General features: G+C 64.7%; 50 protein-coding genes and 1 riboswitch (2 of these 51 cut by a window edge). Of the genes, 24 read left to right on the forward strand and 26 right to left on the reverse strand.

Annotation, left to right across the window (positions count from 1 at the left end; all coding sequences use genetic code 11):
* Window positions 1–1523: the 3' portion of a hypothetical protein gene (locus AC5RV1_RS03410; protein WP_493993530.1), read on the forward strand. 754 nt of this gene lie to the left of the window's left edge; only the last 1523 of its 2277 coding nucleotides appear in the window; its start codon lies beyond the left edge, outside the window; its stop codon occupies window positions 1521–1523.
* A 42-nt stretch (window positions 1524–1565) separates the two neighbouring features.
* Here the strand turns inward: AC5RV1_RS03410 and AC5RV1_RS03415 are convergent, their stop codons facing one another.
* The 10 genes from AC5RV1_RS03415 to glyA all read right to left on the reverse strand — a co-directional run bounded on the left by AC5RV1_RS03415 (window position 1566) and on the right by glyA (window position 11041).
* Window positions 1566–2636 carry a YihY/virulence factor BrkB family protein gene (locus tag AC5RV1_RS03415; RefSeq protein ID WP_493993531.1) on the reverse strand — a complete coding sequence of 357 codons (1071 nt, stop codon included), beginning with the start codon at window positions 2634–2636 and terminating at the stop codon, window positions 1566–1568.
* A gap of 37 nt (window positions 2637–2673) precedes the next feature.
* The gene (locus AC5RV1_RS03420) at window positions 2674–3378 is read right to left on the reverse strand and encodes a 2'-5' RNA ligase family protein (protein ID WP_493993532.1); all 705 of its coding nucleotides are present in this window, start codon (window positions 3376–3378) and stop codon (window positions 2674–2676) included.
* Window positions 3379–3382: 4 nt separating this feature from the next.
* A complete protein-coding gene (gene trpS, locus AC5RV1_RS03425; protein ID WP_430226581.1) occupies window positions 3383–4426 on the reverse strand; it encodes a tryptophan--tRNA ligase in 1044 nt (347 codons plus the stop codon).
* A 20-nt stretch (window positions 4427–4446) separates the two neighbouring features.
* Window positions 4447–5280, reverse strand: coding sequence for an exodeoxyribonuclease III (locus tag AC5RV1_RS03430; protein WP_493993533.1), 834 nt, complete (start codon window positions 5278–5280; stop codon window positions 4447–4449).
* Window positions 5281–5290: 10 nt separating this feature from the next.
* Window positions 5291–5851, reverse strand: coding sequence for a hypothetical protein (locus tag AC5RV1_RS03435; RefSeq protein ID WP_493993534.1), 561 nt, complete (start codon window positions 5849–5851; stop codon window positions 5291–5293).
* Window positions 5852–5993: 142 nt separating this feature from the next.
* Window positions 5994–6827, reverse strand: coding sequence for an ABC transporter permease (locus tag AC5RV1_RS03440; protein WP_493993535.1), 834 nt, complete (start codon window positions 6825–6827; stop codon window positions 5994–5996).
* Window positions 6824–7693: an ABC transporter permease gene (locus AC5RV1_RS03445; RefSeq protein WP_493993613.1), complete on the reverse strand. Its 870-nt coding sequence runs from the start codon at window positions 7691–7693 to the stop codon at window positions 6824–6826. Before AC5RV1_RS03445 ends, AC5RV1_RS03440 begins: the two co-directional genes overlap by 4 nt.
* 10 nt (window positions 7694–7703) lie before the next feature.
* Window positions 7704–8705, reverse strand: coding sequence for an ABC transporter ATP-binding protein (locus AC5RV1_RS03450; protein WP_493993536.1), 1002 nt, complete (start codon window positions 8703–8705; stop codon window positions 7704–7706).
* 128 nt (window positions 8706–8833) lie between these two features.
* Complete coding sequence (locus tag AC5RV1_RS03455) at window positions 8834–9739, reverse strand: bifunctional methylenetetrahydrofolate dehydrogenase/methenyltetrahydrofolate cyclohydrolase (RefSeq protein ID WP_493993537.1); 906 nt, start codon at window positions 9737–9739, stop codon at window positions 8834–8836.
* Between the two features lie 3 nt (window positions 9740–9742).
* The gene (glyA, locus tag AC5RV1_RS03460) at window positions 9743–11041 is read right to left on the reverse strand and encodes a serine hydroxymethyltransferase (RefSeq protein ID WP_493947491.1); all 1299 of its coding nucleotides are present in this window, start codon (window positions 11039–11041) and stop codon (window positions 9743–9745) included.
* Between the two features lie 147 nt (window positions 11042–11188).
* Window positions 11189–11274, reverse strand: a riboswitch (ZMP/ZTP riboswitch).
* Window positions 11275–11317: 43 nt separating this feature from the next.
* Here glyA and purU point away from each other — a divergent pair.
* From purU to AC5RV1_RS03480, 4 genes are read left to right on the forward strand one after another with little or no spacing between them, the layout of a single operon-like run.
* Window positions 11318–12178, forward strand: coding sequence for a formyltetrahydrofolate deformylase (purU, locus tag AC5RV1_RS03465; protein ID WP_493947492.1), 861 nt, complete (start codon window positions 11318–11320; stop codon window positions 12176–12178).
* Window positions 12179–12217: 39 nt separating this feature from the next.
* Window positions 12218–12556, forward strand: a complete 339-nt coding sequence (locus AC5RV1_RS03470; RefSeq protein ID WP_493993538.1) for a class I SAM-dependent methyltransferase — start codon at window positions 12218–12220, stop codon at window positions 12554–12556.
* Window positions 12553–12867 carry a hypothetical protein gene (locus AC5RV1_RS03475; RefSeq protein WP_493993539.1) on the forward strand — a complete coding sequence of 105 codons (315 nt, stop codon included), beginning with the start codon at window positions 12553–12555 and terminating at the stop codon, window positions 12865–12867. Before AC5RV1_RS03470 ends, AC5RV1_RS03475 begins: the two co-directional genes overlap by 4 nt.
* A gap of 17 nt (window positions 12868–12884) precedes the next feature.
* Complete coding sequence (locus tag AC5RV1_RS03480) at window positions 12885–13403, forward strand: gamma carbonic anhydrase family protein (protein WP_493993540.1); 519 nt, start codon at window positions 12885–12887, stop codon at window positions 13401–13403.
* Here AC5RV1_RS03480 and AC5RV1_RS03485 read toward each other — a convergent pair.
* Window positions 13400–15127, reverse strand: coding sequence for a flavin monoamine oxidase family protein (locus AC5RV1_RS03485; protein ID WP_493993541.1), 1728 nt, complete (start codon window positions 15125–15127; stop codon window positions 13400–13402). The genes AC5RV1_RS03480 and AC5RV1_RS03485 overlap by 4 nt on opposite strands.
* 20 nt (window positions 15128–15147) lie before the next feature.
* Window positions 15148–16671, reverse strand: coding sequence for an amino acid permease (locus AC5RV1_RS03490; protein ID WP_493993542.1), 1524 nt, complete (start codon window positions 16669–16671; stop codon window positions 15148–15150).
* A gap of 110 nt (window positions 16672–16781) precedes the next feature.
* On the opposite strand from AC5RV1_RS03490, the gene AC5RV1_RS03495 reads away from it, so the two are divergent.
* Window positions 16782–18428, forward strand: coding sequence for a PucR family transcriptional regulator (locus tag AC5RV1_RS03495; RefSeq protein ID WP_493993543.1), 1647 nt, complete (start codon window positions 16782–16784; stop codon window positions 18426–18428).
* On the opposite strand, the gene AC5RV1_RS03500 is transcribed toward AC5RV1_RS03495, so the two are convergent.
* Window positions 18407–19201 (reverse strand): nitrilase-related carbon-nitrogen hydrolase, encoded by a 795-nt coding sequence (locus AC5RV1_RS03500; RefSeq protein WP_493993544.1) that lies wholly within the window; start codon window positions 19199–19201, stop codon window positions 18407–18409. The two genes, AC5RV1_RS03495 and AC5RV1_RS03500, sit on opposite strands and share 22 nt — an antisense overlap.
* 205 nt (window positions 19202–19406) lie before the next feature.
* On the opposite strand from AC5RV1_RS03500, the gene AC5RV1_RS03505 reads away from it, so the two are divergent.
* The 4 genes from AC5RV1_RS03505 (at window position 19407) to AC5RV1_RS03520 (ending at window position 24771) form a co-directional block, all read left to right on the forward strand.
* Window positions 19407–20597 carry an ROK family transcriptional regulator gene (locus AC5RV1_RS03505; protein ID WP_163164213.1) on the forward strand — a complete coding sequence of 397 codons (1191 nt, stop codon included), beginning with the start codon at window positions 19407–19409 and terminating at the stop codon, window positions 20595–20597.
* Between the two features lie 132 nt (window positions 20598–20729).
* Entirely contained in the window at window positions 20730–22292 is a 1563-nt protein-coding gene (mmsA, locus tag AC5RV1_RS03510; RefSeq protein ID WP_493947499.1) for a multiple monosaccharide ABC transporter ATP-binding protein, read from the forward strand.
* A gap of 44 nt (window positions 22293–22336) precedes the next feature.
* Window positions 22337–23623, forward strand: coding sequence for a multiple monosaccharide ABC transporter permease (gene mmsB, locus AC5RV1_RS03515; RefSeq protein ID WP_493947500.1), 1287 nt, complete (start codon window positions 22337–22339; stop codon window positions 23621–23623).
* A 50-nt stretch (window positions 23624–23673) separates the two neighbouring features.
* Window positions 23674–24771, forward strand: a complete 1098-nt coding sequence (locus AC5RV1_RS03520) for a substrate-binding domain-containing protein (RefSeq protein ID WP_493947501.1) — start codon at window positions 23674–23676, stop codon at window positions 24769–24771.
* Window positions 24772–24847: 76 nt separating this feature from the next.
* On the opposite strand, the gene AC5RV1_RS03525 is transcribed toward AC5RV1_RS03520, so the two are convergent.
* A complete protein-coding gene (locus AC5RV1_RS03525; RefSeq protein ID WP_493993545.1) occupies window positions 24848–26344 on the reverse strand; it encodes a pectate lyase family protein in 1497 nt (498 codons plus the stop codon).
* A gap of 230 nt (window positions 26345–26574) precedes the next feature.
* Here AC5RV1_RS03525 and AC5RV1_RS03530 point away from each other — a divergent pair, with 230 nt between their 5' ends.
* From AC5RV1_RS03530 to AC5RV1_RS03550, 5 genes are all read left to right on the forward strand, one after another.
* Window positions 26575–27669, forward strand: a complete 1095-nt coding sequence (locus tag AC5RV1_RS03530; RefSeq protein WP_493993546.1) for a Gfo/Idh/MocA family protein — start codon at window positions 26575–26577, stop codon at window positions 27667–27669.
* Between the two features lie 469 nt (window positions 27670–28138).
* Window positions 28139–28795 carry a hypothetical protein gene (locus AC5RV1_RS03535; protein ID WP_493993547.1) on the forward strand — a complete coding sequence of 219 codons (657 nt, stop codon included), beginning with the start codon at window positions 28139–28141 and terminating at the stop codon, window positions 28793–28795.
* Window positions 28796–28883: 88 nt separating this feature from the next.
* Entirely contained in the window at window positions 28884–30467 is a 1584-nt protein-coding gene (locus AC5RV1_RS03540; protein WP_493993548.1) for a hypothetical protein, read from the forward strand.
* A gap of 295 nt (window positions 30468–30762) precedes the next feature.
* Window positions 30763–31986, forward strand: a complete 1224-nt coding sequence (locus tag AC5RV1_RS03545) for a serine/threonine-protein kinase (RefSeq protein WP_493947704.1) — start codon at window positions 30763–30765, stop codon at window positions 31984–31986.
* Window positions 31983–32510 (forward strand): FIMAH domain-containing protein, encoded by a 528-nt coding sequence (locus AC5RV1_RS03550; RefSeq protein WP_493993549.1) that lies wholly within the window; start codon window positions 31983–31985, stop codon window positions 32508–32510. Before AC5RV1_RS03545 ends, AC5RV1_RS03550 begins: the two co-directional genes overlap by 4 nt.
* A 149-nt stretch (window positions 32511–32659) precedes the next feature.
* On the opposite strand, the gene AC5RV1_RS03555 is transcribed toward AC5RV1_RS03550, so the two are convergent.
* Window positions 32660–34879 carry an NADP-dependent isocitrate dehydrogenase gene (locus AC5RV1_RS03555; protein WP_493993550.1) on the reverse strand — a complete coding sequence of 740 codons (2220 nt, stop codon included), beginning with the start codon at window positions 34877–34879 and terminating at the stop codon, window positions 32660–32662.
* Window positions 34880–35207: 328 nt separating this feature from the next.
* Here AC5RV1_RS03555 and AC5RV1_RS03560 point away from each other — a divergent pair, with 328 nt between their 5' ends.
* The gene (locus AC5RV1_RS03560; RefSeq protein ID WP_493993551.1) at window positions 35208–36191 is read left to right on the forward strand and encodes a trypsin-like serine peptidase; all 984 of its coding nucleotides are present in this window, start codon (window positions 35208–35210) and stop codon (window positions 36189–36191) included.
* Window positions 36175–36354: a hypothetical protein gene (locus AC5RV1_RS03565; protein WP_493993552.1), complete on the forward strand. Its 180-nt coding sequence runs from the start codon at window positions 36175–36177 to the stop codon at window positions 36352–36354. Before AC5RV1_RS03560 ends, AC5RV1_RS03565 begins: the two co-directional genes overlap by 17 nt.
* A gap of 236 nt (window positions 36355–36590) precedes the next feature.
* Here AC5RV1_RS03565 and purH read toward each other — a convergent pair whose 3' ends face one another.
* Window positions 36591–38288: a bifunctional phosphoribosylaminoimidazolecarboxamide formyltransferase/IMP cyclohydrolase gene (gene purH / locus AC5RV1_RS03570; protein WP_493947510.1), complete on the reverse strand. Its 1698-nt coding sequence runs from the start codon at window positions 38286–38288 to the stop codon at window positions 36591–36593.
* A 141-nt stretch (window positions 38289–38429) separates the two neighbouring features.
* On the opposite strand from purH, the gene AC5RV1_RS03575 reads away from it, so the two are divergent.
* On the forward strand, window positions 38430–39782 hold the full coding sequence (locus AC5RV1_RS03575) for an MFS transporter (RefSeq protein WP_493993553.1): 1353 nt from the start codon (window positions 38430–38432) through the stop codon (window positions 39780–39782).
* Between the two features lie 76 nt (window positions 39783–39858).
* On the opposite strand, the gene AC5RV1_RS03580 is transcribed toward AC5RV1_RS03575, so the two are convergent.
* Both AC5RV1_RS03580 and purN read right to left on the reverse strand, forming a co-directional pair.
* Complete coding sequence (locus AC5RV1_RS03580; protein ID WP_493993554.1) at window positions 39859–40377, reverse strand: endonuclease domain-containing protein; 519 nt, start codon at window positions 40375–40377, stop codon at window positions 39859–39861.
* Between the two features lie 582 nt (window positions 40378–40959).
* Window positions 40960–41538: a phosphoribosylglycinamide formyltransferase gene (purN, locus tag AC5RV1_RS03585; RefSeq protein ID WP_493993555.1), complete on the reverse strand. Its 579-nt coding sequence runs from the start codon at window positions 41536–41538 to the stop codon at window positions 40960–40962.
* Window positions 41539–41577: 39 nt separating this feature from the next.
* Here purN and AC5RV1_RS03590 point away from each other — a divergent pair, with 39 nt between their 5' ends.
* Complete coding sequence (locus AC5RV1_RS03590) at window positions 41578–42009, forward strand: hypothetical protein (protein WP_493993556.1); 432 nt, start codon at window positions 41578–41580, stop codon at window positions 42007–42009.
* Between the two features lie 37 nt (window positions 42010–42046).
* On the opposite strand, the gene AC5RV1_RS03595 is transcribed toward AC5RV1_RS03590, so the two are convergent.
* The gene (locus AC5RV1_RS03595) at window positions 42047–43357 is read right to left on the reverse strand and encodes a cell division protein PerM (protein WP_493993557.1); all 1311 of its coding nucleotides are present in this window, start codon (window positions 43355–43357) and stop codon (window positions 42047–42049) included.
* A gap of 149 nt (window positions 43358–43506) precedes the next feature.
* Between AC5RV1_RS03595 and AC5RV1_RS03600 the strand changes: the two genes are divergently transcribed.
* Window positions 43507–43968: a DUF4383 domain-containing protein gene (locus AC5RV1_RS03600; protein ID WP_493993558.1), complete on the forward strand. Its 462-nt coding sequence runs from the start codon at window positions 43507–43509 to the stop codon at window positions 43966–43968.
* A 286-nt stretch (window positions 43969–44254) separates the two neighbouring features.
* Here AC5RV1_RS03600 and AC5RV1_RS03605 read toward each other — a convergent pair whose 3' ends face one another.
* The 6 genes from AC5RV1_RS03605 to AC5RV1_RS03630 all read right to left on the reverse strand — a co-directional run bounded on the left by AC5RV1_RS03605 (window position 44255) and on the right by AC5RV1_RS03630 (window position 51662).
* Window positions 44255–45148 (reverse strand): DUF2382 domain-containing protein, encoded by an 894-nt coding sequence (locus AC5RV1_RS03605; protein WP_493993559.1) that lies wholly within the window; start codon window positions 45146–45148, stop codon window positions 44255–44257.
* A 231-nt stretch (window positions 45149–45379) separates the two neighbouring features.
* Window positions 45380–46831 (reverse strand): arabinose isomerase, encoded by a 1452-nt coding sequence (locus tag AC5RV1_RS03610; RefSeq protein ID WP_493993560.1) that lies wholly within the window; start codon window positions 46829–46831, stop codon window positions 45380–45382.
* An 89-nt stretch (window positions 46832–46920) separates the two neighbouring features.
* Window positions 46921–47979 carry a rhamnose ABC transporter substrate-binding protein gene (gene rhaS, locus AC5RV1_RS03615; RefSeq protein ID WP_493993561.1) on the reverse strand — a complete coding sequence of 353 codons (1059 nt, stop codon included), beginning with the start codon at window positions 47977–47979 and terminating at the stop codon, window positions 46921–46923.
* A gap of 29 nt (window positions 47980–48008) precedes the next feature.
* A complete protein-coding gene (locus AC5RV1_RS03620) occupies window positions 48009–49094 on the reverse strand; it encodes an ABC transporter permease (RefSeq protein ID WP_493947519.1) in 1086 nt (361 codons plus the stop codon).
* Window positions 49087–50136 carry an ABC transporter permease gene (locus tag AC5RV1_RS03625; RefSeq protein WP_493993562.1) on the reverse strand — a complete coding sequence of 350 codons (1050 nt, stop codon included), beginning with the start codon at window positions 50134–50136 and terminating at the stop codon, window positions 49087–49089. The genes AC5RV1_RS03620 and AC5RV1_RS03625 overlap by 8 nt, the downstream gene beginning before the upstream one ends.
* A complete protein-coding gene (locus AC5RV1_RS03630) occupies window positions 50133–51662 on the reverse strand; it encodes a sugar ABC transporter ATP-binding protein (protein WP_493993563.1) in 1530 nt (509 codons plus the stop codon). Before AC5RV1_RS03630 ends, AC5RV1_RS03625 begins: the two co-directional genes overlap by 4 nt.
* A gap of 258 nt (window positions 51663–51920) precedes the next feature.
* Here AC5RV1_RS03630 and AC5RV1_RS03635 point away from each other — a divergent pair, with 258 nt between their 5' ends.
* Together AC5RV1_RS03635 and AC5RV1_RS03640 are read left to right on the forward strand one after the other, a co-directional pair.
* Window positions 51921–53111 carry a glycosyltransferase family 4 protein gene (locus AC5RV1_RS03635; protein WP_493947522.1) on the forward strand — a complete coding sequence of 397 codons (1191 nt, stop codon included), beginning with the start codon at window positions 51921–51923 and terminating at the stop codon, window positions 53109–53111.
* Window positions 53108–54487, forward strand: a complete 1380-nt coding sequence (locus AC5RV1_RS03640) for a UDP-glucose dehydrogenase family protein (RefSeq protein ID WP_493993564.1) — start codon at window positions 53108–53110, stop codon at window positions 54485–54487. Before AC5RV1_RS03635 ends, AC5RV1_RS03640 begins: the two co-directional genes overlap by 4 nt.
* 32 nt (window positions 54488–54519) lie before the next feature.
* Here AC5RV1_RS03640 and AC5RV1_RS03645 read toward each other — a convergent pair whose 3' ends face one another.
* A complete protein-coding gene (locus AC5RV1_RS03645) occupies window positions 54520–55386 on the reverse strand; it encodes an HAD hydrolase family protein (protein ID WP_493993565.1) in 867 nt (288 codons plus the stop codon).
* A gap of 235 nt (window positions 55387–55621) precedes the next feature.
* On the opposite strand from AC5RV1_RS03645, the gene AC5RV1_RS03650 reads away from it, so the two are divergent.
* On the forward strand, window positions 55622–55891 hold the full coding sequence (locus tag AC5RV1_RS03650; protein ID WP_163164187.1) for a GlsB/YeaQ/YmgE family stress response membrane protein: 270 nt from the start codon (window positions 55622–55624) through the stop codon (window positions 55889–55891).
* 171 nt (window positions 55892–56062) lie between these two features.
* Window positions 56063–56879, forward strand: partial view of a putative bifunctional diguanylate cyclase/phosphodiesterase gene (locus AC5RV1_RS03655; RefSeq protein WP_493993566.1) — the start only. It continues 1337 nt past the right edge of the window; only the first 817 of its 2154 coding nucleotides appear in the window; its start codon is at window positions 56063–56065; the stop codon falls past the right edge of the window.

Below are 56879 nucleotides of genomic sequence, written 5' to 3' on the forward strand. Positions count from 1 at the left end.
CCACGGGCTCCCAACAGCACGCCGGTTCCACCTGCTGGACCGTCCGCCGCGAGTTGGACAACTCCCGCTACCAGGTGCTGATCACCGGACGCCGGATCAAGGTGGAACAGACCGGGCAGCACCACCTCCGGATAACGCCCGACAACGGCGTACGGGACCGTCCGGATGTCCTTGACTGCAGTCTTGCCTTCATCTCGGCCGGGGACGGCGATTGCGTCCCGCGAGGCGACAAGGACGTGACCATGCCGGCAACAAAGCCGGGCAATGCTGCATCAGGCCGGGGCGCCGTCGGCCTTTCACAGCACAACAGCCTTGAGGCCGGCAGCAGCGTGGCCGCCGCCTCGGAGGCGTACTGGCCTCGGTTCTGGACCTCGGGCGGGGCAATCGAGCTCGATGCGACGGATGATCCGCGAGCCAAGGAACTCGAGCGCCGGATCGTTCTTTCGCAGTACCTGACCGCGGTCAACTGTTCGGGCTCCATGCCCCCACAGGAAACAGGGCTCGTATGCAATTCGTGGCGAGGCCGCTTCCACCTGGAAATGCACTGGTGGCATGCCGCGCACTTTGCGCTCTGGAACCGTGTGGGCCTCCTGCTTCCGTCGTTGCGGTGGTACTCCACAGTGTTGGAGACCTCCCGGCAGACTGCCAGGACGCAGGGTTTCGACGGCGCGCGCTGGCCAAAGCAGGTAGGCCCGGACGGGCGGGAAAGCCCCAGTCCCATCGGGACCTTCCTGATCTGGCAGCAGCCGCATCCCATCTATTTGGCCGAACTCGTATACCGCTCCAATCCCGGCCGGGAGGTGCTCGAGGAGTTCGCGGAGATCGTCTTCGAGTCAGCTGCTTTTATGGCCAGCTTCGCGCATTCCACAGCGCGCGGATTTGAACTGGGTCCGCCCCTGATTCCCGCACAGGAGAGCTATGGCTCCATCCGGGCGTCCGTCACCAATCCCACCTTCGAGTTGGCGTATTGGCAGTGGGCCCTTCGGACTGCATCCGTGTGGCGGGAACGGTTGGGGCTCGAACCTGTCGGAGCCTGGCGGAGGGTGGCCGATGGTCTGGTAAAGCCACGCGTGGCCGGTGGTGTTTACGCCGCCATCGACGTGGAACCGTTCACCATCAGGACGGACCACCCCTCAATGCTCTGTGCCCTCGGCGTCGTGCCCAAGACAGACCTGATCGACGAGGCCATTATGCGGGCAACGCTCGCCGATGTCCTTGCTGACTGGGACTGGGGCAGTACCTGGGGCTGGGACTACCCTGTCATGGCAATGACTGCCGCCCGACTTGAGGACCCGGAGGCTGCTGTCAACGCGCTTCTGCTCGACGCCGGGAAGAACCGGGTACTGCCCAACGGACATAACCGCCAAACAGACTCCCTGCCGCTGTACCTGCCCGGCAACGGCGGGCTGCTCGCCGCCGCAGCACTGATGGCGGCGGGGTGGGACAACGGACCGGACCGGAATGCCCCGGGCTTCCCGCCTGACTGGACCGTGAAGTGGGAAGGACTGGTGGCAGCACCCTAAGATCCCCAAATGTTGTGGCAGCCCCTGCTTTGGCCGCGCCGACTACTGCTTCTGCCGGCCGGCGCCTCGGCGCCGGGCAATAGCGGCGCGGGCAATGGTCTGGGTGCCCCCCTCTGTGTGCTTTGGCTGGACTGGCACTTTACCCGGCTGGACTTGCCGCGCGCCCCACGTGCCTTTCTCATGACCGCTGGACTGGGTGCCCAAATCTGCCTCACGGATCGCCGCCCAGCCTGCTGCCACGAGGTACACCTGGCTCACCAGGTTGAACCAGATCAGCAGGCCGATGATGATGGCAAAGGGTGCCAGGATCGGGTTGCGGCCAGCGCCGGCGAGTAGCTCAGTGCTGAAGATTTGGAGTACCGTGGTGCCCACTGCGGCCAGGATAGTGCCTTCCAGGAGCGCCCTGCGGGACAGTTTCAACCCGCCCGCCAGCCGGAACATGATGAGGGCCGTGGCCCAGCTCAGCACAAGGGGTACGGCAATCTTGATGGACGTGGTCAACGGGCCCGCCACAGCCTCGTCCAGCCGCAGGAAGTCGGTAACCCAGCCGGCTGCCGTCCCAAAGACAAGGGAAGCTCCCGCGCTGATCACCAAGGCTACCCCCAGAAGAAGCAGGATACCGGCGTCGCGCAACTTCAGCAGGAGGGGATTAACCAATGACGGGGGCAGCTCCAACACGCCTCGAAGCCCGTCCCGCAGGCTGGCAATCCACCGCAGCGACGTGAACACCGTTACAGCCGCAGCGATGGCCGCCGTCCACCCCAGCCCGTCGGGGTCCAGCAAATCCTGCGGGTCAACCAGGCCCTCACCCCCATTGACTTTCAGAAGGCCGGGCGCGCTTTGGGAAACGCTGCTGATGATGGTCTCCAGCAGCGCGGGCTGCCCCCTCAGGACAAGGCCGGCGATGGAAAAGCCTGTAGCGAGGAGGCCGGTAATTGAGAAGAACATGTTGAAACCGATGCCGGCACTCATGAGCGGGCCGTGCTGGAGGGTGTAATGCCGAAAGGCACGCATGGGCCGAAGCGAGTTGATGCGGGCCAGCAGCCACTGGACCATGGCCGTCAGGCCGCCCAGCAGCCCGTTTCCGGATCTGCGCGCCCTGTTCCACTCCATCCGCTTCTGGATGACGGCTAACTTCAGGTGCGCATGGTCAGTGGGAAGCGGCTGTTGTCCCGCCCGATCCGGCTGTGTCCGCGGATCGGGTGCCGTCGTTGTCAGTTTCGGTCCCAAAGTCCAGCTCTTCCCGTAGCTGCCAGATGCCGTCAGCATCGTGCTCGTAAAGTCCCATGCTAACCACGGGGAAGGTGGCCCTGTAGTTTTTCAGCACCGTTTCGGCTTCATCGAGGCTTTCCGGGGTCACATCGTGGGCGATGGTGACATGCGGGTGGTAAGCGAAAGGCAGCTCCCGCTGGAGCGGACCCTGCTGGAGCTTTTCGTGCAGGTTAACGCAGTCCGTGAAGCCGTCCTCCACATTGATGAACACCACTGGCGAAACCGGACGGAACGTCCCGGTCCCGGCAATGGTGACCATAAACGGTCTCTGGCGGCGGGCCACTTCCCGCACATGCTCCCGGGTGGCTTCCCAGTCCTGGGTAGGGGTGGTGGTCACCAACGTGATATGGGCCGGAACCACATCCGCGAGCGGGTCGCCGAACGAAGCCCGCCAGCGCTGCAGCTCGCCAGCGACTTCCGGCGGAAATCCCAGGATGACGCCCACGCTGACGTTTTCCGTACGGGGCGCAGCGGCATCCTGCCTGCCGGTGGCCACCGCTGGGTCGCCTTGGGGGTTACCGGACATTCCCGCCACCTGAGTGGAGCGGGAGCCTTCCCTCGCGGTGACTTTGCTGGATGGCATGGCGCTAGCGGACTCCTGCGAGGGAGAAGGACGGGAGGAAGCCCATACGCTCGTAAACCTGGCCGAGGGTTACCGACGCGATTTCGCGGGCACGCTCCGCGCCCTGCGCCAGCAGCCGGTCCAGTTCCGCGGGGTCATCCATCAGCTCGTTGGTGCGGTCACGCAGCGGCGTGACGAACTCCACCACCACCTCTGCAAGGTCCACCTTCAAGTGGCCATACATCTTGCCCTGGTACTCGGCTTCGAGTTCTGCCACCGATTTTCCGGTCAGGGACGAGTAGATGGTCAGCAGGTTCGAAACGCCGGGCTTTTCCTCGGAGTCGAACCGGATTTCGGTGCCGGCATCGGTCACTGCGGACTTGATGCGCTTGGCTGCGATCTTGGGATCCTCCAGCAGTTGGATGGCCCCGTTGGGTGATTCGCCGGTCTTGGACATCTTGGCGCTGGGGTTCTGGAGATCGTAGATCTTTGCGCGTTCCTTGACGATGGTGGCTTCCGGAACGGTGAACGTGGGGCCGAACCTGGTGTTGAAGCGCTGGGCCAGGTTCCGCGTCAGCTCCAGGTGCTGGCGCTGGTCCTCCCCCACCGGCACAAGGTCGGTCTGGTACAGCAGGATGTCCGCAGCCATGAGCGTGGGGTAGGCGAAGAGCCCGAGGGTGGCGGCGTCGGCGCCGGACTTCTGGGTCTTGTCCTTGAACTGGGTCATGCGGGAGGCCTCACCGAATCCAGTGATGCAGTTCAAGGCCCAGGCCAGCTGCGCGTGCTCCGGGACGTGGGACTGGACGAAGAAGATGCTCTTGTCCGGGTCGATGCCGGCGGCAATGTACTGGGCGGCCACGATGCGGGTGCGCCTGGCCAGCTCAGTGGGATCAAAGTCCACGGTGATGGCGTGCAGGTCCGGGATGAAGAAGACGGCGTCGTACTCCGCCTGCATGTCCACCCAGTTGCGGACGGCACCGATGTAGTTGCCCAGATGCAGGGAATCGGCGGTGGGCTTGGCGCCGGAGAGGATGCGCTTCTTGGTTGCCGGGGAAGTCTGGCTAGTCATGGGGAGGAAACCTTCGGGGCTCAGAGCTGGTAGTCCACTACCAGCGGGGCATGGTCGGAAAAGCGGGTGTCCCACGAGGCCGCCCGGTCCACAACCGCCGAGATGGCGGCCGAAGCCAGTGCCGGGGTGGCCAGGTGGTAGTCGATGCGCCAGCCGGTGTCGTTGTCGAACGCCTTCCCGCGCTGGGACCACCACGTATACGGACCGTCAACCTCGCCCGAGAGGTTGCGGTGGACATCCTGCCAGCCAATGTCCTCCCCGAAAAACCGGTCGAAGTAGGCACGTTCCTCCGGCAGGTGGCCCGCTTTCTTGAGGTTGCCCTTCGAGTTCCGGATGTCCAGGGGCGTGTGGGCCACGTTGAGGTCGCCCACCACCAGGGCATGGTCGCTGTGCTTGGTCAGTTCCGGGAGGCGGGTGCTCATGGCATCCAGGAACCGGAACTTGTCGTCCTGCTTGGGTGTGCCTACCTCACCGGAGTGGACGTAGGCGCTCGCCACGGTGAGCTGGACAGGGTGTCCGGCTGCATCGGCAAACCGGAAATCGGCCTCCACCCACCGGCCGGCGGTGGCGAAGTAATCGTCGCCGATGCCGTTCCGGGTTGCCAGGGGTTCTTCGCGCGAAGCAATCGCGACGCCGGCGCGGCCCTTGGCTTCCGCCTCGGCGTGCAGGATGTGCCAGCCTTCGCCCAGCAACTGCCGGACGATGGCGTCGGGGGCGCGGACTTCCTGCAGGCAGAGGATGTCCACTTCGCGCGGTTCAAGCCACGCCGCCATGCCGTTTTTGTAGGCGGCCCGAAGGCCGTTGACATTAACGGATGCGATGCGAAGGTGGTCCTTCTTCAATGCCGAGATCACCCGCTCCACTCTAGTCGATGATGGTTCCGGTGACCGGCTCTCCGCTGCCGCCGGAGGACTTGATCATGTCCCTGGCATTCGTGGCTGTGATCTCGATGGTTTCCAGCGCCCGGTTGATGGTGTCCTGGCTTGCTGCAGCGCCCTTGGCGCGCTCCTCCTCCACCACGCGGATCTGCACCTGGACGATTTTGAAGGAGTGGTCCAGTTTGAGGTCCCGGACTTCGTCCGCCTGGCTGCGCTCTGCAACCACACGGGTGCCGCCTTGGTCGGCGGTAGCGTAGGGGCCACGTCCCGCAGCTGTGGTGAAGGCATTCTGGGCTTCAGTCAGCTTGGCTCCCGCCTTTTTGGCTGCCTTCTGGATGCTGAAGACAACAAAGCAGGCGAGGGCGAGCCAGAAGGCGGCGATGACGGCAACAACCCAGCCGACGACGTCGTTCTGGTTGGCCGCGAAGATGACGGCCACAACGAACGCGGTAACGAGGACCATCAGTCCCGGCCCGCTGATGCGGAACATGGAGAATCCGCCCCTGGCGGGTTTGGAGGATGACCTGGAGCTGCCCAAAGATTGCATGCACCCATTCTCTCAAACGCCGGAGTATGCTCCCGCCGCCTTCCACCCCGGGCGAACACCCCCCTCGCCACCCAACCAGGTAGCGCTAAGGGTCGCTTTGCCCCCTCAAAACGACACTTACTGCTACCTGGTTGGGATGGTGCTACTTCAGGAAGAGCTGCCGCAGCCGCGCGGTGGTGAGCAGCATTCCCAACGCCGTCATCACCAGGTAGTAGCCGATGTGGATCGGAGTGGCAGCCGTGAACGTGCCCACGCTGATCTGGCGCAGCAGTTCCACCCCGTGCCACAGCGGCATGGCCTGGATGAGCCACTGAATGGCCTGCGGGTACACGCTGAGCGGGTAGAACGTGGCGCTGAACAGGAACATGGGCAGCATAATGAAGTTGATCCAGTCCATCTGCTGGAAGGTCTTTAGGAAGCTGGTAATCCCCATCCCTATGCTGGCGAACCCGAAGGCGATCAGCACCGACGCCGGGATCATCAGAAGCGCCCAGGGCGTGGTGATCAAACCCATAACACCCATCACTGCCGTGAACCCCATGGCGTAGAGCAGTCCGCGCAGGAGGGCGAGGAAGATCTCCCCCAGGGCAACGTCCAGCGGCCCCAGTGACGTGTACAGCATGCCCTGGTACAGCTTCGCGAAGTTCATTTTGAAAAACACGTTCCAGGTGGAGTCGTAAACGGCCCCGTTCATCGCGGAGACAGCCAGCAATGCCGGGGCGATGTAGGCGGCGTAACTGATCTCCCCGCCACCTGGACCCTGCACTGAACCCACAATCGCGCCCAGCCCCACTCCCATGGAGATCAGGAACAGCACCGGTTCAAAGAATCCGGAGAGCATAACCAGCCAGTTGGTGCTCTTCGTGGCGAGCAGCCCACGGGAAATCACAGCCCTGGCGTTGCGCGAATACAGCGGCCCGAAGCTCCTGTTGCGGGCAGCGTCCGTTGCGCTTGTCACGGGCAGCCCGGCACTCATCGGCCCATCCTTGCGGCAAACTGTTTCCGGGTCAGGACCCAGCCCAGCACGGCCAAGCCCACTAACACCACAACGTGCAGGACGGTCAGCAGCGGATGTTCCTGGTATCCGTAGCTGAAGACCCGGCCCAGCTCCGTACCGTGCCAGATGGGTGAGATCCACCCGATCCAGCGCACCGCCAGCGGGAGGCTGTCCAGGGGGAAAAACGTGCCGGAGAACAGGAACAGCGGCATCACGATGAAGCGCATCACCAGGGCAAACTGGCCCTTGTCCTCAGTGATCGACGCGGAGTACGCCATCAACGGCAGCCCAAAGGCGAGCCCCGCCAGCGTGGCCACCAGGATGGTCACCCAGCCCCAGCCGCCCGGCGCCGCACCAAAAAGTGCAACAGCCGCAAAATAGACGGCGGACTGCAGCAGGAAGCGCAGGGTCACCGCCATGATGTGGCCAGCCGCGATCTGCTGGGGCGTCAGCGGCGAGGCGTGCGGCCCGTAGTAGGTCCGGCGCCACTTGAAGCCGTCCATAACGGGGAAGGTGAATTCGTTCGCGGCGGTCATAACTGCCGCGGAGACCAGCAGCGCCGGCGCCACGAACGTCACGTAGCCCACTCCCCCGAAGGCTCCAGCGCCCTGCGAGTCAACCAGCGTTGCCAGGCCCACGCCCATGGCAAACAGGTAGGCCACCGGGTGGCCCACGCTGTACATGATGATGGACCAGCTGTACCCCTTCATCACCCGGAGCACCTGCTCGGCATAGTAGAAGGCACCCCAACGCCTGGCCTTGGCGGCAGCTACTTCGGGGCTGTGCGCCCGTGCAGGCGCCTCCGCCAGGTCCGCCTTCCCAGCGAGGCCCGCGTCCGGGCTCAACCCCGCCTGCTCACTCAACGAGGCTCCTGCCGGTCAGCCGGAGGAACACATCTTCCAGCGAGGACCTCCGTACCAGCGAGGTCAGCGGCCGCAGGCCGCGGGACGCTACCTGCTCAAGGGCCGCCTCGCCGTCGTGGGCGTAAATCAGCACCCGGTCCGGCAGGACCTCCAGGCGCTCCCCGATGCCCTCCAGTTCCGCGGCGATGGTGGTGTTTCGTTCGGAGCCGAAGCGCAGCTCAACCACCTCCCGCGTGGAATGCTCGCGGATCAGTTGCGCCGGGGACCCCTCGGCCATGATCCGGCCCTTGTCCACCACGATTAGCCTGTCGCACAACTGCTCGGCCTCGTCCATGTAGTGCGTGGTCAGGATCAGTGTGACGCCTTGCTCCTTGAGCCGGAAAAGGCGGTCCCAGAGGATGTGCCGCGCCTGGGGATCAAGCCCGGTGGTGGGTTCGTCCAGCAGCAGGATCCGGGGTTCGTTGATCAGCGAACGGGCGATGGTCAACCGCCGCTTCATGCCGCCGGACAGCGCATCCACCTTGGACTTTGCCTTGTCCGTCAACTGGGCGAACTCCAGCAGTTCGTCAGCCTTTGGCTTCAGGTAGCTCATGGGCAGGCCGAAGTACCGGCCGTACACGAGGAGGTTGTCGCGGACCCGCAGTTCCTCGTCCAGGTTGTCCTGCTGCGGCACCACCCCCAGGTGTGCCCGCACCTCCGGCCCGTGCAGGTCCGGGTCCAGGCCCATGATGTGCAGCTCGCCGGAAGTACGCCTGGTAACTCCGCCGATCATCTTCATGGTGGTGGACTTGCCGGCACCATTGGGCCCCAGCAGGCCGAAGGATTCTCCGGCAGGGACGCTGAAGGAAATGCCGTCCACGGCGGCAACGTCGCCGTAGGTCTTGGTCAGGTTTTCTGCCGTGATGACGATCCGGCGGGGTTCGGTGTGGGGCTCTTCGGCGGGCTGGACGGCGCCCGCAGCGGCGCCGGAGGACGCGGTGGCTTTGTTATGCACCCTCCGCAGACTAGTAGAGCTGGCCGGCAGGTGGAAGGGAACTTTCAGTTAAGTGCTTAAAGTCCGACGGCGGCCCGCTCCTCGTGCGCAAGGGGCGGGCCGCCGTCGGACTCCAAGAAAGAAAGAAACTACCGGGCGATTCCCGCCTGGCGTTCAGCGGCTTCGACAACGTTGGTCATCAGCAGCGCCACGGTCATGGGACCCACGCCCCCGGGGTTCGGCGAGATCCAGCCGGCTACCTCGGCAGCGGCGGGTTCAATGTCACCGTGGACCTTGCTCTTGCCCGTCTCGGGGTCGGTCTCGCGGGTGACGCCGACGTCGAGCACGGCCGCGCCCGGCTTCACGTCCGCAGCCTTGACGATGTGCTTGGCACCCGCCGCGCCCACGATGACGTCCGCCTGCCGCAACAGGTCCGAAAGATTCTCGGTACCGGTGTGCGTCAGGGTCACTGTGGCGTTCACGGCCCGCCGGGTGAGCAGCAGCCCGATGGAGCGGCCGATCGTCACGCCGCGGCCAACCACCACGACATGCTTGCCGGCGAGGCTGTAACCGTTGCGCTCCAAGAGCTCGATGACGCCGCGGGGCGTGCACGGCAGCGGTGAGGTGATCTCCCCGCTGACGTTGAGCACCAGCCGACCAAGGTTGGTGGGGTGCAGGCCGTCGGCATCCTTGGCGGGGTCGATGCGCTCAAGGATGGCATCGGTGTCCAGATGCTTGGGCAGCGGCAGCTGAACAATGTAGCCGTGGCAGGCGGGGTCCGCATTAAGTTCATCAATGAGGGCCTCCACCTGGGCCTGGGTGGCATCCGCCGGGAGCTCGTGCTGGATCGAGTTCATCCCGATCTCCACAGACTGCTTGTGCTTCATGGACACATACAGCTGCGAGGCAGGATCCGCGCCAACGAGCACGGTGGCAATGCCGGGGGTAACACCCTGGGATTTCAGTTCCGCGACCCGCTCGGTGAGCTCGGACTTGATGGCCGCAGCGGCCGCCCTGCCATCAAGGATCTTCGCGGTCTGTCTGGTCTCAGTCATGGGTCACCACTGCTCGTGCTGCGGGTACAGCGGGAAGTCGGCGGCGAGCTTGTCCACGCGGGCCTGCAGGGCCTCGACGTCTGCGGCGTTGCCGGCCTTCAGCGCGGTGGCGATGATCTCTGCCACCTCGGTGAACTCGCCGGCGCCGAAGCCGCGGGTGGCCAGGGCCGGGGTGCCGATGCGCAGGCCGGAGGTGACCATCGGCGGGCGGGGGTCGAACGGAACAGCGTTCCGGTTGACCGTGATGCCCACGGAGTGCAGGAGGTCTTCGGCCTGCTGGCCGTCCAGCTGGGAGTTGCGCAGGTCAACGAGGACCAGGTGCACGTCGGTGCCGCCGGTGAGGACGGAGACGCCGGCTTCGGCGACGTCGGCCTGGTTGAGGCGGTCGGCGATGATCTTCGCACCTTCGAGGACGCGCTCCTGGCGCTCCTTGAATTCCTCGGTGCCGGCGATCTTGAAGGCCACGGCCTTGGCTGCGATGACGTGCATCAGCGGGCCGCCCTGCTGGCCCGGGAAGACGTTGGAGTTCAGCTTCTTGGCCCACTCCTGCTTCGCCAGGATTACGCCGGAGCGCGGACCGGCGAGGGTCTTGTGCACGGTGGAGGTGACGACGTCGGAGTACGGCACCGGGCTCGGGTGCAGTCCGGCGGCAACCAGGCCGGCGAAGTGCGCCATGTCGGTCCAGAGCAGCGCACCCACCTCATCGGCGATGGAGCGGAAGGCAGCGAAGTCCAGGTGGCGCGGGTAGGCGGACCAGCCGGCGATGATCACCTGGGGCTTCTCGGCGATGGCCTGCTCGCGGAGCTTGTCCATGTCCACGCGGAAGTTGTCTTCCTCCACCTGGTAGGCAGCCACGTTGTAGAGCTTGCCGGAGAAGTTCAGCTTCATGCCGTGGGTGAGGTGGCCGCCGTGGGCCAGGGACAGGCCGAGGATTTTGTCGCCGGGAGTGATCATCGCGGACAGGGCGGCTGCGTTGGCCTGGGCACCGGAGTGCGGCTGGACGTTGGCGTACTCGGCGCCGAAGAGGGCCTTGACCCGGTCGATGGCCAGCTGCTCTGCGACGTCAACGTATTCGCAGCCGCCGTAGTAGCGGCGGCCCGGGTAGCCCTCGGCGTACTTGTTGGTCAGGACGGAGCCCTGGGCTTCCATCACGGCGCGGGGGGCGAAGTTTTCGGAGGCAATCATCTCCAGGGTGCCGCGCTGGCGGCCGAGTTCCTGGTCCAGGACTGCTGCGATTTCGGGGTCGAGCTCAGCCAGCGGCTGATTGCTGACGGCGGTTGTTGAGGTGGCTGTAGTAGTCACGAAGAACTCCTGGCTAGGGATACGGGCACTGCTTAGGTCAGGCTACCGGCTGGCGCACTTTCACACACTTGATGACAGGGCGTGAAAGCGCAGGATGATGGCGCTGCAGTACTGACGCAGGTGCAGCCCCAATTCCGGCAAGACATGACCCTCGGCCCAGGCGTACGATCCGTGGTCTTCGTGATTGCCGCTCCCTGGTGGTTAGCCACCCAACGCCAGTTGCGACGCTCCCAGCCTACCAAATCCGGGCGCCGCTGCGCGGGTAGGCTTGTAGGCGTGATTGAAGAGCAGCTGAACCAAGCGTACGTAGTAACCCTGTCCTGCCCGGACCGCCCGGGAATCGTTCATGCGGTGACCGGAGCCCTGCTGGTGGCGGGATGCAATATTACGGATTCGCAGCAGTACGGCAGCCCGGCCACAGGCAACTTCTTTATGCGGGTTGAGGTGACGACGCCGGCTGCTGCGTCGGAACTCCGGGCAGCTTTGGAGCCCGTAACGGAGGCCTTCGGCATGCAGTGGAGCCTCAACGGCGTGGGGCAGAAGGTACGGACCCTGGTGATGGCCAGCACCTCGGCCCACTGCCTTAACGACCTGCTGTTCCAGCAGCGGTCCGGAACGCTGCCCATCGAGATCCCCGCCATTGTGTCCAACCACCAGGACCTGGCGGGATTGGCCGAGTTTTACGGAATTCCGTTCCACCACATTCCCGTCACTAAGGACACCAAGGCGCAGGCGGAAGACAAGCTGCGCGCCATCATGGCTGAGCACGATATCGAACTGACGGTTTTGGCCCGCTACATGCAGATCCTTTCCGACGAGCTCTGCACCGAGCTCACCGGCAAGGCCATCAACATCCACCACTCCTTCCTGCCGTCGTTCAAGGGCGCCAAGCCGTACCACCAGGCCCATGCACGCGGTGTGAAGCTGATCGGCGCCACTGCCCATTACGTGACGGCGGCACTGGATGAGGGCCCCATCATCGAGCAGGAAGTCATCCGGGTGGACCATGCCCGGACGCCGGAGCAGTTCGTTCAGATGGGCCGGGACGTGGAAGGCCGCACCCTGGTCCAGGCGGTGCAGTGGCACGCGGAGCACCGGGTCCTGCTGGACGGCAACCGGACTGTGGTCTTTAACTGACCGTGTTTAACTGACCGGGCTGAGCCTCGGGGAGGCGCGATGGAAGCGGGAGCGGAGGACGGCGAGCGCCGCCTTGCCGATTTCTATAACCGGTGGGCCGCGTCCGGCGCCGATCATCCGCCGTCGCGCCACCGGGTTGAGCAGCGCCGCCGATTCATCGCACTGCTGAAGTCCGAAGGGCGGCACTCAGTCCTGGAGATTGGAGCCGGAACCGGTCCGGACGGGTTGCAGTTCGTGCAGGCGGGCATCCATTACACGGGCGTGGACCTCGCGGAGGGGCAGGTCCGGGGTGCCCGGGCCAGGGGGCTGGATGTATCGGTTGCGAGCGCCCGGAGCCTGCCGTTCCGGACGGCTCATTCCCGGCAATGTGGTGCATGAGTACTTTGCTGCACATTCCCGCCAGGGACCTGGACGCGGTCCTGGCAGAGCTGGTGCGGGTGTGCGCGCCGGGCGCGTTGATCGCCGTCGGCCTGTGGTCCGGAAACGATGAAGAGGAACTGAGCCCGGAGGACGACGTCGTGCCCCGCTTTTTCTGCAGGCGCACCGACGCAACGGTCCGGGAAGTCTTTGGGCGCCACGGTGCCGTCGAAGACTTTCTCACCTGGCCCGAGGGTACCGGCACAGATTCCGGACCCGGCTGCGGCGACTGGACGCAGCACTACCAGTTCCTGGTCCTCCGCTCCCCCTGATGTCCTAGGCTTGGCCCATGGCTCCTCTTTATCCCTTCGCCGGGAACACCCCTGCCGTCCATGAATCCGCGTTTGTTGCACCCACGGCCTCCATCATCGGCAGCGCCAGCATGGCCGAGGACTCCAGCGCCTTCTACGGAGTCTCCGTCCGTGCTGACACCGCCGCCATCTCGGTGGGGGCGGGCAGCAACCTGCAGGACAACGTAGTACTCCACGCGGACCCCGGCTTTCCCTGCACGGTGGGCGAACGGGTCAGCGTGGGGCACGCCGCCGTCGTGCATGGCTGCACTGTGGAGGACGACTGCCTGGTCGGCATGGGCGCCACCATCCTTAACGGGGCGGTGATCGGCGCCGGCTCGCTTGTGGCTGCCGGCGCCGTGGTCCTGGAGGGTACCGTTGTCCCGCCGCGCTCACTGGTGGCGGGCGTCCCGGGCAAGGTCCGCCGCGAACTCACCGATGAGGAGTACGACGGCGTCCGGGCCAACGCCGCCCGCTACATCGAGCTGGCCCAGGCGCACCGGGCAATGCACGGCTAATCCAGGCTTATCGGGCCGATCTCGTCCAGGAGGTCACCCGGCCCGGGGTTGCTCGGGGCCGAGGAGCCGCCCAGATGGTTGACCACGCCCCACACCGCGTTCAGCCCGGTAGTGACGGCGCCTTCTGCCCAGCCCGCGGTGAAGGAAACGTCGTCGCCGGCGAGGAAGATCCCCCGCTGCGATTCCGGCAGGGCATCCTGCTTGAAGTGCGTAAACAGCCGCTGCTGGTAGCGGTAGTGCCCCGGCAGGTTGGCCTTGAAGGCGCCCATGAAGTTGGGATCGGCCTCCCAGGACACGGTGATGGGCTGGCCCACGATGTGGCCGGCGATGTCCACTCCGGGGTAGATCTGCTCGAGCGAATGCAGCATCAGCTCCACGCGCTCGTCCGCGTCCAGCGCCAGCCATTTCAGTGCGTCGTCGTTCCAGGTATAGGAGAGCAGGATAACGGCGGGCTGGTCCGGCCCGTTGTCCAGCAGGTACGTGGCGCGGTTGAGCCGGTCCGTGAGCGTCATCGAGAGGACCTCGTTGCCGGTGTCCGGATCGATGTCCTTCCAGAAGGGCCGGTCCACCATCACAAACGTCTTTGAGGACTGCATATAGTGCGAGCGCTCGATGGCCGTCCACAGTTCGGCCGGGAACAGGGCCTCCTCGGTGTGGATGCGGGTGGACAGCAGCCAGGACTGGCAGGTGGTTACCACGGCCGGGTAGCTGGCTTCGCGCCCCCAGCGTTCGCGGATCCGCAGGTTTCCGTCCGCATCGCGGCTGATCCTGCCCACCGCGCCCCGCGGCGAACCGGAGTGCAGTGACGACAGTGAGGTTCCTTCCGGCCAGTGCGCCATGCCCGACGGCGCGTGCTGCCAGAGTGCCTCGGGCAGCCGCTGGGCTCCCCCGCGGATAAGCCGGTGCTGGTCATCCGCGTCCGTGTAGACCACCCGGAGGATCTCCAGGATGGAGTTGGGGAAGTCGGTGTCCCAGCCACCGGTGCCGAAGCCCACCTGGCCAAAGGCTTCCCGGTGCGCGAACCCGGCCTTCTTAAACGACTCGCTGGCCGCGATGAAGCCGTAGAAGGTCTGCTCGTCCATCAGTGGCAGCAGTTCGTTCCACAGCTCCTTGATCCGGCCCGTGTCCCGGGACCGGATCGCGGCCTGCATCTCAGCGAACGCGGCACCGTCGTTAACGGCTGCCTTCCACGCGTCCGCCACTTCCCGGAAGAACGGCGGAAGGTCGCCCGGTTTTTCCGCGTAGTGTTTCTGGCCCGCCAGCTCGATCACGGTACTGGAGGTGGCCGGGGACAGTGGGTTGGGGAACTCATCGGTTTCCAGGCCCAGCAGGTCCACGTAGTGGTAGAACGCCTTGCCGGATTCCGGGAAGCGCATCCCCCCGAGGTCCGCCACCACGCCGGGCGCCGCGGGGAACGAGGCGGTGCGCAGGCGGCCGCCGATCCGGTCAGCCTCGTAAACCACGGGCCGCAACCCCAGCTTCATCAGCTCATAGGCGGTGACCAGGCCGGAAAGGCCTGCTCCGATGACGGCAACTTCCGTCCCCAGCAGTTCGGGCGGCACAGTCCCCAGGCCGTCCGGGTGGGCGAGGTAGTGGTCGTAACTGAACGGGAAGTCCGGGTTCAGCATGGTGATGGGACCTGCGTCCGCGCCGCCTGGCGCTGCATCGGAAGTGGCTGAGGTGCTGGACGGGTCTGAGGCCGGCAGTTCGGTGGCGATGGTCATGGAAGTTCTGCCTTCGTCGGTTAGGGGGTTTGCTGGGGTGAGAGTTGTGGTCCGGACAGCTCGCGGTATTCCTCGTTGCTGAGGGCGGCCACCCGTGAGTTCCGGCGTCCGTAGCCGAAGTAGGCGGCCACGCCCACGAGCATCCAGAGGGCGAAGACCACCCAGGTGTCGGTCCCGAGGTTGGCCATGAGGTAGGCGCACATTGCCGCGCCGAGGATGGGCGTGAGCGGGAAGAGGGGCACACGGAAGGTCCGCTCCAGCTCCGGCCGGGTGCGGCGGAGGTAGATGACAGCGACGTTCACCAAAGCGAACGCAAACAGGGTGCCGATGCTGGTGGCGTCGGCGAGCGCACCCAACGGAACCAGCCCTGCAGTCAGCGCGACGGCGACCCCTACCAGGAGCGTCCCGGCGACCGGAGTGCCGGTGCGGCGGGAAACGCGGCCGAAGACCTTGGGGATGAGTCCGTCACGGGACATCGACAGCAGGATCCGCGTCTGCCCGTAGAGAACCGTCAGGACGATGCTGGCGATGGCCAGGACTGCGCCCACCGCGAAGACAAGTGCGATCCAGGGCTGGCCGGTGGTTTCCTCAAGAATCTTGACCAGGGCGGCCTCGGTTCCGTCGAACCAGCCCCACGGCCTGGCGCCGATGGCGGCGACGGCCACCAGGACGTAGATGGTGGTGACAATCAGCATGGACAACATGATCGCCTTGGGCAGGTCGCGCTTCGGGTTCCGCGCTTCCTCACCCGCCGTGGAGGCGGCGTCGAAGCCGATGTAGGAGAAGAAGACGCGGGAGGCTGCGGCCGAGACGCCTGCGGCGCCCATGGGCAGCAGGGGTTCAAAGTTGCCCGCATTGAAGGCGGTGAAGGCCACGGCGCAGAAGAACAGCAGGATGCCCACCTTCACCACCACGATGGAGGTGTTGATCCAGGCGCTCTCCTTGGCACCGCGCACCAGCAGGATGGTTGAAAGCACCACGATGACCATGGCCGGGACATTGACCACACCGCCGTCGCCGGGCGGTTGGGACACTGCATCGGGGAGGACGGAGCCGAAAACGGCCAGCGTTTCATTGACGTATTGTCCGGCCCCCACGGCCACAGCCGCCACAGACACTGCGTACTCCAGCACCAGGCACCAGCCGCAGATCCAGGCCATCCCCTCGCCCATGGTGGCGTACGTGTAGGAATAGCTGGAGCCGGCGACGGGCACCAATCCGGCCATCTCCGCGTAGGACACCGCGGACAGCAGCGCTGCCAGGCCTGCGATCGCGAACGAAATCCAGATGGCGGGCCCGGCGAGCGGAACGGATTCGCCCAGGATCACCAGGATACCTGTGCCGAGGGTTGCCCCTACGGAGATCATGGTCAGCTGCAGGACACCGAAACTGCGGACCAGGCGGGGACCACCATTGTTGGTTTCTGCCTCGTTGACCATCTGGGAGATGGGCTTGCGGCGCAGCAGCTGGGCGCCCAGGGCGGGACGGGCCGCTGTTCCGGTCGCGCCGTCCGGGGCCTGGCCGGAGAGTGTAGGCACAGTCATCGTTGACGTCCGTTCGTTTCGTTGGCTGGTTGAACTGGTTTTCCCCTCACCAACAGTAGGCGTGTGAGCCGCATCTCAAGGAGGTGCAAAGTGACCTATAGTGTTCATCCATGAGACGTAATGCACCAGCTAGCGCTGGCAGCCACGACCAGCTGGACGCGGTCACGCTGGGGCAGTTCCTCGCAGCATTGCCCGCCGAAGTAAGGATGGTGCACGACGCCGGGAATGGCCAGGTGCCCCTGCGCTGGGTGGAGCCGAGCGAGCTGGAAGACCCTACCCCCTATCTGCTGGACGGCGAATTTGTCCTTACCGCCGGCCTGCCGTTCCGTGACGGCGGCTCCGACGACGCCGGCCGGGATGGGAGCCACAGCGTCCCCAGGGTTGAGGAGTATGTCCGCCGGCTGGTTGATGCAGGAGTGGCTGCCCTGGGCTTTGGCCTGCAGCCTTATTACGACGCCGTTCCGAACCATGTGGTTGCCGCCTGCCGGCGTTATGGGCTCACCTTGGTGGAGGTGCCCGCCAGCGTGCCGTTTGCCGCCCTGGGCCTGGAATTTTCCAAGCTGCTTGAGTCCGGCAATGCACAGGTGTTCCGGCAGCTGGCGGAAACCAACCGCCACCTCATGCGCGCAGTGCTTTCGGCCCGGCCGGAACACGAGCTGCTGGCGGCACTGATCCAACGCGTTCCGGTGTGGGCGGTCCTCTTTGGCGCCGACGGCCGCGTCCGTGCCCGAGGGGGCGCCGCCGTCGACACCGCCCAACTTCAGCCCCTCCTCAAGAAACTTCTCACCGGGAGCGGCCCCCGCGTGGAAACGGAGACTTTCGACGCCCCGGGCTCGGCGCTGGTGTTCGGCCACCCGCTCCGCAGCACCAAGGACGCCACCCTGGGCAGCCTGGTGCTGGGCGCGGACAAGGCACTGACCCCCGCGCAGAACAGTGTGGTTTCGTCTGTCGTGGGGCTTCTTGAACTGTTGGTCCGCCAACGCACCAGCGGGTCCCTGGCGCCCAGCCAGCTGGCCACCGCCCTGCTCCTGCACCCCGAGAGCCTGGCCGCCGGCGACACCCGGCAGCTAAACGTGCTGAAGGACCTGTTGGCGCAAAGCGTCGCGGGAACGCGGTCCGGCCCGGTCCGGGTGGTCCAGGGCCTCCGGGGGGCCGGTGCCCCCGCCGCGGAGGACGGGCCGGTGCGGGAGCTGCTGCAGTGGCGCCGGATTTTCGACAGCAAAATGGTGGAGCTGACCGATTACGGATTCGCCGCAGTCACCCGGCTGAAGGTGGATGACCAGTTGATGGCCGAGGTGGAGCAGCTGGGCTGGCGCCTGGTGGTGGGTGAGCCGACTGAACTGTCCGGGTTGCCGGAAACCTACCGGCGGGCCACATCGCTTCGGCCCCGCGTGCTGGCCACGGGGAAAAGCGCGCGGGTGGAAGACGTGACCTGGTCGGTGACCGGACTGCTGGGCAGTGTGGCCGGGACCATTCTTGCGGGAAAGCTCCTGGCCCCGGTCCTGGAACAGGAGCCCGAACGCCGTGATGTCCAGCTCCGCATTCTCCGTTCCTGGCTGGCCGCGAACGGAAGCTGGGACGCCACGGCCAAGGATTTGGGCCTGCACCGGAACAGCGTGCGGCGGCAGGTGAATGCCATCGCGGAACTGTTGGAGCTGGACCTTGGCCAGGCCCAGTCCCGGGCGGAGCTTTGGATTGCGCTGCAGTATGCGGACGGCCTGGTAGCGGAAAACCCTCAGCCGCCCCAGGAGCGGTAGAGATCAGGCCGGCGTTCGTCGAGGTACGGCACGTCGCTGCGCGCCCTGGTTGCGGCGCCTTCGTCCAGTTCCGCGAAAAGGAGCTGCGGTTCCTCGCCGGCCGCGGCCAGCAACTTGCCGTCCGGCCCGGCGATGACGCTGCCGCCGAGGAACCTGCAGTCCTCCTCGACGCCCGAGTGGTTTGCGTAGGCAATGGACAGCTGGCTTTCCAGTGCGCGCGCCCGCAGCAACACCTGCGGGACGTCGTCATACCCGTGCGCCAGCGCAGTAGGCACCAGGAGCAGTTCGGCTCCGGCCACGGCGGCAGCCCGGACCGCTTCGGGGAATTCGACGTCGTAACAAATCACCATGGAGGTGCGAACACCATTGAAATCCACGACGGCGGGAGGCTGGGCCGCCGGGCTGAAGGCAGCACGCTCGTCGTGGCCGAAAAGGTGCACCTTTGCGTAGCTGAGCAGGGTATTGCCGCCGGCGTCAAGAAGCGTGGCACTGATGTGCCACTCCCCTTGCCCGGTGAGCTGGGGAAGGCTGTACACCAGGCCGATGTGGTGCCGGCGTGCGATGGTGACAAGCTTCGCATGCAGCCCGGGCAGGGAGCCGGGATCCAGGTCTGCGCGGACCCGGCGGGGTGCGTAACCCACGGGAAAGAGTTCGGGCGTCACCAGTACTGCAGCACCGGCAGCAGCAGCAGCCTCTGCCGCTGCGTCAATGGCGGCACAGTTGGCATCCACATCCATCACAACAGCGTTCGCCTGCAGGAGTGCCAGTAACACAGTGGCCACCTTCCATCGTCGGAACCGGCCCTCGAGGGAAGGCCTTAGTTCAGACTAGCGACGGCCCATGCTGGACAAACGGGGTCTTTTGCACCTCCTTCTCCACTTCAGCGTGCAGATCATCCCGTTCGATTCAAGGTCTTCTGCAGGTCCCGTTGCGTTAACTTCTTGACTACAAGAGTTTGAATGAGGCAATCTTCTAAGCATGCCCGCAACTTCGCGCTCAACGAGGAGCAAACCTAAAAATCCCGGCTCGCAATCCGCCCTCAGGCAACTGAACCAGCAACGGATCATCGAGTCGCTGATGGGCGGGCCCTCCACCCAGGCAGAACTGGCGCGGCAAACAGGTCTTTCCACCGCAACGGTCTCCAACATCGTCAAGATCATGCTCGATTCAGGCCTGGCATCGACGGAGCCAATCACCAGTTCCGGCCGGCGGGCGCTCAACGTCAGGCTCAACAGCAACGGCGCGGTGGCAGTGGGGATTGACTTTGGCCGCCGGCATCTGCGGGTGGTCCTGGCCTCGCTGAGCTATCACGTCATTGCCGAGGAATCCGTCACCCTGCCGCTGGGCCACCAGGCCGAGGAGGGCATCCAGGCGGCAGTGGTCCTGCTCGAGAAACTCCTGGACGAAAACGGGATTGCGCGTACCGCAGTGGTGGGCGCCGGCGTCGGAATTCCAGGACCAATTGACCGGCGCACCGGCACTGTTGCCCAAGGGGCAATCCTCCCCGAGTGGGTGGGCATCAGCATCCTCCAGCACATGGAGGAAAGGCTCAAAATCCCCGTCTTCGTTGACAATGACGCTAACCTGGGCGCCTGGTCCGAAGTGACATGGGGGCAGCACACCGGCGTCAGCAACCTGCTGTTCCTCAAGATCGGATCCGGCATTGGGGCGGGCCTGATCCTCAATGGGGCACCCTATTACGGCAACGTGGGGATCACGGGCGAAATCGGCCATGCCACCATCCACGAACAAGGACTCGTGTGCCGCTGCGGCAACCGCGGCTGCCTGGAGACGATCGCTTCCACCACCACCATGATCGAGCTCCTCAGCCGTGGTGAGGACCGCCCTCTCACGCCCGCGGACATCGTGCGCAAGGCGCTGGCCCGCGACTCGGCAACCCTTCGGGTGCTCGACGACGCCGGGCTCGCCGTCGGCCGCGCGCTCGGCAACGTCGCCAACCTGATCAACCCTGAAGTGATCGTCGTCGGGGGGCCCTTGGCGGGCCTCGGCAACCTCCTCCTGGACCCCATCAAGAGGGGCCTGGTCAGGCATGCCGTTCCAGTCATCGGGGAAACTACAGAATTGGCCATGTCCTCCCTGGGTGACCGTGCCGAGGCCCTAGGAGCGGCAGCCCTGGTGTTCCAACACGCCGGAATCCGGAAGACCTAGACCGTTTCGTTACCTGGCATATGCGTTAAAGACTTGACGACAACGGGCGTGATCCAGTTTACTTTTGCATCAGACGGCCCTGCGCTTTGCCGGCCGGACAAAGAAGTCATTGCATTGGAGGGTTAGGGCAATATGACGTCCCAGACCACGCAAAACGAGCCGATCATCCTCGAGATGCGGTCCATTACCAAGGAATTCCCCGGCGTTAAAGCGTTGGATAACGTGAGCCTGCGGGTGAAGGCCGGTGAGATCCACGCCATCTGCGGCGAGAACGGTGCCGGCAAGTCCACCCTGATGAAGGTTCTCTCGGGCGTTTACCCCTACGGGAGCTACGACGGCGACATCGTCTACCAGGGCCAGGTCCAGCAGTTCAAGGACATCCGGGCCAGCGAGCACGCCGGCATCGTGATCATCCACCAGGAACTCGCGCTGATCCCGGAGCTCTCCATCATGGAGAACATCTTCCTGGGCAACGAGCCCACCAAGCGCGGCGTCATTGACTGGGCGGAGGCCCGGCTGCGCTCCCTGGACCTTCTGGCCCGCGTTGGGCTGCAAGAGGACCCGGACACGCCCATCAAGGAAATCGGTGTCGGCAAGCAGCAGCTGGTGGAAATTGCCAAGGCACTGAACAAGTCCGTGAAGATCCTCATTTTGGATGAGCCCACGGCGGCACTGAATGAGTCCGATTCCCAGCACCTGCTGGACCTGATGCTCGGCCTGAAGGCCAAGGGCATCACGTCCATCATCATTTCGCACAAGCTCAACGAAATTGAGCAGATCGCCGATTCCATCACCATCATCCGCGACGGCAAATCCATCGAGACGCTGAATGTAAAGGCCGACGGCGTCGACGAGGACCGCATCATCAAAGGCATGGTGGGCCGGACGTTGGAATCCCGCTTCCCGGACCACACGCCGAAAATTGGTGAAGTCTTCTTCGAGGTCAAGGACTGGACAGTGGGCCACCCCCAGGTCCAGGACCGCCTGGTGTGCAAGAACTCCAACTTCTTCGTCCGCCGCGGAGAGATCGTGGGCTTCGCCGGGCTCATGGGAGCCGGCCGCACCGAGTTGGCCCGGTCTGTGTTCGGCAGGTCCTATGGCCGGTTCATCAACGGGCATATCTACAAGGACGGCAAGGAAGTTGTCCTCAAAAACGTCCGCCAGGCCATTGATGCCGGTCTGGGCTACGTCACCGAGGACCGCAAATCCCTGGGGTTGAACCTGCTGGACGACATCAAAACCACCACTGTGGCCGCAAACCTGCGGAAGATCAGCCGCAATTCGGTGGTGGACCCGAACCAGGAGTTCACGGTGGCGGAGCAGTACCGCAAGTCGCTGCGGACCAAGACCCCATCAGTGGAGGAGGGCGTGGCCAAACTCTCCGGCGGCAACCAGCAAAAGGTGGTCCTCGCGAAGTGGATGTTCACCGATCCTGACCTGCTGATCCTGGATGAACCGACCCGCGGAATCGATGTCGGTGCCAAGTACGAGATCTACGGAATCATCCAGCAGCTCGCCAACCAGGGCAAGGGAGTAATCGTCATCTCCTCGGAGCTCCCCGAACTCCTGGGCCTGTCCGACCGTATTTACACCATCTTCGAAGGCGCCATCACCGGTGTCCTGAACAAAGACGAGGCCAGCCAGGAAAGCCTGATGAAACTGATGACCTCCGCCCGCAAAGCCGAAGCCGCCTGACCCTCTGGACTATCCAGAACCTTCCGGACACAAGGACTGACACCATGAACGCCCTCAAGAAGCTGTTTGGCGGCAACACCCGCCAATTCGGCATGATCTTCGCCCTGGTGGCACTGATCATCTTTTTCCAGATCGCCACCGACGGCCGGACCCTCACCCCCGGCAACGTCATCAACCTCTTCAACGGCAACTCCTACATCCTGATCCTGGCCATCGGCATGGTCCTGGTCATTATTGCCGGCCACATCGACCTCTCCGTCGGTTCGGTGGCCGCATTCGTGGGCGTCACCGTTGCCCTGGCCATCCGCGACTGGGGCATTCCCTGGTATGCCGGCGTCCTGCTGGGGCTGGTGCTCGGCGCCGTCATTGGGGCATGGCAAGGGTGGTGGACAGCGTACGTGGGGATACCCGCGTTCATTGTCACCCTGGCCGGCATGCTCCTGTTCCGCGGCTTCAACCAGTTCGTCGGCAAGTCCAACACCATCCCGGTCCCCAACGATTTCCAGTACCTGGGCGCAGGCTACCTCCCCGAAGTGGGGCCGGACACCGGGTTTAACAACCTCACCCTGCTGCTGGGCATTGCTGCTGCCGCGTTCGTGGTGGTCGGCGAGCTCCGCTCCCGGGCACGTGCCAAGGCACTGGGAGCCGATGTCCCGGAAATGTGGGTCACTGTCCTGAAGCTGGTCCTGATCTGCGGCGCCATCCTCTACGCCACGTACCTTTTCGCCACAGGCCGCCCGGGCACTTCCTTCCCGATCCCCGGACTCATCCTGGCCGTCCTGGTGTTGGTCTACGGCTTCATCTCCTCCCGCACCATCCTGGGCCGGCATGTCTATGCAGTCGGCGGAAACCGCCACGCGGCCGAACTGTCCGGTGTCCAGTCCAAAAAGGTCAACTTCCTGGTCATGATGAACATGTCCATCCTGGCCGGCCTGGCGGGGATGATCTTCGTGGGCCGTTCCACCGCATCTGGCCCGTTCGACGGCGTCGGCTGGGAACTGGACGCGATCGCTGCAGTCTTCATCGGTGGTGCTGCGGTTACAGGTGGCGTGGGCACCGTCATTGGCTCCATTATTGGTGGCCTGGTGATGGCTGTGCTGAACAACGGCCTGCAGCTCCTCGGCGTCGGCGCCGACCTCACCCAGATCATCAAGGGCCTGGTGCTCCTGATCGCCGTCGCTTTCGACGTTTACAACAAGAGTCAGGGCAAGAGGTCCATCATCGGCATGCTAACCAGCAACTTCAGCCGCCCCTCCGGCGGCGGACCCAACAACCCGCTCCAGCCCGACGAGACCACCTCCACCAAGGAAGCGATCGCCAGGGAAGCCTGAGCCTTGCAGCCTGAATAGCGTTACACCACCACAAAGAAAGAGAACCAACAATGCGAATGATTGGTAAAGCAGGAAAGGCCGCAGCGGTTGCTGCCATCGCAGCACTGGCGCTGACGGGCTGCGGCCGCTCCGAGCCCAGCACGGGCGGCGGAACTGAAGGCGCAGGAGGGTTCGAACAGAACTCCTCCATCGGCGTCGCACTCCCCCAGAAGACCAGTGAAAACTGGGTTCTTGCGGAGAAGCTGTTCAACGAGGGCCTCACCGAGGCTGGCTTCAAGCCCGACGTGCAGTTCGCCAACGGCGGCGTGTCCGAGCAGCAGAACCAGATCAGTGCGATGGTCACCAAGGGCGCCAAGGTCATCATCGTCGGCGCCATTGACGGCTCGCAGCTGGGCACCCAGCTCAAGCAGGCCAAGGATTCCGGTGCCACCGTGATCGCCTATGACCGCTTGCTGCTGAACACCGAGAACGTGGACTACTACGTGGCCTACGACAACTTCAAGGTGGGCGAGCTCCAGGGCCAGGCACTGCTGGAAGGCCTTAAGGCCAAGAAGCCGCAGGGCCCTTACAACGTCGAACTGTTCGCCGGCTCCCCCGATGATGCGAACGCCAAGGTCTTCTTTGACGGCGCCATGAGTGTCCTGAAGCCGAAGATCGACGACGGCACACTGAAGGTCGTGTCCGGACAGACCAGCTTCGAACAGGCCGTAACCCAGGGCTGGAAGGCTGAAAACGCCCAGCGCCGCGCTGACACCCTGCTCACCGGCAGCTACACCAGCGAGTCACTGGACGGCGTCCTCTCCCCGAACGACACCCTTGCCCGCGCAGTCCTGACCTCCGTCAAGGCCGCCGGTAAGCCGACACCGGTCGTGACGGGCCAGGACTCCGAAGTAGAGTCGGTCAAGTCCATCATTGCCGGCGAGCAGTACTCCACCATCAACAAGGACACCCGCAAGCTCGTTGAGCACGCCATCACCATGGCGAAGGACCTCCAGGCCGGCAAGGAACTGGAAATCAACGACAAGGACTCCTACAACAACGGCGTGAAGACCGTCCCGGCCTACCTGCTGGAGCCGGTCATCGTCACCTCTGCAAACGTGAAGACGGCCTACGTGGACGATCCGGTACTCGGACCGATCACCAAGTAAGCATTCTGATCGCTGGAGAAGCCCGGTCCCCATTCGGGGCCGGGCTTCTCCGTGCCCTGTCCTGGTAGTCCCCGTCCTACTGCTTGACGGTGAGTACCCCAGGTCCGGCGAACTGGAGGGCATGGTTCTTGACCGCCTGGGACGTAGTGAAGGCTTTGTAGCTGTACACCTCCGCCGGGTCCCAGCCGACGTCGGTGGTGAAGTCCCAGCCCGTCCAGTCCGGGGCGGGTGAGCCACTAAGTTCGGCCTCCGCGAGGGCCTCGGCGCGGTTCTGCTTGAAGGACGCACGGGCCACTGAGTTCAGGTCCGTCTCCTCGCCGTTGAACCAGGATCCCGTATCGCTGAAACGATGACCGTTGTAGCTGCTCACCATCACCGACTCGTCCGCACCGGGTCCCGTGTACTCAAAGGCATTATGCTCCGAGAAAATCCGTGACTCGTAGCCCGCGCCAAGGAAATAGCTACTGCCACCCTGGCCCTCGCTGATCATGGGGTACTGCGGGTGGTCGGTGCTTCCCACAAAGTAGTTGTTGACCACGTGGACCTGGCCGAACCGCACTCGCGGTCCGCGCTGCTGAAGGTTTTCGAAGTGATTGCCGATGTAGCTGACCCGCAGCTTTCCGCCGTCCTTGTCCACGTGTTCGTCGCCCGAGCCCAGCAGCATGGTCTTGTCATGGTTGTGGAGCTTGCTGTTGGAGATCGTCACAAAGTCCGTGCCGTCCTTGAGGTCCAGCAGGCCGTCATGCCGGTTGGCCGGCTTGCCGTTCGGTCCGAGCGGGGCCTCGCTGTCCGGGTAGCGCCCGTCGGTGAGCCGGACATGGTCGATCCAGAGGTGGTCCGACGTTACGGAGGAGACTGCGTCGAAGCGGGCATTCCAAGCGCCGTCACCGTCGTCCGGGGACCAGGTGCTGAAGAAGTCAACCGGTGCCTCCACGCTCAGGTTGCGCATCACTACGTTTGTTGCGCTCAGGATCACGATGTTGGCACCGACGAAGCCTGAATCCGTCCCCACACCGATCAGGGTGGTGTTGCTGGGCAAGCTCACCTCAATCTGTCGCTTCATGTTGTTACTGCCGGTCTGCCGCAGCTGGCGTTGCTGTTTGCAGTAAGGAAAGGTCTGGTCGCTCCAAACCTTTCCTTCAGGGCCGAAGCAGGACATGTACTTGTTGATGTCGTACCCGGAGGCATAGTCCTGCTCCCCCAGAATGCGCCCGTCCGGGGTCTGGTTACCGTCGATGGTCCCCTTGATGTAAATGATCTTGGGCCCTTTGGGTTCCCCGTGATTGGTTAGGGCCGCCTTGAGCCCGGCCAAGGTGCTGACTTCGTAGCGGCTCTCAGCAGGAGCGCCGGCACCGCCGTTGGTTCCGCTTCCGACGGCGGCCCAGCCAGCCGGTGCCGCATCGTTCGGGCGGAGAATGCCCCCGCCAGTGGGTGCCGGGCCTGCTGTTGCCGACGTGGCCACCGCCATACCAGCCGCAAGGGCAAAGGCAGATGCTGCGGCGACAACTCCGGCCCCACGGCGGAATCTATTGAAGGTGGACTTGAAAGTTCGGGCTCGCGTTTCGGACGTCATTGGCCTAATTTCCGGCATGCCAAACAGACCACATGCCTTGATGTGCGGATCATGATGGAAAGGATTACCTGCTGAGAAAGCGGTTTCCCATGCGGCCCTTTATTCTTACTCGTCCTGTGACAAGCCTGTCAAGAGGTCTTCCGTCCTGTAGCCCCTTCCCGCGCACCTTCCCTCACTTCCCACAAGTAATATCCGAAACACCCGCGCACTGCAGTGAGAGGATGGGCACCATGAGTGCGCCTATCGCCAAGCCTTGGTTGTCCAACCAGTCCGATCAGGATCCCCGTTCCGCTACGGGAGCCCCCCTTCGCTGGGGTGTCATCGCCACAGGCGGAATTGCCCGCTCTGTGTCACAGGACCTGGCGCTGCTGGCCGATGCAGAACTGTATGCCGTCAGCTCCCGGGGGCAGGACACAGCAGATGCCTTCGCCGTGGCGTACGACTTTGCCAGGGCCTACGGGGACGACGGCGGCGTCCGCGGCTACGAGCGGCTGCTCGCCGATGATGCGGTGGACGTGGTGTACGTGGCAACGCCGCATGCGCAGCATCATGAAGTTGTGCTGGCGGCGCTCAATGCCGGCAAACACGTCCTGTGCGAAAAAGCGTTCACCGTCAACGCCAGGGAAGCCACCGAGCTCATCGAGCTTGCCCGGTCCCGGAAACTCTTCCTGATGGAGGCGGTCTGGAGCCGGTTCCTGCCGGCAATGCAGCGGGCTTTCGAAATTGCCGCCTCAGGGGAAATCGGGGACATCCACTGGGTGACCGCAGACCTTGGCTTCCCAGCCCCCTACTCACCCACCGCCAGGCTCTGGGCCAGGCAGGACGGTGGCGGCGCACTTCTCGATCTTTCGGTTTACCCCCTGCTCTGGGCGCTGGGAACCTTTGGTTTTCCCCAGACTGTCAGTGCCACAGGACATGTAAATGACGACGGCGTTGACGCCCAGAATGCGATGACCCTCGGCTACAACCACGGAGCGCAGGTGCAGCTCACCTCGTCACTGCTCGCACACGGACCCCGCACGGCCACCGTCGCCGGCAGCAAGGGTTTCCTGCAGAGCATCGGATCCATCAACAATCCGCGGGAACTTGTCATTGGAACAGGGTGGGACGAACGCCGGGTCGAATCCTTTGACGTCGTGGGCCGTGGATACACGTACGAGCTGCGCGAGGTGACGCGCTGCATTCAGCAGGGTCTCACGGAGAGCCCTGTGATGCCGCTGGAGGACACGTTGAACACCATGCGCCTCTTTGATGGAGTGCGGGCGCAGCTGGGCGTCAGCTACCCCAATGATGAGCGGCAAGAGACAAAGGTGACACAGCCGTAAACTGCGGCAGTAGATAGTCAATACCGTGACAAGGCTCCCGGGTGATGTCATGCGAGGGAAGATAAGCAGCGGCATTTAGTCGAATTGTTTGGTGAATTTCCTAGACTTTTTGCAACATTCCGTCTTACCCTGTAGGCATCCGTCGATTTCAACGGTACTGGGGGTGGTACGCATGGCTAAGGCTCGTTCTCCGTGGCGTGCCCTGCGTCCTGTGCTCCTCGCCGGCGCGGCGACCCTGACGTGGCTGACGTTTTCATCTCCTGCAGCTTCAGCAGATGCGCTTTCTGATAGCACGTCCTTGTTGGGCGGCGTCACGAGTTCGGTGTCGTCGGTAACGGAAAGACTTGCCGGGCCTGCACCCGCCGCCCCATCTTCACCTCCTGCTGCTGCGTCCTCAACAGGGCTGCTTCAGCCAGTGGTGGGCCAGCAGTCGGGGCTAGCGGACAATATCGTTTCTGCGGTACCGGTTGTGAACCAGGTGGTTCCGGCTGGTGCCGTTACGGCTGTCTCCGCTCCTATCGCTGGAGTTGCGGACGGGGGCACTGCGGCCGTTGTTGACGTTGTCGTTCCACCCATTGCCGCAGCCGTTCCGGTTCTTGAACCCGTTCTGCAGCCTGTCTCTGACCTGATGACAGGCACCGCTCCCCTACCCGTGGCGGTTCCTGAATTGCCCGTCCTGGTCGATGCAGATACCTCCGAGGGCGTCACGGTCGTGCCAACGGATGACCCCGCTGCTGCCGGGGATTCGGGCGCAGCTTTCGAAAGCCCAACCCCTTCCGGCGTGCCCGTTGTTGACGCTGTGGGGGGATCGGGTCTCTCCGTCTCCCCTGTCGGTACGGTTGCCCTGACGGGTACCGCACCGGTTCTTTGGGTTGCAGACGCAGCATCTGGCATTGAGGCAGAGCAGCAGGATAATGCGGACCCTTCGCCCGTCCATGCCCAGGTTCCTGCCGCTCCCGGTTCGGGGGCGGGAAGTGGGGCCTCCCCATCCGGCTCCTCGGGTTCCGCGGCATGGTTAAGCACTTTCACGTTTGATCTTCCTATTGCCGGTGCCGTCCGCGCCGGCGAGACCTCTGAGCACGTCCCTGCGCCGGTGTCTTACGACCCCGGCTCCTCTCCTGACTAGTTGAGACCCGTCTGCCCACGTCGGGCAGAACGCGGCATTACGGGTTGCTGATAAGCACCCTTACCTCAACTTTTCAGGAGACATCATCATGAGTTCCAACCTTCGCAGGGGGATGCTCGGCACCCTCTTTGCCGGCGGGCTACTGGCCTTCGGCTGCACCGCGGCGAACGCCGCGGACACCACCAGCGGATCGGATCTTTCCGCATCTGCCCTCATCTCGGCGGCGGCGTCCGCTGACACAGCGTCGTTGGGCCTGCTGGGTGGCCCAACGCCGTCGGAGTCCACGGGCGTCGCCGCCGTAGTCGACCTCGGCAACGCCGCGGCAGCCGGAACCGCCCCAACCACGACCGATCTCGCAGTCGCGGCAGATGTGGTGGTCGAGCTCGGGAATGCAACCGGCCAGACCAGCAGCCCCGACCTCGCCGCGGCAGCCGCCGTAGACCTCGGTCTCGGCAACGCCGTTACAGCCGAAACCGCCCCAAGCACGACCGATCTCGCAGTCGCGGCAGATGTGGTGGTGGACCTCGGGACAGTCGCAGGGGACGGCACCACCGGCGTACCCAACGCAGCTGTGGATGCAATCGTGGACGTCAACCTCGGCGGCACCAACGGCACCGGCACCAACGGCGGACTCGACGCCGCCGCGGACGCAGCAATCGGCATCGGCACCGGCACCACGGGCGTACCCAACGCAGCTGTGGATGCAATCGTGGACGTCAACCTCGGCGGCACCAACGGCACCGGCACCACCAACGGCGGACTCGACGCCGCCGTAGACGCAGCAATCGGCATCGGCACCACCACCGGCGTACCCAACGCAGCTGTGGATGCAATCGTGGACGTCAACCTCGGCGGCACCAACGGCACCGGCACCAACGGCGGACTCGACGCAGCTGTGGATGCAATCGTGGACGTCAACCTCGGCGGCACCAACGGCACCGGCACCACCAACGGCGGGCTCGACGCCGCCGTGGACGCAGCAACCGGCATCGGCACCGGCACCGCCAACGGCGGGCTCGACGCCGCCGTGGACGCAGCAACCGGCATCGGCACCGGCACCACCACCGGCGGACTCGACGCCCTGGTAGACGCCGCCGTCGGCATCAACCTCGGCGGCACCAACGGCACCGATAACAGCACCAACGGCGGGCTCGACGCCGCCGTGGACGCAGCAATCGGCATCGGCACCGGCAGTACCGGTAGCACGGGTGGACTGGCTGCAGTCGTTGACTTGGGGCTGGACCTGGGCCTCGGGCTGGGCAGTGACGGCAATGGCGCGGAAAACCCGGGCACAGGAAACCCGGGAACCGGGACCCCGGGTGACGGCAACACGGGAGGCACCGGCACCGTTGACCCCGGGACCAGTGCTCCAGGCACGAACACGCCCGGCACCGACAATGGCACCGGAAACGGCACTACGGGTTCGAACAACGGTTCTGACACCGGCACGGCAGGTGCCGGCGGCTTCTCTGCGGCCCCGGCAGGTTCCACCGCAGTTGGCGGTGCCATCGCCGTCGACACCACCCCTCGCAGCACCCCTGCGCAGGGTGGTGCAGGCGAGGGTGCCAACGCCCTGGCCAAGACGGGCGTGGACGTTTCCCTGGTCCCGCTAGCCCTGCTGCTTCTGGTGGCAGGAATCCTCCTGATGCTCCGCAAGCGCAAGGTGTCCTAGGACAACCAAGGTTTGCTAACAGTACCTGCACCATGCGCCTGAAGCGGCAGCAGCAAGCAGGCTAAGCGGAAGGAGGACCCCGCAAAACACAAAACGCAACCACACAAATCAACGCAAACATGTCATCAGCACACATGTCCTTGTGGCCGGTGGTCCGGCGGCGAAAAAGTTGCAAGGTTCGCCGCCGGACCGACGGCGTGTCACAGAACGGAAGCCGAGGCCAATCGTCCGTTTACTCCACCGCCCGTATAATTTGTTGTACGACAGTGCCGCAGCGCACCGGGAGGAACGGGTCATGGTGGCGGAATCGCCTAGCTCCATCAAGAATGAAGTGGTCGGCGGACGTTATCGGTTGGGTGAGGTTATTGGCCGCGGTGGAATGTCGTCCGTTTACTGTGCCCGGGACGAGAATCTGGGCCGCGACGTTGCCCTGAAGCTCTTTGCCCCGCAGGCACCGGACGCCGACGAATTGAAGCGGCAGGAAGCGGAGATCCAGCTGCTGGCGACGCTGAACCATCCGGGCCTGGTGACGCTGTTCGACGCCGGGATTGACACCCGCGTCCCCGATGAGCCGAGACCATTCCTCACCATGGAGCTCGTGGACGGGCAGGACCTGCGCACCAGGATCCGGCACAGCCGTGTCCCGCTTGAGGAACTCGCAGTGATTGGTGCAGGTATCGCCGATGCCCTGGCTTATGTTCATGGTCTTGGGATCATCCACCGGGACATCAAGCCGGCGAACATCCTGCTGGTACAGATCCGCCCCGGCGAGCCACTGCGCCCGAAGCTCACGGACTTCGGCATTGCCCGTATCGCGGACTCGACCCGGCTGACGGCTACGGGAACCATGGTTGGTACTGCCGCCTATCTCAGCCCTGAACAGGCCCTGGGCCAGCCCCTGTCTTCGGCTTCAGACATCTACTCCTTTGGCCTTGTACTGCTTGAATGCATCAAGGGCACTATCGAGTACCCCGGCGGCGCTGTGGAATCTGCCGTGGCCCGCCTTCATCGTGCTCCGGAGATTCCAGAGGACCTGCCGTCTGAATGGGCTGACCTGATCCGCTCCATGACGGCCATCGAACCGCTGGAGCGTCCCGCCGCCGCGGACATCGAAACCTCCCTCAGGCAGGCATTGGTTTCGCCGGCGTCAACCCCGGGAGAACTCGTTCCGGAGACCACGAGGGTCCTGCCGGCAATGCCGTTCCACCCGCCTTCCATCACTGCTGAGGAATCGGTGGATGAACTGCGCGAGGCGGCAGGACCAGTGGCTGATGCTTCACCGGTTGCCCCTGAGCACGGGACCAAGGGCCGACCGCCCGGGAAGGAGCGGCCCACAGGGTCCCGGCGCAGGCGCCTTTGGCTGGCAGTGCTTCTCGCGGTGGTGCTGATAGCTGCCGCCACAGCGGCCGTGCTGGCGAGCCTGTCCACCCAGTCCACGCCCGACGTCGTGCCTTACCCAACGGTGACCGGCATCCTTGGCGACCACCTCGAGGAACTCCAAAAGAGCGTGGAGCCGTGAGGTTGACCCTGAGGCACACCCCGAGTGACAGGCAGAAGCGGGTTGTGATCTGGACGGCGGCCGTACTTACGGTCGGGTTGCTGGCTGGCTGCGCTCCCAGCGACCCAGGCCTGCAGCCCGCCACTGCGCGTCAGCTCCAGGCGCGGGTCCTGGAAGTGAGCGAGGCGTCCTCGCGGAATGATCCCGCCACAGCCATGAAAGCCCTCGAAGGTCTTGAAGCGGAGCTGGCCGCGGCACAGGGCAAGGGTCAGATTTCCGAGGAGCGGCGCCAGACCATCACCACCATCGCAGCGGCCGTCCGCGCCGACCTGGAACAAGCTATCGCGGCGGCCGCGAAGGCAGCAGAAGACGCGAAAACCGCAGCGGACCAAGCGCCCGCCGAGACGCCGGCACCATCCACCGGGACGCCGGCACCAGCTCCCGAGCCCGCTCCGGCCCCCGCGCCCGCCTCCGCCTCCGTATCCGAGTCCGGAAATGATGACGATAAGAGGGACAACGAGGGCAAAGGGAAAGGCAAAGACTAAACTCTGGCCATCAACGTACGACGGCGATCGCTTGAGCAGCGAGCGACGCCGACGTTCCAGCCCCCAAGCAAGGAGGCGGCGCCCCAGGAATTACCCCGGGGCGCCGCCTCCTTCGCGTTTGCCTGGCCAGCTGCGGCCGCAGCCCTCCCCTAGCTCAGGGTGGCCAGAACCTTGTTCAGCGTCGCGGACGGGCGCATCACGGCGGAAGCCTTGGCGTCGTCCGGGTTGTAGTAGCCCCCAATGTCCACCGGCGAGCCCTGGACCTCGGCCAGCTCGCCCACAATCGTTTCCTCCTTGGAGGAGAGCTCCCCGGCGATGGAACTGAACGAGGCGGCCAGTTCGGCGTCGTCCGTCTGCTTGGCCAGTTCCTCTGCCCAGTAGCGGGCCAGGAAGTAGTGGCTGCCACGGTTGTCCAGCTCACCGGCACGGCGGCTGGGCGACTTATTTTCCAGCAGGAAGGTGCCGGTGGCCCGGTCCAGGGTATCTGCGAGGACCTGGGCGCGGGCGTTGCCCGTGGTGGTGGCCAGGTGCTCGAAGCTGACGGCCAGGGCCAGGAACTCACCCAGGCTGTCCCAGCGGAGGTGGTTTTCCTTGAGCAGCTGCTGGACGTGCTTCGGGGCGGAACCGCCGGCGCCGGTCTCGAACAGCCCGCCGCCGTTCATCAGCGGAACAACCGAGAGCATCTTGGCGCTGGTGCCCAGCTCCAGGATGGGGAACAGGTCCGTGAGGTAGTCGCGGAGGACGTTGCCGGACACGGAGATGGTGTCCTCGCCCTTGCGAATACGGTCCAGGGTAAAGGCGATGGCCTTCACCGGGGACATGATCCGGATGTCCAGGCCCTCGGTGTCGTGGTCCTTCAGGTACTCGTTGACCTTGGCGATGAGGTTGGCGTCGTGGGCGCGTTCCTCGTCCAGCCAGAACACGGCGGGGGTCTGGGACGCCCGGGCACGGGTCACGGCCAGCTTGACCCAGTCGCGGATGGGCAGGTCCTTGGTCTGGCAGGCACGCCAGATGTCGCCCTCGGATACCTGGTGTTCGATCAGGACGTTGCCGGAGCCGTCCACGATCTGGACGGTGCCGGCTTCCTGGAGTTCGAAGGTCTTGTCGTGGCTGCCGTATTCCTCGGCCGCCTGCGCCATCAGGCCCACGTTCGGCACAGTTCCCATGGTGGTGGGGTCGTAGGCGCCGTTGGCGCGGCAATCATCGATGACCACCTGGTAGATGCCGGCGTAGGAGCTGTCGGGCAGCACAGCCAGGGTGTCAGCTTCCTTGCCGTCCGGGCCCCACATGTGGCCTGAGCTGCGGATCATGGCGGGCATGGACGCATCCACGATGACGTCGCTGGGAACGTTCAGGGTGGTGATGCCCTTGTCCGAGTCCACCATGGCCAGGGCGGGACCCTCGTCGAGGCCCTTCTTGATAAGGTTCTGCACGCCTTCGCGCACGTCCTCCGGCAGGTCTTCGAGGCTGCTCAGGATGGCGGCAAGACCGTTGTTGGGGCTGATGCCGGCGGCGGCGAGCTGCTTGCCGTAGGTCTCGAAGAGCTCCGAGAAGTAGGCCTTGACCACGTGGCCGAAGATGATGGGGTCAGAGACCTTCATCATGGTGGCCTTGAGGTGGGCCGAGAACAGAACGCCTTCTTCCTTGGCGCGGGCAACCTGTGCCTTCAGGAACTCGTCCAGGGCTCCCGCGCGCATCACGGTGCCGTCGATGACCTCGCCGGCCAGCACGGGGAAGGCCTTCTTCAGGACCTTCACGGAGCCGTCCTCGCGGACCAGCTGGATGGCGATGGTGCCCTCTGACTCGATAACAACCGACTTCTCGTTGGAGCGGAAGTCGTCCTGGCCCATGGTGGCGACGTTGGTCTTTGAATCGGCGGTCCAGGCGCCCATGGAGTGCGGGTTCTGGCGTGCGTAGTTCTTAACGGACAGGGGTGCGCGGCGGTCCGAGTTGCCTTCACGCAGGACCGGGTTCACGGCGGAGCCCTTGATCTTGTCGTAGCGGGAGCGGACTGCCGTCTCCTCGTCCGAGGAGGGGTTGTCCGGGTAGTCCGGCAGCGCGTAGCCCTGGCCCTGCAGCTCTGCAATGGCGGCCTTCAGCTGCGGGATGGAGGCACTGATGTTGGGCAGCTTGATGATGTTGGCTTCCGGCGTCTTCGCCAGTTCACCGAGTTCAGCGAGGGCGTCACCGATCTGCTGCTCGGGGGTCAGGTAGTCACCGAAAACGGCGATGATGCGGCCGGCGAGCGAAATGTCGCGGGTCTCCACCTCCACACCTGCTGTCGAGGCGAACGCCTCGATGATTGGCAGGAACGAATAGGTAGCCAGCATCGGCGCTTCGTCGGTGTGGGTGTAGATAATCTTGGACATGCGCGGGCGTCTCCCTGTGGGTCGGCTTGGTTGTGAAAATTCGGTCTATTTCACCATCTACAACTTACCCGAGGACGCCGGTTTGAACCCTACTGAGGCGTCAGGATTACCCTGCCGGTGGGCAGGATTACAGCGATGGAGAACGCTCGACGGCGTCACGCGTGCGGGAGCCGCGCCATGCCGTCGAATTCTCGTGTCAAGGCAGGCGCAGGGCCCTCCCGGGCCGCTACATGATACGTCACTACTATTTACAAACGTGTCATATCCATATACATTCGGGACGTCACTTCCGGCCCTATCCCCGGGGCAACCGTTAGACAGGACAACAATGACACGCACCAGGCCTCTGGCTACCGGTCTTCTGAGCCTCTCAGCCGCAGCCGTTCTGGCACTCACCGCAGCCGGCGGAGTGGCCGCTGCACCGGCCGATTCCGGGGACAAAAAGTACCCGTCTGTAGTCAGTGAAGTCCTGGACGGCACAGGGGTTGCGGAATACTGGACGTCCGAGCGCATGCGCAGTGCCATTCCCGGGGACGTCCTGGCGGACAAGGCCTTGGAGAGGGGCAACCGCGCGAGCGCGCTGCTTGTGGAAAAGGGCAAGAAGAGCGAGGCCAAGGCAGCCAAGGGGAAGCCGATCATCGCCCAAAGCGAAGCCCCCGTCAAGCACGTCGGCAAGGTCTTCTTCACGCTCGGCCGCACCAACTATGTCTGCTCGGGCAACGCCGTCGCCTCCGGCAACGAAAGCACAGTGGCCACAGCCGGGCACTGCCTCAACGAGGGACCCGGCGAATTCGCCACTAACTTCCTTTTCGTGCCAGCCTACGAAAACGGCACCGCCCCCTACGGAGAGTGGACCGCCACATCATTGCACGCACCCACGCAGTGGAGCTCCAAAGGTGACATGGCCTATGACACCGGCTTCGCCGTGATGGGCCCCAATGACAGCGGCCAGACGCTGACCGACGTCGTTGGCGGATCCGGAGTGCTCTTCAACCAGCCGTACGGCCTGAACTACAAGGCGTTTGGCTACCCCGCCGGATCACCGTTCGACGGCCAGACCCTCAAGAGCTGCACCGGAACTGCCGGAAGCGACAAGCGCAATCCCCAGTTTGGTTCGCAGGGTATTCCGTGCGATATGACAGGCGGATCCTCCGGTGGCCCCTGGTTCATCCAGACGAGCACGGATACCGGTGCAACCGGATACCAGAACTCAATCAACAGCTACGGCTATAACAACGGCTCAGCTGTCATGTACGGCCCCTATTGGGGCTCCGTCATCAAGGAGGCCTACGACTTTGCCTCAACACGATGAGGAAACTCCCGCCGGCGGGGATTCCGTCAGCCACAGCGATGTCACTCAGTCCCGCGAGGAGATCCTCGAGTACTGGACACAGCAGCGCATGGCGGAAGCCAGGCCCCGGGAGCTCCGGCTTCCGCAGGAGGGTGCGGACTCCGGCACCACTGACCAGGACTAACGAAGGCTGCAGATAACGACGGCGCCTGTCCCCTAAGCAGGGGACAGGCGCCGTCGTTCGTTTTGCTGGGCCTACACCGGCAGGGTTCCCTGGCAGTGGAGCCGCCCGGCGAGGGCCCCGGCCCGGAGCTTGCGAGGGCTGGGAGCCGATGCGGACTTGCGAGGTTAGGGAGCCGGTGTGGACTTGCGAGGTTAGGGAGCCGGTGTGGACTTGCGAGGTTGGGGAGCCGGCGGGGATTAGTGGAAGAAGTGCCGCGCTCCGGTGAAGTACATGGTGACGCCAGCCGCATTCGCTGCCGCAATGACTTCCTCATCCCGCACGGAACCGCCGGGCTGGACCACCGCGCGGACACCGGCGTCGACCAGGATCTGCAGGCCGTCCGCGAACGGGAAGAAGGCGTCGGAAGCTGCCACTGCACCGCGGGCGCGCTGGGGCGCCCCGCTCGCGTCGGCGTTCGAGGCACCGCCGGGGGCATCGCCCCCACTAGCACCGTCGGACTCCACCTTCACGCCAAGCGTGTTGGCCCGTTCCACCGCCAGCCGGCAGGAATCGAGGCGGTTGACCTGGCCCATGCCAATGCCCACGGCGGCGCCGTCCTGGGCAAGGAGGATGGCGTTGGACTTTGCCGCGCGGCAGGCGGTCCAGGCGAAGGCCAGGTCCGCGAGAGTCTTTTCGTCAGCCGCTTCGCCGGCAGCGAGGGTCCAGTTGGCTGGGTTGTCACCGTCGGCATCAACCTTGTCGCTGACCTGGACCAGGACGCCGCCGGATACCTGGCGGATCTCCGACGGGTAGCGGCCGTAGCCCTCGGGCAGGGCGAGAAGCCGGATGTTTTTCTTTTTGGACAGGATCTCCACGGCCTCAGGTTCGAAGCCCGGGGCGATGACAACTTCAGTGAAGATGTCCTTGACGGTGTTTGCCATGCCCGCGGTCACGGTGCGGTTGGCTGCGATGACGCCGCCAAACGCGGAGACGGGATCGCAGGCGTGGGCCTTGGCATGGGCGTCGGCGATGGGATCGGCGGCGTCCGCGGATCCCACGGCTACGCCGCAGGGGTTGGCGTGCTTGATGATGGCAACGGCAGGTTCGCTGAAGTCGTAGGCGGCGCGAAGGGCGGCGTCCGCGTCCACGAAGTTGTTGTAGCTCATGGCCTTGCCGTGCAGCTGGTCAGCCTGCGCGATGCCGGCCGGAGCGGCCTTGTCCACGTAGAGGGCTGCCTGCTGGTGCGGGTTCTCGCCGTAGCGAAGCACCTCGGAGCGTTCCAGCGAGAGGCCGGCATAGGCGGGCCAGTCGATGACGCCGTCGCCGTCTTCATCCAGGAACTGGCTCGCGGTCCACGTTGCCACGGCGTTGTCGTAGGACGCCGTGTGGGCGAAGGCCTTGGCGGCCAGACGCCGTCGGGTGTTCAGGTCAAAGCCGCCCTCGGCGGCTGCGGTGACCACCTGGCCGTAGAAGGAAGGATCCACCACAATGGCGACGGCGGCATGGTTCTTCGCGGCGGAGCGCACCATGGCGGGGCCACCGATGTCGATCTGTTCGACGACGTCGTCCTGCGCAGCACCGGACTTGACGGTTTCCACGAACGGGTAGAGGTTCACCACCACCAGATCGAAAGGTTCGATCTCCATCTTGGTGAGCGTCTCCATATGCGCCGGGACCCGGCGGTCGGCAAGGATGCCGCCGTGAACCCGCGGGTGCAGGGTCTTGACGCGGCCGTCCAGCATTTCCGGGGAACCGGTGACTTCCTCGACTTCCTGTACAGGGATGCCGGCGGCGGCGATCTTCTTGGCCGTGGAACCGGTGGATACCAGCTTCACTCCTGCTGCATGCAGGCCCTGGGCGAGCTCCTCCAGACCGGTCTTGTCGTACACCGAGATCAGGGCCCGGCGGATGGGAACACGGTCAATGGTTACGCGCTCATGCTGCGTGAAGCTCACAAATGTCTCCGTCTTATGTCGCGGAACAGTGCCGCGGTTGGTGGGGATAGGGCCAGTTTATCGCGAAGTGCAGGTGGCCCCCGGTGCAGGCGGAAGTGTGAAGGTCAGCGGGCCCGGCTAGAGTTCTTTCAGGAGGCTGCGATGAATACTTACACCACTGTGCCGAGCGGCGAGCAGGTGGTCCAGGAACTGCCCTGGCGATGGAAAGTCCAGGGCAGGATCTTTTTGATCGGCGGCCTTGGTTTTATGTTTGATGCCTGGGACGTGACCCTGAACGGCATACTCATTCCGCTGCTGTCCACGCACTGGGCCCTTACCCCGGGTGAAGTAGCCTGGGTGGGCACGTCAAACCTCATCGGGATGGCCCTTGGCGCTTTTATCTGGGGCACCATTGCGGACACCATCGGACGCAAGAAAGCGTTCACGGCCACGCTGCTGATCTTCTCCCTCTTCACCGTGCTCGGGGCCTTCTCCCCCGACTTCATCTGGTTCTGTGTGTTCCGGTTTATGGCGGGCTTCGGCCTGGGCGGCTGTATCCCCGTGGATTACGCCCTGGTAGGTGAGTTCACTCCCCGCAAGCAGCGCGGCAGGGTTCTCACCGCGATGGATGGCTGGTGGCCGGTGGGGGCAGCCCTGGCAGGTTTCGTGTCCGCCGGGCTGGTGGCCGTGTACGGAGACTGGCGGCTGACCATGCTGGTGATGGTCTTGCCGGCGCTGCTGGTGTTCTGGGTCCGCCGGAGCGTCCCGGAGTCCCCGCTGTTCCTGATCCGCAAGGGCCGGCGCGAGGAAGCGGCCAAAGTCATTGATGGCCTGGTGGCAGCAACGGGGGCGGAAGCCCGCGCCTACAGCCTGCCCGACGCGAAGGAAGTGCCTCGCCTGTCCGCCGGCAGCGCCTGGCATCAGCTGCGCCTGGTATGGCAGTTCAACTGGAAGATCACGGCCGCGGCCTGGTCCCTGTTCTTCTCGATCCTGCTGGTCTACTACCTGTCCCTGACCTGGATGCCGCGGATCCTGATTGGTGCCGGCTTTGCCGAGTACAAGGCGTTTCTCACCACGGCGGCCATGGCCGCTGTTGGCCTGCTGGGCGTGATCGTGGCGGCGCTGCTGGTGGAGCGCGTGGGCCGCAAATGGATCCTCGCCATTACGGGTCCGCTGTCCGCGCTGACCCTGGTGATCGTGGCGTTTGTGGTGGATATCCCCACGGCCGCGGTGTTCTGGCTGCTGGTGTTCGGCTTGGTGGTCCAGGTGGCCATCCCCGTGCTCTACACGTATGTCTCCGAGCTGTACCCGACGGAGTTGCGCGGAACCGGCTTCGGGTGGGCGTCCACGTTCTCCCGCCTCGGTGCAGGCTTCGGGCCGCTGATCTTCGCGAACTACTTCTGGCCCGAGCTGGGCTTGGCAACGTCCTTCGCCCTGGCTGGCGGGCTGGTGCTGATCGCCGTGCTGTGGATGGCGTTCTTCTCCCCGGAAACCAAGCAGCGCCGCCTCGAGTAGCCCCTCCCCCACCCACCTTCCCAACTGGGTAGCGCTAAGTGTCGTTTTCAACCCTCGTTACGACACTTAGCGCTACCTAATTTTCCTTGCCGGGTAACCAGCCCCGGATCAGGAGCGCTGAACGGACCTTGGCCACCGCCGGCCGGGCATCCCTCTCCATGTGCCGCTTTGAAATCCTCACGACGAACCAGCCGGCACGGGTGAAGTCCTCTTCACGGGCAATATCGCGGACTATCTGCACCGCCTCGGAGTGGCCCTCGCCGTCGTACTCCACCGCCACCTTCTGTTCCGGATAGCTCAAGTCAGGCTGGCGAACGACGCCGGCACCCAGCTCGGTGGGCACGTTTAGCCAAGGTTCGGGCAGGCCCGCGCCCTCCAGTGCCAGCCGCAGCCTGGTTTCAGGGGCGGAATCCGATCCCACCCGCGCCCGGTCGAGGGCAACCCGGGCCTTCCTGATCCCGGGCGTCCCCTTGTGCCGGTCGAGCATGTCGTCGAGATCCTCCCGCGTTGCATGGGGTTCTGACCTGCCCTCGAAGTCCGGCCTTGGAACGCGAAGCAAGTGGTCGGCGACCACAGTCAGCTCTTCGATGCTCATCTTGCGGGAGCAGTCCAGCCAAGTCCTCACCCGCGAAGTGACCAGCAGCCCGGCATGATTTACGATCTCGTCAGTGAAAAACTGCCCGCGATGTCCCTTCACACCGGGCCGACGCATAATGGCAACGGTGTCAGCTCGCGAGATGTGCAGCAGTGGCTCATCACTGCCCGGGAGGAAGCCCGGAAACTCCCACAGGAGAAAGGCCGAGGCGTGCGAAGCGGCCGCAAACCCAGTGACCAAAGTGTAGGGACGGATACGCGAGGCGAGGTGTGATGCCTCGCTGACATCCGGCACCCGGATTCCCCGGCTTGGCCAGAGCAAGCCATGGTGACGCAGACGTCGTCGGCTGATGCCGGCCTCGACCGCTTCCTGGAACGTGAATGGCAAAGATGCCAGAGGGTCAGGCAGTTGGCTTGGAACCTTCATTCGCCCATCGTGGCAGGCGTGGCGGAATGCCGCAGACGTTATCCAGAGCCTTGCCCGCCCATGCCCAACTAGGTAGCGCTAAGTGTCGTTATGAGGGCTGAAAACGACACTTAGCGCTACCTAGTTGGGTGGGGATGGATGGCAGGCGGGAACTGGTTAGGCGTGTGTGGGGTGGGTGGCGGCGAGCGTGGCCAGGGTGGACACCAGGAGCCGGCGCTCCACCACCTTGATGCGCTCGTGGAGGGTTTCCTCGGTGTCGGACTCCTCGATGGCGACGGCCTCCTGGGCGATGATGGGCCCGGTGTCCACGCCGGCGTCGGCCCAGTGCACGGTGCAGCCGGTGACCTTCACGCCGTACGCCATCGCGTCCCGCACGCCGTGGGCGCCCGGGAAGGCCGGGAGCAGTGCAGGATGGGTGTTGAGGTATTTGCCGTTGAAGGCGTCAATAAACTCAGGGCTGACAATCCGCATGAAACCGGAGGAGACCACCACATCCGGTTCGAATGCCGCCACGGCCTCGGTCAGCGCAGCATTCCACTCTGCCCGGTCCGGGTAGGCCTTGAAGTCGACCACAAACGTGGGAATCCCTGCTGCTGCGGACCGTTCCACCCCGAAGGTACCCGGCCGGTCGGCACCCACTGCGGCGATTTCAACGTCCAGTTCCCCTGCTTGAACCGCGTCTATAACTGCCTGAAGATTGGACCCGGTTCCGGAAACGAGGACTACGATGCGCATGGCACAAGCTTATGGGCAGGCTCGCGTAGGCTGGAAAACATGAACAGCACACCGGAACCGGCGGGGCGGCAGCGCACAAGACAGCCGCTCAACGAGGCAGCAAAGGCCTCGCTCGGCAAAACCCACACCCTGTTCCGGATCTTCGTGGTGACGGTGCTGGGCGCCTTCTTCGTCTACCAGCTGGACGTCAGCTACCTCTGGCTTACCGGAGTCCTGACAGCCGCCAGCATCGCCCTCGGTGTGGTGTTGCTGGTCCGGGCCGCCCGGCTGAAGGAGTCCCGCCTTGTCCTTATCGGCACCATTTCGGGGCTGGTGGTGTCAGCGATCATGGTGCTGCTGATCCTGGTCACAGCACTGTTCTTCGACGAGGTGCGCGAGTACCAGGCGTGTGTTGGCCGGGCGCTGACGGACCAGGCACAGTCGGCATGCCGGGTGCAGCTGGAAGGATCGCTGCCCTCACAGCTCCCCTAAGGGCCGGCCCCTCCCCTGCAGGCGGCAGCGCCCAAAACTACCGGACCAGTTCGGCGTCGGCTTCCTTTGCCGCCTGCTCCCGTTCCAGCCATGGCCCCGCTGCGTAGCCAATCACGACGCCGGCGCCCACCTCCGCCGCCACCCAGACTCCCGTCCAGAACGGGTCGGGACCGATGTCCGTGAGGCGCCCGATTCCTGCCGAGCCCCGTGCCAGCCAGGCCAGACCGGCGGTCAGGAGCCCTGCAGCCAGCCCACACAGCACGCCCAGCACCAGCGTCGAAACGGTAGCTGTGAACCAGCGTGCGCGGACCTTGATGGCAAGCCACTCGTCGAAATGGTTTTCCCCTTCGCGGAGGAACCACCAGCCCGCCAGCACCCCGGCTAGAACCGGAACGATCAGGGCAACGAAGGCGTAATCCAGGGGTCCGGACGGGATGGCAGCCAGCACCGGAATGGAAGGCAGCGGGCCGACAGCAGTGCCGAGCGGGCCCGCGTGGGAACCGAGGCCCAGCGCGAAGCCGGAGCCGGATGACCAAGCCAACGCAAAGACGACCAGGTTGGGCAGGAAGCCCAGTTGCCCAACGGTGAGGGCGGCACCTCCCACTGCACCGGCGTCGAGCGCTTCATAAACCGCAACCACCAGGTTCCAGTGGATGAACAGGTCTACAGCCAGCAGCAACGCGGCCAGCGCCAGTGCTGACAGCACCGCCACAAAACCGGCTGTCGCGGCGGAGGCGAGGTAGGACCCTGCCCAGCGCGAATGCTGGCTCGTGCGGGAAATCCAGTCCACGGCGTCGACGCCGATCAGCCGGCTCCAGGACCCTGCCTCACGGCGGACGCCGATCACCATGCCGAGGGCATAGGGAATGAGCGGGACGAACATCGCGTGCCAGGGATTAATGGCGACGTCGGGCGTGCGGCAGATGAAGCCTGTTGCAGCTCCGAAGGCGGAATACACCAGCCAGGAACCGAGGAGTGCTTGCCACAGCTGGTCCGTGTAGGAGGCCCGGGCCAGCCGGCGCCCGGCGCGCCAGGCGAGCAGGAACGGGATCATGGTCAAGCCAAGCGGAAAGAGCGTGAGCAGCCCGGAGCCGGAGTTGGCGGCGTCGGGCCCGACAGCAATGAGTTCCAGTGGCACCCCGTGGACCAGCAGCCAGGACTGCCCGGCCAGGCGGGCAAGAAAATCAACGGCACCGTCCTGGAACCCGGCCGTAGCCCAGACCGCAACTATCGGAGCAAGCACCACCAGTGCCGAGATGATGGCTGCCTGGGCCGTTTCGAGGGCACCCTGCAGCCACAAGGGCATGGGAAGGCCACGGTCTCCGGTCTGATCAGCGCGCAGTTTCATCGTTTTCCATGGTGTCACGGCGGCGCCGCCCGGCCCGGGACCGACAGGCGCCAACCCGGAGCCATACCTTCGATGAGTCTTGCACCGGCGCTTTTCACCTGCGGCCGCCGTAAAATTTAACCGTCCACAATTAGTGGTTGGAGGCAAGTATGACTACCGCATCCCACCATGCACACGGAGTTCACTTTGGACGGGCAGACGTCCAGAACGTGGGCATGGGTGTGGGAATTGTTCTTATGCTGGTGGGAGTCCTGGGCTTCATCCCCGGCGTCACCACACAATACAGCGAACTGATGTTCCTCGGACCGGCTTCGCACGCGATGTTCCTTGGGCTGTTCCAGGTGTCCATGCTGCTGAACATTTTGCAACTGGCCATCGGCGCCACCGGCTGGGCTATGTCCCGCACAGAACATGGAGCCCGGAACTTCCTCCTGGGAGCAGGCGCGCTGTACATCGTCCTGGCTATCTTCGGGCTCATTGTCGGAGTGGATTCAGCGGCGAATTTCCTGTCGCTGAACATGATGGACAACTGGACGCACCTGGTGCTGGGCATCGTGATGATTGTTGCTGGCTGGCTGTTCTCGCGGAATACAACCGCGGACAGGACATAACCCGGAATCCGTAAACCCGGGAAACAGGAGCCGCGAATGAGAGAAGAACCCTAAGTTCTGAAGATATTCGTCCTACTGGCTGGTGCAGTCGCCGCTTTCAGTGCGGCTGCACCAGCATCTCCGCGGCCGGCTTGCACCAGCAGCAGGCCGGCCCGGCAAAATGAGAAAGTTCCGCATGCACAACGACGCCGGGAGCCCCCAAGTGGACTCCCGGCGTCGGTCGCTGTGCGGGTGCGTCAGCGCCGGTCCGTTCAACGGCGCTTCAACAGAAGGCCAGCGGCATGTGTCAGCGGCGCTGGCCGCGGTCGATGCCGTCGCCGTCGGCCTCGATGTGTTCCTTGCGGACTTCCTCGTTGACCGTCACGTTTTCCTGGACAACGTCCTTGTCCAGGCGTACGCGTTCCACCGGAACCGCTTCCTTCTGCACCACGGGGCGTTCCTCATGCAGGATCACCTCGTGTTCTTCTTCACTGATGTCCGGGCCATCAAGGGCGGCGCCGCGGTTGGCGTCCGTGATCGGCTCCCGCTCCAAACGGACCTCTTCACGCTGCACGGGCACCGTCTTGGTGACGTTTTCCGTGGTGACGTACTTGCGAAGCCTGGCCCTACCGGCAGCTTCACGCTCGGTGCCGACGCGAAGCTGTTCCTCCGAGCGGGTCATGGCGTCATCGGTGGTCGGACCAGAGGTGTCGTGGCCCACGGTGTCGCGGTCAGAAGCGTAGCCCGCGGTGCCGGTGCCGGATGCGTAACCGGAGGTACCGGCATTGGGGGTGCCGGCGTTCAGGTCGGCGTCGCCCTGCAGGTCTACATCGCCGCGCGTGTCATAATCCCCGGTGTCACCGCGGGTATCGGAGTACGTGCGCGCGCCGCGGTCGTAGTAGGTGTACAGACGGTCCTCTTCCTCCGGGGTGAGGTGTCCGTCGACGTCGACGCGGGGGGCGTCCTTGACGTGGTCCTTGCTGTACGGCACCACCAGGTCGTCGCCCTGGGTGTGGGCGCCCTCAACGGGGACAAAGGACTGGGACGTGCCAAAAAGGCCCGTTTTGACGGTGACCCACGTGGGCTCACCTGTGTCGTCGTCTGCGTACAGCTGACCAATCGAGCCGATCTTCTCGCCATCGGAACCGACGACGTTGCCTCCCTTGTTGAGCAGGCTTTCAATATTTTCCCGGTTGAGCATGACGTCTCCTTGGATGTGTCGTTGCGCTGGGCATTAGCTAGCAATTGGATGTCCCGGCACCGGTTGAACCGGCACTCGGCCTCCGCCCCCTCTGCTGAAGGCTCTCCGCTAGCTCCCCCATACCGTAAGCATGCTTAGCATCAAAAGGGAAGTCTACTTAGTAATTTTTCTCATGACGGATCCTCGGAACATGCGTTGACGAGCCACTTTGTCCGGAAAAAATTTCTGCCTCTAGAGGAGCGACACGTGCCGGTGCTCGACGCCCAGAAGGGAGGCGGCAGCCTTGATGTCGGCAGCCCGGCGGCCAAGGCACAAGGCCCAGTGGTGGCCGGTTCCGGTCTGGCTCCACCGGTCGACCCAGAGGCCGGGGTCGCCACCAAAATCCACGCGCGAAGTGGTGTTGCCAATGGCCAGCAGCGGGCCCGGCACCACTGTCCCTTCCGACGTCACGAAGACGTAGCTGCCGTCGGGGTCCTGGCCAAGACCCAGAGTGGTGACCGGTCCGGGCTGGACGTCGAACTCCACTGAAACTCCCCAACCGCGCTTGCCGTGATAGACGCCAAGGCCGCGCAAAAGTGGATCTTTGGAAGAGACGGCCAGGTGGGCCGGGCCGTCATGCCCCATCTCCACCACGTTGTCGAAAAAGTTCAGCGCCTGGATTTCCGTAAACGAACCGCCGGCGCCGATGGCCTGGGCAGCAAGCATGGCGATTGAAGTCCGCAGCTCGTACTCCCCCGCCATGGGAATGCCGCGCGCCGTAAGGATGGAGGAGCCCAGGATCATCCCGGCGCCCAGCCGCTCGTGCTGTTCTCCTGCCAGCCCGCGGTGGTAGTACGCCACCGAGTCCAGGTCGAAGTCCTCCACCAACCGGTCCAGGCCCACGGAAACCCTGGCGCCCCAGGCGAAGTCGTCGTCGTTGACCGACTCATCGAGCACAAACAGCTCCCGCGCCAGGTCAAGCCGTTCGGACACCTCGGCGTCGGTGACAGCCTTCACGCGCTCACGCAGGTCATCGAACTCGAGCACTTCAACGTGGGAACCGAATGTAGTGGAAACCGTGGTCAGGTCGGTAGCGACGTCCAGCATGCCCGGATAGAGGTGGCCCATCAGGCCGTGCCGCGCGTTCCGGAGCCTCGCGCGAACACCGGCGGCGTGCACCCACTGTTCAATCCGTTCCCAGGCGGATTCCTGCTTCAAATGCCCGGAGACGGACCGGAAGTCGATTCCCGCCCGGCGGAAGACGTTCGCTACCTCCGGGACCGGGCATTGGCCGCAGTAGGCGAGCCAGGCGCCCGTATCGAAGTTCGCGTGGTCCATCGCTTCCGTGGGCTGGAGGTCGACCACCAGTACCGGACTTCCGGAGCGCTGGGCCACCGGCAGGACCATCGAGGAAGTCAGGTAGGTGGCGAGGAAGATGACGATCAGGTCGCAGTCAGCCTGGCGAAGCTTTTCCCCTGCCTTAACGGCCTGGGTGGCATCGGAGATGAAGCCTGCGTCCACCACCTCCGCGTCCAGCTCCTTGAAGCGCGCCGTGACGTAGCGGGCTGACTCCTCCAGCTGCGGCAGGAGTCCGGGGAACTGGGGCCAGTAGGCTCCCAGTCCTCCCGAGACCAGTCCGATCCGCGTGGGCCGCCGTCGATGGGGCTCCAGTAAGGCAGCAGCGTTCTTATTGGTGGGCGGCATAACAACCTTCGATTCCGCTGGCTGAGAGCAGCGCGGGGCACGGAAGACCGGGCGGCTGGAGGAGCCCGCCCGGCCTGCGCACCAACACGCTAGAAGTTGTACTGGTCGATGTTCTGTGCGTTGAAGACGGTTGGCGGACCAACAATGACCACGCCGCCTTCTTCAATGGTCCGGTCCCCCAACTCCCCTGCAGTGAACGTGTCACCGGGAGCGCCGGTGATCTTTCCCTCCACAAGTGCCTTACCGGCGAACGCAGCGACGTATCCGAGCTGGGCGGGATCCCAGAGGGCGAACTCCTTTACGGTGCCGTCCTTGACGAACGGCCGCATCTCGTTGGGCAATCCCAGTCCGGTCAGCGCAACCTTGCCCTTGTAGGCCGAGGTGGAGAGGTACCGGGCGGTCGCGGCGATACCCACTGTTGTGGGCGAAATGATGCCCTTCAGGTTCGGGTGCGCCTGCAGCAGGCCCTGGGCTTCCTGGAACGACTTGGTGTCATCGTCGTCGCCGTAGACCTTCGCCACCAGCTTGATGTCCTTGTAGGCCGGGTTGGACGCCAGGTCCTCCTCCATGAACTTGATCCATTCGTTCTGGTTGGTGGCGTTTGCCGTGGCGGACAGGATGGCGATTTCACCCGAACCGCCGATCTGGTCCGCGATCAGCTTCGTCTGGATCAGGGCCACTTCCTTGGCCACCACCTGGCTGATGAACACATCACGGCAGTCTGGGTTGGCGTCCGAGTCGAAAGCAACGATCTTGGCACCGGCGGAACGGGCCTCGCCCAAAGCCGTGCAGACGGCGTCGGGATCGTTGGCGGCGATGACGATGACGTTGGTCCCCGCCTGGGTTTCGGCGTTGATGAATGAGACCTGGCTGGACGCCGACGCTTCCAGGGGGCCAACCACCTGGGAGGAGGCGAACCCGGCTTCCTGGGCGCCGTCCTTTCCGCCGCCGAGGACAACGTCGGTGTAGGGGTTGTTCAGCTGTTTAGGGATAAACGTGATTTTCTGTTCTTCAACGGCGGCGGAGGTCTCGCCCGTTGTTCCCGTTCCGCCGCTGCACGCCGTCAGGGCCAGCGCCGTGGCTGCCGTGATGGCCACCAGTGGAGCGAAGTGTGCGCGCCTGCCGGTGCTTTTTCGGTTCAACATCATTGTTTTTCCTTTTCCCTTGGGTGGTCGGTTTAGGCTGCGCTCCGGTTGAAGCTCTGCCGGACCCGCCGGGTGTGCCGCCATTCCCGGACGGCAGCGCCGATGCTGGGTGCCACCACCGAGAAAATGAGCAGCAGGCCAGTCACGGTAATGAGGACGACGTCGGACACCCTCCCCAGGCGCAGGGCATAGTTCAGGCTGCCAATCAGCAGCACGCCGGCAACCACACCCGGAATGGTGCCCTTGCCGCCGAAGATCGAAACACCGCCGAGGAGCACAGCAGCAATGACGGCCAACTCCAGGCCGGAGGCGTTATCGCTCCGGGCACTGGTGTAGCGCAGCGTCCAGTAGATGCCGGCCAAGGCTGACACCGCGCCGGAGGCCACATAGAGCCAGAATTTGCTCCGCGCCACGTTGATGCCCACGAAGTTGGCGGCCTCCTTGCTGTAGCCCATCGCGTACAGCCCGCGGCCAAAAGGCGTGAAATGAAGCAGCACGCCGAAGAACACCATGATGAGTACGACGCCGATCATCACCGTGGGGATGCCGGTGCCGCCAAGCTTGGAGGTAAAGAAGGCCGTCAGCGGCTTGGGGAAGTTGGCTACCGCGTTGTCCCCGATGACCACCAGGGCAAGGCCCCGGAAGAGGGCCAGTGTTCCGATGGTGACCGCCAACGAGGGCAAGCCAAGGACAGCAATGAGGAAGCCGTTGAACATGCCGGCCCCTATTCCCGCCAGCAGGCAAAGGGCCAGCACCAGCCAGATGTCCAGCCCGGCCGCCCAGAGCACGCCCATCAACGCGCTGGTCAACCCGGCGATGCTCGCCACCGACAGGTCGATTTCTCCGGTGACGATGATGAGCGTCATTGGCATCGCTATCAGCAGGACGGGGATGACATCCAGGAGCAGGAAGCCCGTGGTCACCGGCGAAGCAAAGCGCGGGATGGCGATAGCGGCGTACATCAGGAACGCCAGCAGGACGTAGATGGTGATGGCGTCACGGCTGGCCAGGATGCGGGCAGCACCCGTTTTTCCTTTTGGCTCCGTGGCCAGCGGCTTGGTGCTGTCGGCGACCGGCACTGCTGTGGGAGTGCTGCTGGGAGTGGTGGTCTCAGACATTCCGGGCCTCGCTTATCCGCAGTTTCCGGGCCGTCCGCAGGCTGGCCAGGCGGTCGATGACGATGGCCGTCAGGATCAGGATGCCCACGATGGCCTGCTGCCAGAACTTGTCCACCCGAAGAGCGGTCAGGGAACTGGTGATGGTGGTCAGGAGCAGGGCTCCGAGGGCTGCACCGGCCACCGTCCCGCTGCCGCCGAAGATCGCCACTCCGCCTACCACCGCCGCAGCCACCACGTCGAGTTCCATCCCGGTCCCGGTGGTGGCGCCGACTGAGTTGAAGCGGCTGGCGTAGAGCACTCCGGCCAGGCCGGCGAGGGCTCCGTTGGCGAGGAAGGCAAGGAACACGCGTTTGGACACTTTGATGCCCAGGACCTTCGCCGCTTCCGGGTCCGATCCGATGGCATACAGGTCCCGGCCGGGGCGAGTGCCCGCCATATAGACCGCAACCGCCGCGACCACCGCAATGGCCAGCAGGGTGATGATGGGGAAGCCCAGAACCGTGTCCACGGACAGCGCGCCGAATGCCTCCGGCCGGTCCCCCGCGAAGTACTGCTTGCCGCCGGCCCACGCGTTGTTCAGTCCGCGGAACACGTAGAGGGTGCCCAGGGTGATGACCAGCGCCGGCACCTTGGCCACAGTGACCAGGAACCCGTTCACCATTCCGAGCAGGGCGCCGAAGGCCATGCCAACGAGCAGGACCGCAAGGATGGGAAGGTCAGGCATTGCGGCGAAAATCGAGCCGGTGCCGAATGCAACCAGCCCCAGCATGGAGCCGACGGACAGATCGATGTTCCGCGTGATGATGAGCAGGGTTTGCCCGGCCGCAAGGATAACGATGATGGTGGCGTTGAGGAGCAGGTCCTTGACTCCCTGCGGTGACAGGAACAGCGGATTGTTGAGGAAGGTGATGAGCACCAGCAGTGCCAGTGCAATCAGGACGGGAAGTTCACGCAGGCGCAGCAGCGAACCGAACCCACCGCTGCCGCCGCCGGCGCGGGCTGCCGTCGTGCTTTTTTCCCCGTGTCTCAGGGTGGAACTCATTCCGTAACTCCTGTCGAGGAGGTGGCCGCGTGCATCACGGATTCCGGATCCGCATCCGCTCTGTCTAGCTGGGCGGTAATCCGGCCCTCGCGCATCACGAGGACACGGTCTGCCATGCCCAGGACCTCGGGGAGCTCGGAGGAGATCATCAGGATGGCGATGCCACGGCCGGCCAGGTCGGAGATAAGGCGGTGGACCTCACTCTTGGTGCCCACGTCGATGCCGCGGGTGGGTTCGTCGATGATGAGCAGCTTCGGGTCGGTGGCCAGCCACTTGGCCAGCACCACCTTTTGCTGGTTGCCGCCGGAGAGCGTGGATACGGCGTGCTCCTGGGAGCCGGCCTTCACCTGCAGCCGTTTGCTCCACTCCTTCGCGGCAGCACGCTCCTTGCCGCCGTTGATGAGCCCGGCGGTCACGAATTTGTTCCGCAGGGTGAGCGTTACGTTCCGCGCCACCGACAAGTTCATCACCAGGCCCTGCTTGCGCCGGTCCTCCGGCACAAAGCCCAGGCCGGCGGCGATGGCGGCCTGCGGGCTCCGGGCCTTCAGTGGCTTTCCCTCCACCGAGACCTGTCCCGAATCGTAGTGGTCGATGCCAAACACGGCCCGGGCAACCTCGGTCCGGCCTGCACCCACCAGGCCGGCGAGGGCAACGATTTCACCGGCCCGGACGTGGAAGCTGATGTCACGGAAAACTCCGGACCTGCTGAGCCCGTCAACCTTGAGGACGGTGTGCCCGATGTCCGCCTCGGCCTTGGGGAAGAGGGTTCCGATGTCCCGGCCCACCATTTCCCGCACGATCTTTTCCACCGTGACCTCGGCGGTCCGGTGGGTTGCAATGTAGCGTCCGTCCCGCATCACCGTGATCCGGTCGCAGAGATCGAACACCTCATCGAAGCGGTGGGAAATGAACAGGATTCCGGTCCCTTTGTCCCGCAAGGCGCGGGCTACGGCAAAGAGCCGCTCCACTTCCACACCGCTGAGCGCGGCAGTGGGCTCGTCCATGACCAGCACCCTGGCGTCCAGCGAAATGGCCTTGGCGATCTCGATGATCTGCTGGTCCGCGATGGAAAGCCCCTCCGCCGCGCGGGACGGATCAATGGGGACTCCCAGCCGGCCGAACAGTTCACTGGCCTGCCGCCGCATCTCCGCACGGCTGATCAGCCGCGACCGCCCCTTGGGCTGCCGGCCGATGAAGATGTTTTCTGCCACTGTGAGGTCCGGGAACAGGGTGGGTTCCTGGTAGATCACGGAAATGCCGGCAGCCTTGCTCTCTGCCACACTGCGAAAGTGGACAGGCTCGCCGCTGAGCCGGAAATCCCCGGAGTCGGGGTGATAAAGGCCGGCGAGGATTTTCACGAGGGTAGACTTGCCGGCGCCGTTCTCCCCCACCAGCGCGTGGATCTCCCCGGCGCGGATCTCAACCGTGCCGTCTGCCAGGGCCACCACCGGGCCAAAGGTCTTGGCAGCGCCGGTCAGTGAGAGCACCGGCTCGCCCTGCCTGGTCCCTTGACCGGGCTGCGGCATTTCACTGCGATCTTGCTGCATAAAGGAACCGCGTCTCTGAGGTTTATGCTTCGCCAATGAATCGTTTCACACCATTCACGTGATCTGAATCATAATTCCCGCTGAACAGCACGGTCAATAGAACTGGCGGGCGCCGGAGTATTCGTGATTGATCCGTGTTCAAAAGGTGCGGACCGGCGTTCTGATGTTTCCCAAACCTTTCCCCCGGCGTCACATCCAGTCCCCCGCGCGGCAACGCCGCCCGCCCACCGTGGAAAGGTGAGGATCGCAATTGTCGCTGAATCATTCCTGCCGCTGATGAACGGCGTAACGCATTCCATCCTGCGTGTGCTGGAGCACCTTGAGGACCGGGGCGACGACGTCCTGGTCATCGCGCCCTCCACGCTGGACGGGGAAGCGCCGGACCGCGTCAAGGGCGCGGAGATCCACCGGCTGCCTGCGGTGCCGTTGGCGGGCTATACGAACGTCAGGATAGCGATGGGCGGTGTGTACCGGGTCAAGCGAATCCTTGCCGACTACGCACCGGACGTCGTCCACCTGGCCTCGCCATTCGTCCTCGGCTGGCGGGCTGCCCAGGCGGCCCACCAGTTGGGCATACCCACCGTTGCCATCTACCAGACCGAAGTTCCCAGCTACGCGGCCCGGTACGGTGTGCCGTTCCTGGAGAACTGGGCCTGGAACCGGGTGGAAAACATCCACCTGCTCGCCACCCGCACCCTGGTGCCGTCCACGTTCGCGCTGAACCAGTTGCGCGGCCGCGGCATCCCTCGAGTGGAGATGTGGCGCCGGGGCGTGGACACGGCCCGGTTTTCGCCGGAAAAGCGCGACGACGGGTGGCGGGCCGCCGTCGCTCCCGGGGATGAGCGGATCATCGGCTACGTCGGCCGGCTGGCGGTGGAGAAGCAGGTGGAGGACCTGGCTGCCCTGGCAGGGGTTCCCAACACCAAACTGGTGATTGTGGGCGACGGGCCGCAGCGGGCGGCACTGGAGGAAGCCTTGCCCGCCGCAGTTTTCACCGGGTTCCTGGGCGGCGAGGAACTGGCACGTGCTGTTGCATCCTTTGACCTGTTCGTCCATCCCGGCGAATTCGAGACGTTCTGCCAGACCATCCAGGAGGCCATGGCCTGCGGTGTGCCGGTGGTGGCCACGGGCCGCGGCGGGCCCCTGGACCTGGTGGAGAACTCCCGGACTGGCTGGCTGTATGAACCCGGGGACTTGTCCGGCATGCGCGCCCGCGTCCTGGACCTGATGGGCGATGACGCCAAGCGCCGCGCGTTCGCGGCAGCGGCCCACGCCTCAGTGCAGGACAGGACGTGGCCCACGCTTTGCAGCGAACTGATCCGGCATTACCAATCAGTCATCAGTGGTGGGCCGGTGGTTGCGCCGGGCCCACGCCCACCGGGTTCCCTGGCCGAGCCTGCGAGGTTGGGGCCCGGGTGGGGACAGTGAAAATTTCCGTGATCGGGTGCGGCTACCTCGGTGCAGTGCACGCCGCCACGCTGGCGTCCATGGGCCACACTGTGGTGGGCGTCGACGTCGACCCCGGCAAGGTGGAGCAGCTGGCACGCGGCGCGGCCCCCTTCCACGAACCCGGGCTGGACGAACTGCTGCAGGACGGGCTGGCGAACGGCAGGCTCACCTTTGCCACAACTGCGGCTGCCGCCAAGGGCGCGCAGGTGCACTTCCTGTGCGTGGGCACGCCCCAACACAAAACGTCCGACGCCGCCGACCTCACCTACCTGGTCTCCGCCGCGGAGGCGCTGCTGCCGCACCTCGCGGCGGGCGCCGTCGTCGTCGGAAAATCCACGGTGCCGGTGGGCACTGTGGACATGCTTCGCGGCCTGCTGGCCGCCCGGCCCGATGTGCTGCTGGGCTGGAACCCCGAGTTCCTGAGGCAAGGCACCGCGGTGAAGGACTCGTTGGTGCCGGACCGGCTGGTTTACGGCGTGGAAGGCGGACGCACCGCCGCGTTCAACCTCCGGACCGGGGCGCCGCTGGGCGTGACGGCCGCCCTGGACGCCGTGTACGAGCCGCTGCTCGCCGCCGGGATTCCGCGCCTGGTCTGCAACTTCGCCACCGCGGAACTCATCAAGTCGGCGGCGAACGCCTACCTGGCCACCAAAGTCAGCTTCATCAACGCCATGGCCGAGCTATGCGACGCTTCGGGAGCGGACGTGGCGGAACTTAGCGAGGCAATGGGGATGGACCCGCGGATCGGCGGGCGGTACCTGCACGCCGGGCTGGGTTTCGGCGGCGGCTGCCTGCCCAAGGACATCCGCAGCTTCCGGTCCCAGGCATCAGCCCTCGGCGTCGCTGCCGTGGACGACTGGATGCGGCTGGTTGATACGGTGAACCTGGGCCAGCGCGGGCGTGCCGTCTCCCTTGCCGCTGAGCTTTGCGGCGGCAACCTTCCAGGGCGCTCCCTTACCGTGCTGGGTGCGTCCTTCAAACCGGACACGGACGACATCCGGGATTCCCCCGCCCTTGACGTTGCCGACCGTCTCGCGGCTGCCGGTGCGCATGTGACGGTCACGGATCCCAAGGCAGTGAACCACGCCTGGCGCCGCTATCCCCGCCTCCGGTTTGAGGCCTCCACGGAACGGGCGCTCGAGGGCGCCGAGCTGGTACTGCTCCTCACCGAGTGGGACGAATACCGCCGCCTTTCCCCGGCCGTCGCGGGCGGGCTGGTACGACGGCGGGTGGTGCTGGACGCGCGGAACGCCTTGGACGCTGCCGCCTGGCAGGCGGAAGGCTGGCTGGTACGCGGCCTTGGGACAGGAAGCACGGAAGATCAGGCGTTGGAGAGGGCACTCCCCCGGGCCTAGCTCAGAAAGGAGGCACGTCTCAGGGGGGAGGCTCAGTTCAGGAGGCCGAGCTCGGCGAAGGCGAGCGCCACGCCGTTTCCGGATGGACCGGCGGTAATGCGGTCAGCAACCGCCAGCACAGCTGGGTGCCCGCCTTCCACTGCGATTCCCACAGCGGCGTACTCAAGCATCTCAATGTCGTTGGCGCTGTCTCCGATGGCCACGATGTCCGCACGGTCCAGGCCGAGGTGCGCCTCCACCACCTGGATGCCTACCGCCTTGTGCGTTCCGGCCATAAAGATCTCACCGGCCCTGTCGCCCAGGGCGGAAAGGGAACTGGGGATCAGTCCAACCTGGGGCCCCAGCCCGTCCACCAGCTGCTGCAGCGGCACCGGCGAATCGAAGCATGATATTTTGGCGTACGACGTGGTGCGCAGGTTGTCGCTGTACTGCATCGGGCCCAGGATGTCCTCGAGGGGATCAACATCAGTGCTGAGGATTCCGTCGTGCTGTGGGCGTCCGGCGAAGATAGGTCCAAGCACCTCCCTCAGCCTCTGGTCCACGCCGGTGCGGCCGTGCAAGGCCTCGGGTGCTTCCAGGATGTAGGCGGCGTCATGGGCGTCCAGCGTCTCCACAATCCTGGCGGCCAGCTCCGGTTCGAACCGCGTGTCCTTCAGAACTTCTCCCCCGCACTCCACCCGCGCGCCGGCTCCGGTGATGCTGCCGTCGAAACCGGCTTCCAGGATATGGCCGGGGACCATGGACAGCGGCCGCCCGGTGCAGACAAAGACCAGGTGTCCGAGCCGACGGGCGGTGCGGACGGCCTCCACATGGGCTTCCGGGGCCAAACCGTGGTCAGCGTAAGTGCCGTCGATATCGAGGAAGATGGCGCGTGGGCGGACGATCTGCTGGCTGGACATGCCGGAACTCCTAGCTGGATGGCGGGACAGTCAACTCTATCGAAGAGCGTTCACGCCCGCGGGATCGCTGATTTCGCTGCTGCCCCCACAGCCCTGCCAAGAAGCTGCGTTCCCACCGCCCAAACTGACAGCCATCCCGTAATAAACAAGCCTTGAAGTGTAGTAAGCACACTGCTTGAATTATGGAACCGGAAATGGGGGCCCGGCACAACTTAACTGATTAAGGAGTGACAACATGGGTATTCTAGGATTTCTCATTTTGGGCCTGATTGCCGGAGCTATTGCAAAGGCCATCCTGCCGGGCCGTCAGGGCGGAGGATGGGTGATGACCCTGGTCCTCGGGGTTGTCGGCGCTATTCTGGGCGGCTGGATCGGCTCCCTGATTTTCGGTGGCGGACTGGCTGAATTCTTCGATATCCGCACATGGCTGCTGGCCATTCTTGGGTCGATTATCGTGCTGCTTGTTTACGGTGCAGTCACCAACCGCAGCCATCGCCGGGTGTAGCCGCCAACCAAATTCTGTAAGGGCAAGCGCCGTTCTCCGCATGCGGAGGGCGGCGCTTTTGCTTGCCCGCTCGCCCCGACCGGTTCCCGGTTCCCGGTTCCCGGAAACTGCTTCCGCTGGACCCATCAATTTTCTGCATCCGCACTTTATGATGTGCGAGGGGGTGGTGACATGGCTGATTCTCGAAGCCACAGCAAGAGTTTCACAGCACAACGGTTTGGGGCAGTGCTGGACGCCAGCCCCGACGCACTCCTCGCATTGGCACCCGACGGCACCATTACCATGGCCAACGCCGCCGCCGAGAGGCTTTTCGGGGCCAGTTGCGAAGAATTGACGGGCCGGAACCACCAGGCGCTGCTTGCGGAGGGCTTCCGCGACGAGGTGGACCAACTCTTCCAGCAGCTCCTCACGCAGCCCGGGAAATACCCCCAGCCGCGGGAGGTTTACGGGGTGCACAGCAGCGGGACCGAGTTTTCGGCGGAGGTAGCCGCATCACTGGTCCCGGACCTCGCCGCCAATGGCCGCGGCGGCAGCCAAACGGCACCACAGCTGCTGTTGTCCGTCCGCGGTACGGCGCACCGGAAGGCAGCGAACGAGGACCTGCGCGAGGCTATGTCCCTGCTCGCTGCAACCCTGGAGTCCACGGCAGACGGCATTTTGGTTATGAGTGCCGAGGGCCGCGTGGCCGGTTTCAATGACCAGTTCCTCCGAATGTGGGGCATCCCGCCGGACCTGCTGGACGGTGACAGTGAACAACCGATTATGCGGCTCGTTGTTGCCCAGGTAGTAGATCCCATCGCTTTTATGGGCCGGGTCAACGAGTTGGAGGACAACCCTGCAGCTGAAAGCCACGACGTGGTGGACTTTAAGGACGGCCGCACCTTCGAGCGGTATTCGCGCCCGCAGCGCGTGGGCGACAACATCGTTGGCCGGGTGTGGAGTTTCCGGGACGTTACTCCGCGACGGAAGGCCCAGGAGCAGGCGCACC

It is taken from the genome of Arthrobacter sp. Hb9-2, assembly GCF_059091165.1.

Bases quoted from the DNA above. Each gene is read 5' to 3' on its own strand.
- AC5RV1_RS03485 (WP_493993541.1), bottom strand. From the start codon at position 15,127: ATGACCATCGCCACCGAACTGCCGGCCTCAGACCCGTCCAGCACCTCA.
- AC5RV1_RS03490 (WP_493993542.1), bottom strand. From the start codon at position 16,671: ATGACTGTGCCTACACTCTCCGGCCAGGCCCCGGACGGCGCGACCGGA.
- AC5RV1_RS03475 (WP_493993539.1), top strand. From the start codon at position 12,553: ATGAGTACTTTGCTGCACATTCCCGCCAGGGACCTGGACGCGGTCCTG.
- mmsB (WP_493947500.1), top strand. From the start codon at position 22,337: ATGAACGCCCTCAAGAAGCTGTTTGGCGGCAACACCCGCCAATTCGGC.
- trpS (WP_430226581.1), bottom strand. From the start codon at position 4,426: ATGACTAGCCAGACTTCCCCGGCAACCAAGAAGCGCATCCTCTCCGGC.
- AC5RV1_RS03420 (WP_493993532.1), bottom strand. From the start codon at position 3,378: ATGCCATCCAGCAAAGTCACCGCGAGGGAAGGCTCCCGCTCCACTCAG.
- AC5RV1_RS03440 (WP_493993535.1), bottom strand. From the start codon at position 6,827: ATGAGTGCCGGGCTGCCCGTGACAAGCGCAACGGACGCTGCCCGCAAC.
- mmsA (WP_493947499.1), top strand. From the start codon at position 20,730: ATGACGTCCCAGACCACGCAAAACGAGCCGATCATCCTCGAGATGCGG.
- AC5RV1_RS03625 (WP_493993562.1), bottom strand. From the start codon at position 50,136: ATGAGTTCCACCCTGAGACACGGGGAAAAAAGCACGACGGCAGCCCGC.
- AC5RV1_RS03415 (WP_493993531.1), bottom strand. From the start codon at position 2,636: ATGGAGTGGAACAGGGCGCGCAGATCCGGAAACGGGCTGCTGGGCGGC.
- AC5RV1_RS03645 (WP_493993565.1), bottom strand. From the start codon at position 55,386: ATGTCCAGCCAGCAGATCGTCCGCCCACGCGCCATCTTCCTCGATATC.
- AC5RV1_RS03630 (WP_493993563.1), bottom strand. From the start codon at position 51,662: ATGCCGCAGCCCGGTCAAGGGACCAGGCAGGGCGAGCCGGTGCTCTCA.
- AC5RV1_RS03600 (WP_493993558.1), top strand. From the start codon at position 43,507: ATGACTACCGCATCCCACCATGCACACGGAGTTCACTTTGGACGGGCA.
- AC5RV1_RS03595 (WP_493993557.1), bottom strand. From the start codon at position 43,357: ATGAAACTGCGCGCTGATCAGACCGGAGACCGTGGCCTTCCCATGCCC.
- AC5RV1_RS03470 (WP_493993538.1), top strand. From the start codon at position 12,218: ATGGAAGCGGGAGCGGAGGACGGCGAGCGCCGCCTTGCCGATTTCTAT.
- AC5RV1_RS03650 (WP_163164187.1), top strand. From the start codon at position 55,622: ATGGGTATTCTAGGATTTCTCATTTTGGGCCTGATTGCCGGAGCTATT.
- AC5RV1_RS03455 (WP_493993537.1), bottom strand. From the start codon at position 9,739: ATGACTGAGACCAGACAGACCGCGAAGATCCTTGATGGCAGGGCGGCC.
- AC5RV1_RS03525 (WP_493993545.1), bottom strand. From the start codon at position 26,344: ATGACGTCCGAAACGCGAGCCCGAACTTTCAAGTCCACCTTCAATAGA.
- AC5RV1_RS03435 (WP_493993534.1), bottom strand. From the start codon at position 5,851: ATGCAATCTTTGGGCAGCTCCAGGTCATCCTCCAAACCCGCCAGGGGC.
- AC5RV1_RS03610 (WP_493993560.1), bottom strand. From the start codon at position 46,831: ATGCCGCCCACCAATAAGAACGCTGCTGCCTTACTGGAGCCCCATCGA.
- AC5RV1_RS03545 (WP_493947704.1), top strand. From the start codon at position 30,763: ATGGTGGCGGAATCGCCTAGCTCCATCAAGAATGAAGTGGTCGGCGGA.
- purN (WP_493993555.1), bottom strand. From the start codon at position 41,538: ATGCGCATCGTAGTCCTCGTTTCCGGAACCGGGTCCAATCTTCAGGCA.
- AC5RV1_RS03505 (WP_163164213.1), top strand. From the start codon at position 19,407: ATGCCCGCAACTTCGCGCTCAACGAGGAGCAAACCTAAAAATCCCGGC.
- AC5RV1_RS03560 (WP_493993551.1), top strand. From the start codon at position 35,208: ATGACACGCACCAGGCCTCTGGCTACCGGTCTTCTGAGCCTCTCAGCC.
- AC5RV1_RS03480 (WP_493993540.1), top strand. From the start codon at position 12,885: ATGGCTCCTCTTTATCCCTTCGCCGGGAACACCCCTGCCGTCCATGAA.
- AC5RV1_RS03495 (WP_493993543.1), top strand. From the start codon at position 16,782: ATGAGACGTAATGCACCAGCTAGCGCTGGCAGCCACGACCAGCTGGAC.
- AC5RV1_RS03580 (WP_493993554.1), bottom strand. From the start codon at position 40,377: ATGAGCATCGAAGAGCTGACTGTGGTCGCCGACCACTTGCTTCGCGTT.
- AC5RV1_RS03555 (WP_493993550.1), bottom strand. From the start codon at position 34,879: ATGTCCAAGATTATCTACACCCACACCGACGAAGCGCCGATGCTGGCT.
- AC5RV1_RS03620 (WP_493947519.1), bottom strand. From the start codon at position 49,094: ATGTCTGAGACCACCACTCCCAGCAGCACTCCCACAGCAGTGCCGGTC.
- AC5RV1_RS03590 (WP_493993556.1), top strand. From the start codon at position 41,578: ATGAACAGCACACCGGAACCGGCGGGGCGGCAGCGCACAAGACAGCCG.
- rhaS (WP_493993561.1), bottom strand. From the start codon at position 47,979: ATGATGTTGAACCGAAAAAGCACCGGCAGGCGCGCACACTTCGCTCCA.
- AC5RV1_RS03540 (WP_493993548.1), top strand. From the start codon at position 28,884: ATGAGTTCCAACCTTCGCAGGGGGATGCTCGGCACCCTCTTTGCCGGC.
- AC5RV1_RS03575 (WP_493993553.1), top strand. From the start codon at position 38,430: ATGAATACTTACACCACTGTGCCGAGCGGCGAGCAGGTGGTCCAGGAA.
- AC5RV1_RS03520 (WP_493947501.1), top strand. From the start codon at position 23,674: ATGCGAATGATTGGTAAAGCAGGAAAGGCCGCAGCGGTTGCTGCCATC.
- AC5RV1_RS03605 (WP_493993559.1), bottom strand. From the start codon at position 45,148: ATGCTCAACCGGGAAAATATTGAAAGCCTGCTCAACAAGGGAGGCAAC.
- AC5RV1_RS03530 (WP_493993546.1), top strand. From the start codon at position 26,575: ATGAGTGCGCCTATCGCCAAGCCTTGGTTGTCCAACCAGTCCGATCAG.